This is a genomic window from Streptomyces sp. NBC_01471 (assembly GCF_041438865.1).
Taxonomy (GTDB): Bacteria; Actinomycetota; Actinomycetes; order Streptomycetales; family Streptomycetaceae; genus Streptomyces.
In genome coordinates this window covers 5,359,569-5,417,239 of sequence record NZ_CP109450.1, presented here as the reverse complement: position 1 = coordinate 5,417,239, position 57,671 = coordinate 5,359,569, and the positions used below count along the sequence as shown (strand labels likewise).

Below are 57,671 nucleotides of genomic sequence, written 5' to 3'. Positions count from 1 at the left end.
GGGGGCGGAGGCACGGCGGCGGGCACGGCCACGGGGCGGCGCTTCGGCGGCGGGCTCCTCGCTCACCGCTTCGGCGGGCGCGGCTTCCGCGGCCCTGGCGGAGCCCGCGGGTGCGGTCGCCTTACGGGTGGCGCGGCGGCGGGCGGGCGGCGGCGTCCCACCGGCGCCGGAGTCGGCCGCGCTGTCTTCCGCGGCCGGTATGGCCGGCGTCACCGGTGCGGCCGCTTCGGCGGTGCCGTTCTGCGCACCGGCCGGGGGGCCCGCGGGGCGCGACGCGGCCCTGCGCCGACGGCGCGGGGGCAGCGTGTCGCCGGGACCGGTCTCTTCGTTCGCTCCGGTGGTACCGGAATCGTTCGACTCAAGCATGCGGGCGGTTCTCCCGTCACGCTCCCGGGCGCCGCGTCTGTGTCCGGTCCGGCACGGTCCGCGTCAGATGCGCGGTTCCGCTCGTCCGGGGCGCGGGCGCCGCACGGGAGCTGATGTCTGGCTCGCCGGTTCCCTACGCGATGTACGTACGGCCTGGCGAAAGTCTTCTGGTCAGTGCGCTGCCCGACCCAGGTGGCTCCCGGATACGAGGGCTGCGCTACAACGACTGGTCCTGACGCGGCGGGACCGCCTCCGAGGCCCGGGGGCCGGGGAGGTCCGTCTCACACCGTCGCGGGTGCCCCGTCGGCGGGAAGCCGATGGGTGGCGGTTCCGGCGGCCGTGGGTGGAGCGGCCGGGGCTGCCTCGCGGTCGGGCGAGAGCGGGTCGGTCACCGTGCCGGACTCCTCGTCGAAGAGCCCCTGCGCCAGCCTGGTCACCGCTGCGGGGACCGGCGGCGCGAGGTCGGCCACAACGCGGAGACCGGACAGGACGTCGTCGGGTCGCACAGCAGGTGTCACGTGCCGAACAACCAGCCGCAGTATCGCACAGCGCTCACCTCCCGGCCTATTGACCGGCTCGGCGCCGTCGGCCGGGGTGGCTCCGGCGTCCGCGCCGGGCTCGTGACGGACGGCCTGCAGGCCGGCGACGGCACCGCGGGCGTCGAAGGTCCGTACACCGTTCTTGGTGCGGCGCTGGACCTCGACCGTCCCGGCGGCGACGAAGGCGGCCACCGCCTTCTCCGCCTCCTCGAACTCCACGCCGTCCAGGCGCAGTTCCCATACCGAGGCGGTCAGCCGGTCGGCGAGACCGGAGGTGTGCGCCTCGACCGCGTCGGTGATGTCGAGCCCGTCCGGAAGGGAATCGTCGAGCAGCTTCCGCAGCGTTTCGGGGTCACGCGCCTCGCTGAGGGCGATCTCCAGGAACTCGGCCTCGCTGCCGGTGCCGGTGGGGGCGGCATTGGCGTACGACACCTTCGGGTGCGGCGTGAAGCCCGCCGAGTACGCCATCGGCACCTCGGCTCTGCGCAGCGCCCGCTCGAAGGCGCGCTGGAAGTCACGGTGGCTGGTGAACCGGAGGCGGCCGCGCTTGGTGTAGCGCAGTCGGATGCGCTGCACTGCCGGTGCGGGCGGCGGGCCTTCGGGCTGTCGCTTGCCCAGTGGTTCTTCTCCTCGGTGCGGGGCTGGCGCGGGGGACGCGCCGCCCTACGGCGGGGTTCCCGGGGCACCGGGCCGCCGGTTCACCCCTGCTTGCGCAGGGAGATCTCGGGTTCGGGTGCCACCTCGGGGACAGTCGTTGTACTACCCAGAGTACGCGCTCGGGCCCCTATTGGTTCCCGGGCCTCCACCGGAGCCGGACCGCCGAAGAGCGCGCGCCACACCTCACGCCTGGTGTCCCGCACGGTGGCGCGTGCGGACCGCAGCGCCGCCCGCACGCCGCGCGCCGCATCGGCCACCGCCCTGCCGGCCGGTGCCAGCACGTAGTCGTGACTCCACCGCCAGGCCGCCCGCACCGGCCGGCCCACCAGGTTCCATCCGAGCCACTTCAGCCCGCGCCCGACGGCGCGCGAGATGCGTCCGGCGATCCGCCAGCAGACCCCGACCGCGCCGCCGATCTCCCGCCCGACGACGCCCAGGGCCCGGCCCACGGGCACCAGGACATAGCGCCACAGCACGACGAGCGGGAACGCGAGCGCGATCCCGAGGGGCCTGAGCAGGAAGCGGTACGTCTTCACGGCCAGCCAGCCGAGCACTGCCCCGAGGCCGCGCACGGCCCAGGCGAGCGCATGCCCGAGGGGCGTCAGCACCGCGCCGTACAGCCACACCAGCGGGATCACGAGCCCGTAGCGGACGACCGGCACCACCACGTACCGCCAGAGCGCCACCCACGGCCGGACGAACAGCGCCCGGCCCACCCAGCCGAGCAGGATCCCCGCCCAGCGGCCCAGCGCGCCCATCGGGTGCCCGAGCGGCGTCAGCACCCACCGGTGGACCCAGCGCGCGGCCGGCACCACGACCCAGCGCCACAGCCCGGCCCACGGCCAGACGAACAGCGCCATCGCCAGGGCCCGCACCACACGCCCGAGCGGCGTCAGCACATAGCGGTAGAACTGCCGCCCCACCCAGGACAGCGCGTCCCACACCATCCGCACCGGCAGGACCACGACCAGCACCACGATCCGCACCGGAACGCGGATCGCCGCGGTCAGGCAGCCTTCGGGCTCGGGCCTGCGATCCAGTTCCACTTTTCCCCCATACGACACGGCCCGGTCACACCGTGACCGGGCCGGAAGTCCGCGTACCAGAAGCTACTTGTTGACGACCGTCAGAGGCAGGAGTTTCTTGCCCGTCGGACCGATCTGGATGTCGAGGTCGAGCTGCGGGCACACCCCGCAGTCGAAGCACGGCGTCCAGCGGCAGTCCTCGACCTCGGTCTCGTCGAGCGAGTCCTGCCAGTCCTCCCAGAGCCAGTCCTTGTCGAGACCGGAGTCCAGGTGGTCCCAGGGCAGGACCTCCTCGTACGTACGCTCACGGGTCGTGTACCAGTCGACGTCCACGCCGAAGCCGGGGAGCGTCTCACCGGCGGCCTTCATCCAGCGGTCGTAACTGAAGTACTCGCGCCAGCCGTCGAACCGGCCGCCGCCCTCGTACACCGCGCGGATGACCGAGCCGACCCGGCGGTCGCCGCGCGAGAGCAGGCCCTCGACGATGCCGGGCTTGCCGTCGTGGTAGCGGAAGCCGATCGAGCGGCCGTACTTCTTGTCGCCGCGGATCTTGTCCCGCAGCTTGGTGAGCCGGGCGTCGGTGTCCTCGGCGGAGAGCTGCGGGGCCCACTGGAACGGGGTGTGCGGCTTGGGCACGAAGCCGCCGATGGAGACGGTGCAGCGGATGTCGTTCTGGCCGGAGACCCTGCGCCCCTCGGCGATGACGTTGACCGCCATGTCGCCGATCTGGAGGACGTCCTCGTCGGTCTCGGTGGGCAGGCCGCACATGAAGTACAGCTTCACCTGGCGCCAGCCGTTGCCGTACGCGGTGGAGACCGTGCGGATCAGGTCCTCCTCCGAGACCATCTTGTTGATGACCTTGCGGATGCGCTCGGACCCGCCCTCGGGGGCGAAGGTCAGGCCGGACCTGCGGCCGTTCCTGGTCAGCTCGTTGGCGAGGTCGATGTTGAAGGCGTCCACCCGGGTCGACGGCAGCGAGAGGCCGACCTTGTCCTCGGTGTACCGGTCGGCGAGGCCCTTGGCGATGTCACCGATCTCGCTGTGGTCGGCGGACGACAGCGACAGGAGGCCGACCTCTTCGAAACCGGTCGCCTTGAGGCCCTTCTCCACCATGTCGCCGATGCCGGTGATGCTTCGCTCCCGCACGGGACGCGTGATCATGCCGGCCTGGCAGAAACGGCAGCCGCGGGTGCAGCCGCGGAAGATCTCGACGGACATCCGCTCGTGGACGGTCTCGGCGAGCGGGACGAGCGGCTGCTTGGGGTAGGGCCACTCGTCGAGGTCCATGACCGTGTGCTTGGAGACCCGCCACGGCACGCCCGACCTGTTGGGGACGACACGGCCGATCCGCCCGTCGGGCAGGTACTCGACGTCGTAGAAGCGCGGCACGTAGACGCCGCCGGTCTTCGAGAGCCGGAAGAGCACCTCGTCGCGCCCGCCGGGACGGCCCTCGGCCTTCCAGGCGCGGACGATCTCGGTGATCTCCAGGACCGCCTGCTCGCCGTCGCCGATGACCGCGCAGTCGATGAATTCGGCGATCGGCTCGGGGTTGAACGCCGCGTGGCCGCCCGCGAGCACGATCGGGTCGTCGAGGGTCCGGTCCTTGGCCTCCAGCGGGATGCCCGCGAGATCCAGGGCGGTGAGCATGTTGGTGTAGCCGAGCTCGGTGGAGAAAGAGAGCCCGAAGACGTCGAAGGCCTTCACCGGGCGGTGCGCGTCGACCGTGAACTGCGGCACCTTGTGCTCGCGCATCAGCTCTTCGAGGTCCGGCCAGACGCTGTACGTGCGCTCGGCGAGCACGCCCTCGCGCTCGTTCAGCACCTCGTACAGGATCATGACGCCCTGGTTGGGCAGTCCGACCTCGTACGCGTCCGGGTACATCAGCGCCCAGCGGACGTCGCATTCATCCCACGGTTTGACGGTGGAGTTCAGCTCTCCGCCCACGTACTGGATGGGCTTCTGGACATGCGGGAGAAGCGCTTCCAGTCGCGGGAAGACCGACTCGACCGACTCGACAGGCATGGTGGTGTCTCTCATGAGCGGGCAGGGATGACCATCCAGCGTACCCCGGCGGCCGACCACCCCCGTCCGCCCGGAAATCCGGCTCTGCGCTCCCGGGGCCGGCGCGGCGGACGCGCCGGCACGGCAGAGCGCCCGTGCCCCGGGTTTCCCCCGGAACACGGGCGCTCGTCCGCTCTGCCGCCCGGTCAGGCCGACATGGGCCGCTGCACACGGATCGACTGGAGCAGGCCGATCGCGACCCACACGGCGAACATCGAGGATCCTCCGTACGAGACGAACGGCAGCGGAAGTCCCGCCACCGGCATGATGCCGAGGGTCATCCCGATGTTCTCGAACGCCTGGAAGGCGAACCAGGCGATGATCCCGGCCGCGACGATCGTGCCGTACAGCTCGGTCGTCTCCCGGGCGATCCGGCAGGCGCGCCAGAGCACGACGCCGAGCAGGACCAGGATCAGTCCGGCGCCCACGAAGCCGAGTTCCTCGCCGGCGACGGTGAAGACGAAGTCGGTCTGCTGCTCGGGGACGAACTGTCCGGTGGTCTGCGAGCCGTGGAAGAGGCCCGTTCCGTGCAGGCCGCCCGAACCGATCGCGATCCGCGCCTGGTTGGTGTTGTAGCCGACGCCCGCCGGGTCGAGCGCGGGGTTGGCGAAGGCGGCGAAGCGCGCGATCTGGTACTCGTCGAGCAGCCCGGCCTTCCAGACCCCGATGGCGCCGACCACTCCGGTGCCGATGAGTCCGACCACCCAGCGGTTGGAGGCGCCGGAGGCCAGCAGGACTCCGAGGACGATCATCGCGATCACCATGACCGAGCCGAGGTCCGGCATCAGCATGATGATGAGGATCGGGACGGCGGCCACCCCGAGCGCCTTGGCGACCGTGCGGTGGTCGGGATGGTCCTGGTCACCCGCGTCCACCCGGGAGGCGAGGATCATCGCCATCCCCAGAATGATCGTGATCTTGGTGAACTCGGACGGCTGGAGGGAGAATCCGCCGCCGATGACGATCCAGGCGTGCGCACCGTTCACGGTCTGCCCGAGCGGTGAGAGGACCGCGAGGATCATCAGCACGGAGAGGCCGAACAGGATCGGGACCGCGCCGCGCAGGGTCCGGTGGCCGAGCCAGATGGTGCCGACCATGAGGGCGACACCGATGCCGGTGTTCATGGCGTGCCGCAGCAGGAAGTAGTACGGGTCGCCATGGGTCAGGGAGTTGCGGCCGCGGGTGGCGGAGTACACCAGCAGCATGCCGATGAACGACAGCACGAGCGAGGCCATCAGCAGCGGCCAGTCCAGCCTGCGCACCAGCGAGTCGCGGGCGGTCAGCTTGGACCAGGTGGTCTGCTCGGGGGCGTACCGCGCTACGGAGAAACCGCCCATGTCCTAGTCCCTCCTGCCCGGTCCGGCCGCGATCTGCTGTCCGCCCGACGACGAGGGAGAGGGGGCCGGCGGCGACGGGTCGGGCTGGGGCGGGCTGATCTTGGGCGAGATGATCGCACCGTCCTTGTTGATCTTCGGCAGGGCCGTCTGCGGCTTCGGCAGGAGCGCCTTCTTGAGGTTCTGCTTGCCGTTCTTGTCGAGGCCGTACATCGCCTCGTAGATCTTGCGGACCGCGGGCCCCGCGGCGCCGGAGCCGGTACCACCCTGGGAGATCGTCATCACGATCGCGTAGTCCTTGGTGTACGTGGACAGCCACCCGGTGGTCTGCTTGCCGGCGACCTCCGCGGTGCCGGTCTTGGCGTGCAGGGCGATCTTGTCCTGCGGCCAGCCGCCGAACTGCCAGGCCGCCGTACCGCTGGTGACCACGCCTTCCAGCGCCTTGTTGATGTACGAGACGGTCGACTTGCTGTCGGGGAGCCGGCCGACGCGCTTCGGCTTGATCGGCTGCACCGTCTTGCCGTCGGCGCTGACGACCGCCTTGCCCACGCTCGGCTGGTACATCGTGCCGCCGTTGGCGAGGGCCGAGTAGATCATCGCCTCCTGGACCGGGGTGAGGAGCGTGTCGCCCTGGCCGATCGCGTAGTTGACGGAGTCACCGGCGCGGACCTGCTTGCCGTCGGTGCAGTTCTCGTACTCGATCTGCTCGACGTAGGTGCCGTTCTTCTTGCCCTGCTTGCACCAGAGGTCCTTGTTGGCCTCCCAGTAGGCCTTCTTCCACTCGCGGTCCGGGACCCGGCCGGCCAGCTCGTTGGGCAGGTCGATACCGGTCTTCTTGCCGAGCCCGAACTCGTGGGCGGTCTTGAAGAACCAGTCCTTCGGGTGCTTGGGGTTGTTGCCGCCGTCCTTCTTCCACTGGTCGTAGGCCACGTGGTAGAAGACCGTGTCGCAGGAGACCTCAAGGGCTTTGCCCAGGCTGATGTCGCCGTAGTTCTCGCCCTCGAAGTTCTTGAACTCGCGGTTGCCGATGGTCATCGAGGACGTGCAGGGGTAGCCGCCGTCGGGGGCGTACCCGGCGTTGATGGCGGCGCTGGTGGAGATGACCTTGAAGGTCGAGCCGGGCGCCGACTGCCCCTGGATGGCACGGTTCAGCAGGGGGTAGTTCGAGGAGGCCTTGGTGAGCTTGCCGTAGTTCTTGGCCGAGATGCCGCCGCCCCAGACATTGGGGTCGTAGGTCGGGGCACTGGCCATCGCGATGACCTGCCCGGTGTGCACGTCCATCACCACGGCCGCACCCGAGTCGGCCTTGTAGTTGCTGTGGGTCACCGAGTCATAGGTCTTGCGGAGCGCCTTCATGGTCGCGTCCAGCTCCTTCTCGGTCAGCGCCTGGACCCGGGAGTCGATGCTGGTGACCAGGGAACTGCCGGGCTGCGACGCCGTCTGGCCGGCCTTGCCGATGACCCGGCCGAGGTTGTCCACCTCGTAGCGGGTGACGCCGGACTTGCCGCGCAGCTGCTGGTCGTAGGTGGATTCCAGACCGGCCCGGCCGACCTGGTCCGAGCGGAGCAGCGGGTTGTTCGTCTTGTTCGACTTGGCGACTTCCTGGTCGGTGACCGGGCCGAGGTAACCGAGCACCTGGGCCGCGTTGAGCCCTCCGGCGCCGGGGTAGCTGCGGACGGCGGTGGGCCCGGCGGTGATGCCGGGGAAGTCCTCGGTGCGCTCGCGGATCTGGAGCGCCTGCTGGGTGGTGGCGTCCTCGGTGACGGGGATCGGCTGGTAGGGCGAGCCGTTCCAGCAGGGCTTCGGCGTCTTGGCGTCGCAGAGCCTGACCTTCGCGATGACGTCCGCCGGCTTCATCCCGAGCACCCCGGCCAGCCGGGTGAGGACGGCTTTGCCGTTGTCACTCGTCCTCATCAGGTCGGTGCGGTCGGCGGACACGACGAGCTTGGTCTCGTTGTCGGCGATCGGCACCCCGCGCGCGTCGAAGATCGAGCCGCGCACGGCGGGCTGGACGACCTGCTGGACGTGGTTGTTCTTGGCCTCCGCGCTGTACTCCTGGCCGTTGCGGATCTGGAGGTACCAGAGCCGGCCGCCGAGGGTGAGGAGGAGGGAGAAGACGAGGATCTGGATGACGACGAGCCGGATCCGGACCCGCGAGGTCCGTCCGGTCTCGGGAATATTGCTCACAGCCGTGCCCCACTGATTGTCCGGCCGGGATCCGACGGCCGTGCCCCCGCGTGTCGCAGTCTCACAGCCTCTTGACCCCCTTGATGCGTCCGGCCTTCGCCGCGCGTGACCTGGCCGCCTTCATGCGCAGACCGCCGCGCTGGCTGCCGATCTTCAGTCCGGTGCCCGTCGCCAGCCAGCCGGTGGCGACGTCACTCGTCACACCACCGCTGTCGCGGCCCTCCGCGAGCGGGTCGTTCTCGGCGCGTCTCGCCAGCGCCATGATGAACGGGACGGTGAACGGTGCGAGCAGCAGGTCGTAGATCGCGGCGCTGAACAGCAGCCCGATCAGGCCCACATGGCGGGCGGCGGTGTCACCGACGAGAGAGCCCACCCCGGCGTAGAGCAGCGTGGAGCCGATCGCGGCGGCGACCACCACGAGCATCGGTCCGGTGACGGACCTGATGCGGCCGTTGTCGGGCTTGGCGAACCCGGCCGCGTACCCGATCACGCACAGCACCAGCGCGTACCGTCCGGCGGCGTGGTCGGCGGGCGGGGCCAGGTCGGCCAGCAGACCGGCACCGAACCCGATGAAGGCGCCCCCCACATGGCCGTACACCAGGGCGAGGCCCACCACGGTGAGCAGCAGCAGGTCCGGCACGGCGCCGGGGAGTTGGAGTCGGGCGAGCACGCTCACCTGGATCACCAGGGCGACCACCACCAGCGTGGCCGAGAGCAGCATCCGGTTGAGACGCATACGGATCAGCTCCTACTGCTGGGGGGCGTTGGGGTCGGTGTTGGGATCGGTGTTGGCGCCGGGCGTGGCGGTGACCGTGACGGTGGGCGCGGGCTTCGGCTTGGCGGGCTTGGCCGGCAGGACCGTGTCGCGCGGGTTGCTGCGCGGCGGCTCGACGACGACACCGACCAGGTCGAGCTTGGTGAAGCTGACGTACGGGTGGACGTAGACCGTACGGGTGAGGTCGCCGCCGGACGGGTCGACGCGGACGACCTTGCCGACGGGTACGCCGGGTACGAAGGGCTTGTCGTTGCTGGAGCCGAAGGTGACCAGCCGGTCGCCCTTCTTGACCTCCGCCTTGCCGTTCAGGAACTGGACGGAGAGCGGGCGGTCACCGCGGCCGGTGGCGAAGCCGACCTCGTCGGTCTTCTCCATCCGGGTGCCGACGGTGAAGTCGGGGTCGTTGGCGAGCAGCACGGTCGCGGTGTTGGGGCCGACGGTGGTGACCCGGCCGACGAGTCCGTCCCCGTTGAGCACGGTCATGTCGCGCTTGATGCCGTCGTTGGTCCCGGCGTCGATGGTGATCGTCCAGGAGAACCCCTGGGCCGCTCCTATGGCGATGACCTGGGCGCCCTTGATCCCGTACTGGCCCGCGCCCGCGGTCTTGAGCATGCTGTCGAGCTGGCGGACGCGGCTGCGGTTGCGGTCGCTGCTGCCGAGCTGCTGCTTCAGTGCGGCGTTCTCACGCTCCAGCGCGCTGATGCGGCTGTGCCGGTCGCCGGAGTCCCGTACCGCACCGATGGCGTTGCCGACCGGGTTCACGGCGGACGCGACACCGTTCTCGACCGGTCCGAACACGGTGGCGGCGGCGTGCCGGGCGCCGTCCACCGGAGACGCCTCACCGCCCCGGATGTCCACCGTGATCAGCGCGAACGCGATGGCGATCAGCAGCACCAGGAGCAGCCGGCTCTCTCGTGTGTCCCTCACGTGCGGAGGCCGTGCCTTCCTCGTCGGAATTCATATGCGTTTGTGGAGTTCTGCGTGTGCGGAGGCCGACAGGAAATGCAGTCGAACTCTTTACCTTCAACGATCCGCCGTACGGGGCGGACATGCCCCGTACGGCTCAAGGACCGGGTCCGTCACCGGCGGGGCTGGGCGTCCAGTACCTGCTGGAGCGCCTCGAACTCCTCGACGCACTTGCCCGATCCGAGGGCGACGGAGTCCAGCGGGTCCTCGGCGATGTGGATGGGCATGCCGGTCTCGTGGCGCAGCCGCTCGTCCAGACCGCGGAGCAGTGCCCCACCACCGGTGAGGACGATGCCGCGGTCCATGACGTCGCCGGAGAGCTCGGGCGGGCACTTGTCGAGCGTCGTCTTGACCGCGTCGACAATGGCGTTGACCGGCTCCTCGATGGCCTTGCGGACCTCGGCGGCGGAGATCACGACGGTCTTGGGCAGCCCGGACACGAGGTCACGGCCGCGGATCTCGGTGTGCTCGTCCTTCTCCAGGTCGAACGCGGAGCCGATGGTGATCTTGATCTGCTCGGCGGTGCGCTCGCCCAGGAGGAGGGAGTACTCCTTCTTGATGTGCTGGATGATCGCGTTGTCCAGCTCGTCGCCCGCGACCCGGATCGACTGTGCCGTGACGATTCCGCCGAGCGAGATCACCGCGACCTCGGTGGTGCCGCCGCCGATGTCGACCACCATGTTGCCGGTGGCCTCGTGGACGGGCAGGCCCGAGCCGATCGCGGCCGCCATGGGCTCTTCGATGATGTGCACCTGGCGGGCGCCCGCCTGGGTGGACGCCTCGATGACGGCGCGGCGCTCGACCCCTGTGATGCCCGAGGGGACGCAGACGACGACGCGCGGCCGGGCCAGGTAGCGGCGCTTGTGGATCTTCAGGATGAAGTAGCGGAGCATCCGCTCGGTGATTTCGAAGTCGGCGATCACGCCGTCCTTCAGCGGCCGTACGGCAACGATGTTGCCCGGCGTACGGCCGATCATCTTCTTGGCCTCGGCGCCTACGGCGAGGATCCCGCCGGTGTTGGTGTTGATGGCGACGACGGAGGGTTCGTTGAGGACGATTCCTCGACCCCTGACGTACACCAGCGTGTTGGCAGTCCCGAGGTCGATAGCCATGTCACGGCCGATGAACGACATTGAGTTCCCCTTGTTCCCCATGAGGATGCGTCGGGCCTTCCCAAGTGGAGCGATTGGCTTTTTTGGTAGGCGAAGTGAGCGCTGTTGGGTGTGAAGGCTTCCATCGTAGTGCCGCCTGCACGGACACCGCGCGAGGGTCCTCCGCCATGTGGGCGGAAGTTGTGGCCGCCTCAGTCATGGTGACGTCATGTCGGTGCGATGCGTTCCCGAAATCGCCCGGCATATGCCGAAGGGCGACCGAATTAATTCGGTCGCCCGAGGCTGTGAGCGCTATTCGGCTGACATGACGTCAGGATACGCCCGGGAAAAAAATCTTCAATTCTCGCTCCGCGGACTCCTCCGAGTCCGAGGCGTGGATGAGATTCTCCCGGACGATGGTGCCGAAATCGCCACGAATGGAGCCGGGCGCTGCTGCAATCGGGTCAGTCGGACCCGCCAGGGCGCGTACGCCCTCGATGACCCGCTCGCCCTCGACGACCAGCGCGACGACCGGACCCGAGGCCATGAACTCCACCAGCGGCTCGTAGAAGGGCTTGCCCTTGTGCTCGCCGTAGTGCTGCTCCAGCGTGTCCTGGTCGAGCGTCCGCAGCTCCATCGCGGAGATGCTCCAGTTCGCCTTGCGCTCGATGCGGCCGACGACCTCGCCGACCAGGCGGCGGCGTACGGTGTCGGGCTTGAGCAGAACGAGCGTGCGCTGGCTCACTGTACGGACTCCTTCAGTACGGGCGGTACGGGATACGCGATATGGATCACAGGCCCTCAGGCTACAGGGCGTGTCGCGCGCCTATTACGCAGCGTCAGGCTCTGCGGATGCCTGTTCCGCCCAGCGGGCCTTCGCCGCGTCGATGATCCGCCCGTAATGGACCGAGGCCCACCACAGTCCCGCGAAGGCCACCCCGAGGATGAACATCACCGGTACGAAGAAACCACTGGCGATCAGCGCGATCTGGAGCGCCCAGCCGATCTGGACGGCACCCGGACGGCTCAGCATTCCGCAGAGCAGCACCGAGAGCAGCATGCCGATACCGCACACCGTCCAGACGGTGGTCTCCGACAGATCGCCCTTCATCGCGACCAGGCCGGCGAAACCGATCACGAAGAACTCGCCGATCAGGGTGGACGCGCAGAGTGTGCGCATGGGTCAGCGCCTTCCCAGGAGCAGCCGGGCCTCGCCGACCGTGATCACGGAACCGGTGACGAGGACGCCCGCCCCGGCGTATTCGTCCTCCTCCTCGGCGAGCGTGATCGCCGCCTCCAGAGCGTCGTCGAGGCGGGGCTCGACGACCACGCGTTCGTCGCCGAAGACCTCGACGGCGATCGTGGCCAGTTCGTCCGCGCTCATCGCCCGGGGCGTTGAGTTCTGGGTGACCACGACCTCCGCGAAGATCGGCTCGAACGCTTCGAGCAGCCCGCGGACGTCCTTGTCGCCGCTCGCCCCGACCACCCCGATCAGCCGCGAGAAGCTGAACGCCTCGGTGACACCCGCGGCGGCCGCCAGCGCGCCCCCCGGGTTGTGCGCCGCGTCCAGGACGACCGTCGGGGAGCTCCGTACGACTTCGAGACGGCCCGGTGAGACGACCGAGGCGAAGGCCTTGCGGACCACGTCGATGTCGAGCCGCTGGGTCTGCTCCGCGCCGACCCCGAAGAACGCCTCGACCGCGGCCAGGGCCACCGCCGCGTTGTGTGCCTGGTGGGCGCCGTACAGCGGGAGGAAGACGTCCTCGTAGTCACCACCGAGGCCGCGCAGTGTCAGCAGCTGGCCGCCGACGGCGATCTCCCTGCTGCCGACGCCGAACTCCATGCCCTCGCGGGCGACCGTGGCGTCCATCCCGACGGCCTTCTTCAGCATCACCTGGGCGGCGTCGACCGGCTGCTGCGCCAGGATGACCGTCGCGCCCTGCTTGATGATCCCGGACTTCTCGCCGGCGATCTCGGCGGGCGTGGAGCCGAGGCGGTCCGTGTGGTCCAGCGAGATCGGGGTGACGACGGCGACGGGGGCCTCGATGACGTTCGTCGCGTCCCAGCTCCCGCCCATTCCGACCTCGACGACGGCGACGTCCACCGGCGCGTCGGCGAAGGCCGCGTAGGCCATCCCGGTGAGTACCTCGAAGAACGAGAGCCGGTGCTCCTGCTGTCCGTCGACCATGCCGACGAACGGCTTGATCTCCTCGTACGTCTCGATGAACCGCTCGGCCTCGATCGGCTCACCGTTGAGGCTGATGCGCTCGGTGATCGACTGGACGTGCGGCGAGGTGTAGCGCCCGGTGCGCAGTTCCAGCGCGCCGAGCAGCGCCTCGACCATGCGCGCCGTCGATGTCTTGCCGTTGGTGCCGGTGATGTGGATCGAGGGGTACGCGCGGTGCGGGTCGCCCAGGACGTCGAGCAGCGCCTCGATCCGTACGAGGGAGGGGTCGAGCCTGGTCTCGGGCCAGCGGCCGACGAGCTCCTGCTCCACCGCGCGCAGCGCCCTGTCCACCTCCGGGTCGGCGGGCCTGGCCGGCACCGCGTCGCCCGGCGGAGGTCCGCCGTGGGTGCGCAGGGTGCGGCTGCCTGCCTCGATCACCGCCTGATCGGGGGACGACGGCGTGTCCCCCGCGGATGCCGCATCGTCGGCTGGGGGAAGGTCGGTCGCTGCGTCGACGATTTCGTCGAAAGGGTCGGACTCGCTCACGGGACCAGTCTACGGAGGTCCCGGTGCGCCCGGACCTCCCCCGTCCCGTGCGGGCCCGGACCCCCGGTTCGGAGCACTCCGGCGCGCGGAACAATCCCTTTCCGGGCCAGACTTACCAAATATGGACATAGGTATTGATCTCGGTACGGCGAACACGCTCCTCTACGTCCGCGGCAAGGGCATCGTGCTCAATGAGCCCTCCGTGGTGGCGGTGCGCGACGGAGGCCGCGGGGCCCCGGCCATCGGTGACGAGGCCCGCGAGAGCCTCGGGCGCACCCCCGACTCGGTCACCGCGGTCCGCCCGATGCGGGAGGGCGTGATCGGCGACTACGAGGCCGCCAGGGAGATGATCAGGTACTTCGTGCGCAAGGCCCTCAAAGGCAGGCGGACGCGGACCCGGATGGTGATCTGCATGCCGACCGGCGTGACCCCGGTGGAGCTGCGGGCGATCGTGCAGGCCGCGCAGGAGGCGGGCGGGCGTACCGTCCATCTGCTGGACGAGTCGATGGCGGCGGCGATGGGCGCGGGGCTGCCGGTGGACGAGCCGCGCGGTTCGATGGTCGTCGACATCGGCGGCGGTACGACCGAGGTCGCCGTGATCTCCATGGGCGGGATCGTCACCTCGCGGTCGCTGCGGCTCGCGGGCGACCGGATGAACGCGGCGATCACCGAGCACATCTGCCAGGAGCGCAGCCTGCTGATCGGGGAGCGGACCGCCGAGGAGGTCAAGCTGGAGATCGGTTCGGCGGGGCCGGTCCCGGACGACCAGGCGCTGGAGAGCCGTACCTGCACGGTGCGCGGGCGCGAGAAGATCAACGGGGTGCCGACCGCACTCATCCTCACCGCCGCCGAGGTCCGCGCCGCGATGCACGAGCCGATCGAGGCGATCGTCGCCACGGTGCAGGCGACCCTCGCGGAGAGCCCGCCGGAGCTGGCCGCCGACGTGATGAAGCACGGGATCGTTCTGACGGGTGGCGGCTCGCTGCTTCCCGGTCTGGATCTGCGGATCGCGGAGGCCACCGGTATCGGCGTGACCGTGGCCGCAACGCCGCTGGAGTGTGTGGCGCTGGGGACGGGCAAGTGCGTCGAGGAGTTCGACTCGGCGACCAGCAAGGTGCTGACACCCGCCACCTGAAGCCCGCCACCTGAAGGCCTGCATCTGGGCGTACGACGAAGACCCCCGGCGGAACCGGGGGTCTTCGTCGTACGCGTGCGGCTGGGCTACGCCTGCGGCAGCCCGTCGAGCTGGGCCTGGATCCGCTCCATGTCCGTCTCTGCCTTGGCGAGGCGCGTACGGATCTTGTCGACCACGTTGTCCGGCGCCTTGGCCAGGAACGCCTCGTTGCCGAGCTTCCCCAGCGCCTGCGCCTTCTCCTTCTCGGCCGCGCCGAGGTCCTTGGTCAGCCGCTTGCGCTCGGCCGCGACATCGATCGTCCCCGACAGGTCGAGCGCCACCTTGGCACCGGCGACCGGCAGCGAGGCGGTGGCCTGGAAGCCCTCCCCCGCGGGCTGGAGCCGCAGCACCTGGCGGATGGAAGCCTCGTGCGGCGCCAGGGCCGTGCCGTCCAGATCGAGCTGGGCCGGGACCTTCTGGCCCGGCTGGAGCCCCTGGTCCGAACGGAAGCGGCGGACCTCGGTGATGACCTGCTGGACCAGCGTGATCTCCTGCTCGGCCGCGCTGTCCCGGAAGCCCGAGTCCTTCGGCCAGTCGGCCACGACGACCGACTCCTTGCCGGTGAGCGTGGTCCACAGCGTCTCGGTGACGAACGGGACGATCGGGTGGAGCAGCCGCAGCATCACGTCGAGGACCTCACCGAGGACCCGCGCCGAGACACGCGCGGGTTCGCCGCCCGCGAAGAACGTCGTCTTCGACAGCTCGACGTACCAGTCGAAGACCTCGTCCCACGCGAAGTGGTAGAGGGCGTCGGCGAGTTTGGCGAACTGGTAGTCGTCGTAGTACGCGTCCGCCTCGGCGACGACCGCGTTCAGCCGGGACAGGATCCACCGGTCGTTGGCCGACTGCTTCTCGGCGGGCGGCAGTTCGCCCTCGACATTGGCGCCGTTCATCAGCGCGAAGCGGGTGGCGTTCCAGATCTTGTTGGCGAAGTTGCGGGACGCCTTGACCCAGTCCTCGCCGATCGGCACGTCCGCACCGGGGTTGGCCCCGTTGGCGAGGGTGAAGCGGACGGCGTCGGAGCCGTACTCGTCCATCCAGTCCAGCGGGTCGACCACGTTGCCGAATGACTTGGACATCTTCTTGCCGTTCTCGTCACGGACGAGACCGGTCAGCGAGATGGTCTTGAACGGGGCCTGGCCGTCCATCGCGTAGAGACCGAACATCATCATCCGGGCCACCCAGAAGAAGATGATGTCGTGGCCGGTGACCAGGACGTCGGTCGAGTAGAACTTCTCCAGGTCCGGAGTCCGCTGCGGCCAGCCGAGCGTGGAGAACGGCCACAGGCCGGAGGAGAACCAGGTGTCGAGGACGTCCTCGTCCTGGTGCCACCCCTCACCGCTGGGCGGCTCCTCGTCCGGTCCGACGCAGACGACCTCGCCGGCCGGGCCGTACCAGACGGGGATCCGGTGGCCCCACCACAACTGCCGCGAGATGCACCAGTCGTTGAGGTTGTCGACCCAGTCGAAGTAGCGCTTCTCCATCTCCTTCGGGTGGATCGTGACCCGGCCGTCCCGGACCGCGTCGCCCGCTTCCTTGGCGAGCGTCTCGACCTTGACCCACCACTGGAGCGAGAGCCGGGGCTCGACGGTCGTCTTGCAGCGCGAGCAGTGGCCGACGGAGTGGGTGTACGGACGCTTCTCCGCGACGACACGGCCCTGCTCCCGCATGGCCTCGACGATCGTGGAGCGCGCCTCGAACCGGTCGAGCCCGTGGAACGGGCCGGGCACGGTGATGACACCGCGCTCGTCCATGATCGTCATGGACTCCAGGCCGTGCCGCTGGCCGATGGCGAAGTCGTTCGGGTCATGGGCGGGCGTCACCTTGACGGCGCCGGTGCCGAACTCGGGGTCGACGTGCGCGTCGGCGACGACCGGGATGGTCCGGTCGGTCAGCGGCAGCTTGATCCGCTTGCCGATGAGGTGCGCGTACCGGGCGTCGTCGGGGTGGACGGCGATGGCGGTGTCACCGAGCATCGTCTCGACCCGGGTGGTCGCGACGACCAGGGTCTCGTCGCCCTCGCCGTACTTCAGCGAGACCAGCTCGCCGTCGTCGTCCTGGTAGTCGACCTCGATGTCGGAGATCGCGGTGAGACAGCGCGGACACCAGTTGATGATGCGCTCGGCGCGGTAGATCAGCTCGTCGTCGTAGAGCTTCTTGAAGATCGTCTGAACGGCCTGGGACAGTCCCTCGTCCATGGTGAACCGCTCACGGGACCAGTCGACCCCGTCCCCGAGGCGGCGCATCTGCCCGAGGATCTTGCCGCCGTACTGCTCCTTCCACTCCCAGACCCGCGCGGTGAACTCCTCGCGCCCCAGGTCCTGGCGGGACTTGCCCTCCTCGGCGAGCTGCTGCTCGACCTTGTTCTGGGTGGCGATGCCCGCGTGGTCCATACCGGGCAGCCACAGGGCCTCGTACCCCTGCATGCGCTTACGGCGGGTGAGGGCGTCCATCAGCGTGTGCTGGAAGGCGTGGCCCAGGTGCAGGGCGCCCGTGACGTTCGGCGGCGGGATGACGATGGTGAAAGGAGGCTTCTCGCTCTTGGCGTCGGCCTCGAAGTAACCGCGCTCCACCCAGCGCTCGTACAGCTTCCCCTCTACCTCGGCCGGCGCGTACTGGGTCGGCAGTTCGGTGGTGGGCGCTGGAGTCTGCGATGAGTTCTCGGTCACGGGTTCAGTTTAAGGGCGTCACGGTCCCGCACTGAAACGGGAATCTTTGGTGAGACTGTGGCCCCCGTCTCCCCGGTGTACCAGGGCGTCCGTCAGGATGTTCGCACCAGGTAGGTATCCAGTAGGGGGAACCCAGTCCATGAGCCACAACCAGCCGGGACCGTACGGACAGCAGCCGCCGCAGCCGGGACCGTACGGACAGCAGCCGCCACAGCAGCCCGGACCGTACGGACAGCCGCCGCAGCCCCAGCAGCAGCCCGGCAACCCGTACGGCCAGCCGGCCGGCCCGCCGCAGCCCGGCTACGGCTACCCGCAGCAGCCGCCGCAGGGCGTCCCGCCGCAGCCGGGGTACGGCTACCCGCAGCAGCAGCCGGGCCAGCCGAACCCGTACGGCCAGCCGCCCCAGCAGCCGCCGTACGGACAGCAGCCCGCGTACGGCCAGGTGCCGCCGCCCCCGCAGGCGCCGAAGAAGAAGACGGGTCTGATCGTCGGTGCGGTGATCGTGGCCGTCGCGGTGATCGGCGGCGGGATCTTCCTGCTGACGAAGGGCGGCGACAGCGGTTCGCTCGCCGACGACGGGCCGCACATGCTGACGACACCGGCCAAGGTGCTCGGGAACTACAAGCGCAACGGCGCGAACCGGCCGGCGCAGGACACGTCGTCCGCCGCCGCCAAGGGACTGGCCAACAGCGGCATCACCCAGGCCAAGTCGGTCGGCGCCGTCTACTCCACAGTCGACTTCAGCGACCCGGCCAACCCGCCGAACCCGCTGGCACTCGCCGGAGCACACTCCATCAGCTTCGAGGGCCTGTACGGCAAGGTGAAGGACCCGGCAGCGACCGTGGACGCGGGCTTCGCCGCCTTCAAGAAGAACAACAAGGACAGCAAGGTCACGTGGGTCGGCGATCCCCAGTCGGTCAGCCCCGACAACCTCGACGGTGCTGTGATGAAGTGCCAGCAGGGGCAGGGCCCGAACCCCGCCACCAAGAAGACGAACACCCAGTACTTCTGCATGTGGGCCGACTACAGCACGCTCGGCATCGGCGTCCCGACCCAGGGAGCGGGCGACGGTCTCAGCCTTGACGAATCGGCCAAGGCGACCGCCGGTCTGCGCAAGGCCGTCCGCGTGCCCGTCAAGTAGCGGGGAGCCCGGACAGCACAGGGGCGCCCGGTCGGTGAACCGACCGGGCGCCCCTGTGTCGTGTGGATGTGCCCCGCCCGCTACGCGGACTTCTCGTGCCGCCCGTCGTTGCCGACGATCCGCGGCTCGCGCGGCACCAGCGTCGGGTTCACGTTGTCCCGGACGACGTCCGCCGTGATGACGACCCGGGCGACGTCCTTGCGGGACGGCACCTCGTACATCACCGACTGGAGGACCTCCTCCATGATGGCGCGCAGGCCGCGCGCCCCGGTGCCGCGCAGGATCGCCTGGTCGGCGATGGCCTCCAGCGAGGGACGGTCGAAGTCCAGCTCCACACCGTCGAGTTCGAAGAGGCGCTGATACTGCTTCACCAGCGCGTTGCGCGGCTCGACCAGGATCTGCAGCAGCGCTTCGCGGTCCAGGTTGTGCACCGAGGTCAGGACGGGAAGGCGGCCGATGAACTCGGGGATCATCCCGAACTTCACCAGGTCCTCCGGCATGACCTCCTGGAACTGGTCGCTCGCCTCGATCTCCCGCTTGGAGCGGATGGTCGCGCCGAAGCCGATGCCCTTCGCTCCCGCCCGGGACTCGATGATCCGCTCCAGACCGGAGAACGCGCCGCCCACGATGAACAGCACGTTCGTGGTGTCGATCTGGATGAACTCCTGGTGCGGGTGCTTGCGCCCACCCTGCGGGGGCACCGAGGCGGTGGTGCCCTCAAGGATCTTCAGGAGGGCCTGCTGGACGCCCTCGCCGGAGACATCACGCGTGATCGACGGGTTCTCGCTCTTGCGGGCGACCTTGTCGATCTCGTCGATGTAGATGATGCCGGTCTCGGCCTTCTTGACGTCGTAGTCGGCGGCCTGGATCAGCTTGAGCAGGATGTTCTCGACGTCCTCACCGACATAGCCGGCCTCCGTCAGCGCCGTCGCGTCCGCGATGGCGAACGGGACGTTGAGCATCCGGGCCAGTGTCTGGGCGAGCAGCGTCTTGCCGGAGCCGGTGGGGCCCAGCAGCAGGATGTTGGACTTGGCGAGTTCGATTGCGTCCTCGCGGCTGGCGCCGCCGCCGTTCTCACCGGCCTGGACGCGCTTGTAGTGGTTGTAGACCGCTACCGAGAGGGCCTTCTTCGCGGGCTCCTGCCCGACGACGTACCCCTCGAGGAACTCATAGATCTCGCGCGGTTTGGGCAGTTCCTCCCACCGCACCTCGGAGGTCTCCGCGAGCTCTTCCTCAATGATCTCGTTGCAGAGATCAATGCACTCGTCGCAGATGTACACCCCGGGGCCTGCGATGAGCTTCTTCACCTGCTTCTGGCTCTTCCCGCAGAACGAGCACTTGAGCAGGTCGCCGCCATCACCGATGCGTGCCACGAGGTGCTTCCCCTTCGCCTGGGAGGCGCCACGTTCAGCGTCTCCTGGTGCCTCATATTCGACGGTACCTTGCCGGGCCCCTCGTTCGGGCCCCCCTTGGCACGGTTCACTTTGACGTGCACCGTGCCAGGGGACGGAAGGTAAATCAAACGGCCATCAGGTGGTCATCATTCCCACGGAGCCCTTGCGGGTCGAAACGATCTGGTCGACCAGCCCGTAGGCCAGCGCGTCCTCGGCCGTGAGGATCTTGTCGCGCTCGATGTCGTCGCGGATCTTCTCGACCGGCGTCGTGGAGTGCTTGGCCAGCAGGTCTTCCAACTGGGTCCGCATACGCAGGATTTCGTTGGCCGCGATCTCCAGGTCGGAGAGCTGCTCACGGCCGGTCTGCGACGACGGCTGGTGGATCAGCACACGGGCGTTCGGCAGTGCCATGCGCTTGCCGGGGGTGCCGGCCGCCAGCAGGACCGCGGCCGCGGAGGCCGCCTGGCCCATGCAGACCGTCTGGATGTCCGGCTTCACGAACTGCATCGTGTCGTAGATCGCGGTGAGCGCGGTGAACGAGCCACCGGGGCTGTTGATGTAGATGGAGATGTCCCGGTCCGGGTCCATCGACTCCAGGCAGAGCAGCTGCGCCATGACGTCGTTGGCGGAGGCGTCGTCGATCTGCACACCGAGGAAGATCACGCGCTCCTCGAAGAGCTTCGCGTACGGGTCGTACTCGCGCACGCCCTGCGAGGTGCGCTCGACGAAGCGCGGAACGATGTAGCGGTTGTCGACCTGCGGGCCGGTGTAGAGGCCGCTGGCGGAGGCGGAGTAGTCGTTCATGCTGGTGTTCACCATCCTGGTGGCGTTCAAGTGGTCGGTCGGGTTCGGAGGCAGGGATGCGGAGCGTCAGGCCCCGGTGCCGCCGCCGCCCGGAACGCCCGAGGCGGAGGAGATGATCTCGTCGATGAGGCCGTACTCCTTGGCCTCCTCCGCCGTGTACCAGCGGTCGCGGTCACCGTCGCGGATGATCGCGTCGACGGTCTGGCCGGAGTGCCGGGCGGTGATCTCCGCCATGCGCTTCTTCGTACGGAGCAGCTGCTGGGCCTGGATCTTGATGTCCGATGCGGTGCCGCCGAGACCGGCCGAGCCCTGGTGCATCAGGATGTCGGTGTTGGGGAGCGCGAAGCGCTTGCCCGCGGTGCCGCCGGTCAGCAGGAACTGGCCCATCGAGGCCGCGAGGCCCATACCGATGGTGACCACGTCGTTCGGGATGTACTGCATGGTGTCGTAGACCGCCATGCCTGCCGTCACCGAGCCGCCGGGGCTGTTGATGTAAAGGAAGATGTCCTTTTCCGGGTCGGCGGCAAGGAGGAGCAGCTGCGCGGTGATCTTGTTGGCGATCTCGTCGTCGACCTGCTGGCCGAGGAAGATGATCCGCTCACCGAGCAGTCGGTTGTAGACCTGGTCGCCGAGGCCGCCACCGATGTTGGGCTCGCCGGCGGCGTAGGGCATCAGATTCGTCACGTATCCACCTGCTCGTCTCTGACGGCTCCGGCCGTCTCAGCGTCTTCGTACAGCAGGAGTCCGGGGGTGGTTGCCTACTCCCGAGCTCTCCTCTTCATGGACCCTAACGCGCAGGTGGGACAACGCCATCCCGCTTCCCGAACTGTTCGCTGGGAGCGCAAGGTAGGCCCGGCGCGTGCGTACGACGAAGGGTCCGGACGTGCAGCACGCCCGGACCCTTCGATCGAGATCAGAACCGGCCGGGTCGGAGAACGGCCCGGTCGAGACCGGTGGAGGCTCAGGCCTCCGGCTTGGCCTCGGTCTCGTCCGCGGACGCCTCGGCGGTCTCGGCGACCGCCGTGTCCTCGGCGCCTTCGGCAGCCTCGTCCTCGTCGTCGCTCAGGTCGACGACCTCACCGTTGGTGTCCTTGACCTTGACGGCCTCGACGACGACCGCGAGGGCCTTTCCGCGGGCCACCTCGCCGACGAGCATCGGAACCTGGCCACCCTCGACGACCGCCTGGGCGAACTGGTCGGGGCTCATGCCGGAGGACTGCGCACGCCGCATGAGGTGCTCGGTGAGCTCCTCCTGGTTGACGTTCAGCTTCTCCTTGTTGACCAGCTCGTCGAGAATGAACTGGGTCTTGATGCCCTTCTCGGCCTGCTCCTTGGTCTCGGCCGTGAACTCTTCCTCGGTCTTGCCCTGGATCTCCAGGTACTTGGCGAGGTCGAGACCCATCTGGCCGAGCTGGTGGTGCTCCAGGTTGTGCTTGCGGGTGTTGATCTCGTCCTCGAGGAGCTTCTCGGGGATCGGGACCTCCGCCAGCCTCAGCAGCTCGTCGAGGACGCGCTCCTGGGCCTGGGTGGCCTGCTCGTACTGCTTGGTGCTCTCGAGGCGCTTGCGGCTGTCGGCCTTGAGCTCGTCCAGCGTGTCGAACTCGCTCGCCAGCTGGGCGAAGTCGTCGTCCAGGCCGGGAAGTTCACGAGCGGCGACCGCGGTGACCTTGACGGTGACCTCGGCGGGCTTGCCCTCGGCGGAGCCGCCCTTGAGCTCGGAGGTGAAGGTGGCCTCGCCACCGGCCTCCAGGCCGGTCACGGCCTCGTCGATGCCGTCGAGCAGCTCACCGGAGCCGATGGTGTACGAGACACCCTCGGCCACGCCGTCCTCCAGGACCTCGCCGTCGACCTTGGCCTCCAGGTCGATGGTGACGACGTCACCCTCGGCGGCGGCGCGCTCGACGGGGTTGGTGGACGCGAAGCGGCCACGCAGCTCTTCGACGGCCTTGTCGACGTCCTCGTCGCTGACGTCGACCGCGTCGACCTCGACCTCGATGCCGGAGTAGTCCGGGATCTCGATCTCGGGCCGGACGTCGACCTCGGCGGTGAAGGAGAGCAGCTCGCCGTCCTTGAGCTCCGTGATGTCGACCTCGGGCTGGCCGAGGACATTCAGCTCACCCTCGTTGACGGCCTCGGTGTAGAACTTCGGGAGGGCGTCGTTGACGGCCTCCTCCAGCACCGCACCGCGGCCGAAGCGCTGGTCGATCACGCGGTTCGGGATCTTGCCCTTACGGAAGCCCTTCACCGTGACCTGCTCGTTGATCTTCTTGTACGCCGCGTCGAGGCTGTCCTTGAGCTCCTCGAAGGGCACCTCAATGCTGAGCCGAACCCGGGTCGGGTTCAGGGTCTCCACGGCGCTCTTCACGGTTTCGGTCTCCTTGGGGGCTGACTTCAGAATCTCTGCCCGGTTGAGAGACACGCGGGCACACAGCTTGCATAGTAACGGCAAGCAGGAGGAGACCCACAATGCGATCTTGCTGCTGGTCGGGGTGGCCGGATTCGAACCGACGACCTTCCGCTCCCAAAGCGGACGCGCTACCAAGCTGCGCCACACCCCGTCGGTGCGAGACGTAGGGTACATGCCCGCCCGCCGCGCCGTGGACGCGTTTACGGGGTTCCGGGTGGCGCGGGACTGGTGTGCGCGGACCGGGTCCGACCCGCTACGATGCTTCTCGTGCCGCGGTCGCTCCGACCGGCGGTGCCTGCGGGCGTAGCTCAATGGTAGAGCCCTAGTCTTCCAAACTAGCTACGCGGGTTCGATTCCCGTCGCCCGCTCCGAACAGCGAGAAGGCCCGGCCGGTGACTCAATTCACCGGCCGGGCCTTCCGCTGTCTCCGCCGCCGTTCCCCGCGGCCCGGCACCGCTCGCCACCGCCGCTCGCCGGTGCCGACGGGGACCCCGGCCGGCACCGGCACGGCGGGCGCTAGAACTTGATCTGATTGATCGTGTCGGCTATCGAGTCGAGGAACCTGCTGATCGACGGAGCCATGCCCGTCGATGCCAGGAAGAAGCCGAAGAGTATGGCGACGATCGCCGGACCGGCCTTGATGGATCCACCGCGGATCAACACCACAAGGACGATCGCCAACAGCAGCACCACTGACAGTGAAATGGCCACAACTGATCACAACCCTTGGTCGGTCCGCCTTGCCGGCCGGGAACGATGCCGCTCCAGCACTTCTTCCGCGGGTCCATGGTGCCACCAACAGGCCTGTGGTTGTTGCCCGGTGACGAAACGGCGCCGATCGGATCGCGCCATCCCACGCTCCCCTCACGTCCGGCTCCGGCGCCCGGCGCGCGGGCTCCACCGGGGCGCGCGACGGCAATTTCCGGACTGTCTGCCCCGCCACTCCCGGAAGTAAATCCGAATCGATCGTTTCACTGTCCACACATTTCGTTCACAGGCGATTGCGATAAGAGTGAACCACCCCCGGACCGGCCCCGGAGCAGGCCGGTAAGTCGGTCGTTATGCACCATTTAAGCGGGATGAGACACCCCATATGCATACATAAGATCAGGCTAGTAAAGGTAAGCCACGGGGGTACACGTACTGCGGATATCACAGCCACCCGACAGACCACCGAGAGGGTTTTACGGATTCCCTCACGCGACGCTAGGGTTCCTCGAATGGTTCATGCTCCACACGAATATCAGCGGGCCCCACTCCCCCTGGCGCGGGAGACGGAACCCGAACCCCCCACAGGCTCACAGGCGCCACCCAGACCTGACACAGCATCCGCACCGGCGTCCGCCCCCGGCGCCAAGAAGCAGCGCAACGCGCTCTTCGACAACGCGAAGTTCCTGGCCATCGTGCTCGTGGCCATGGCACACGCGTGGGAGCCGATCATGGACGGCAGCCGCACCACACGGGCGCTGTACATGTTCGTCTACACGTTCCACATGCCTGCATTCATCATTATCTCGGGATATTTCTCCCGCAGTTTTGACATGCGTCCCGACCGGCTGCGCCGGCTGGTGACGGGTGTCGTCGTTCCTTACGTGATCTTCGAGACCACTTACTCGCTCTACGAGAAGTGGGGCAACAACGACCCCGGTCACGAGATCAGCCTGCTCGACCCGTACTTCCTGACGTGGTTCCTGATCGCCCTCTTCATCTGGCGGGTCACCACACCGATCTGGCTCAATCTGCGCTATCCGATGACCATCTCGCTCGTCATCGCGGTCCTGGCGTCGGTCACCCCGAACATCGGCGACGACCTCGATCTGCAGCGGGTGCTCCAGTTCCTGCCGTTCTTCGTGCTGGGCCTGAAGCTCAAGCCCGAGCACTTCGAGTGGGTGCAGCGCCGCGGTGCGCGGCCGGTGGCCGTCGCGATCATGCTGGTGACGCTGGTGTTCGCCTACTGGGCGGCGCCCAGGATGACGCTCAACTGGTTCTACCGGGGCACCAGCGCCCAGCAGCTCGGCGTCGACTGGTGGGAGGGCGTCGTGATGACGCTCGGCCTCACCGTCTGCGGGCTGGTGCTGACCGCCTGCTTCCTGGCCCTCGTGCCGCGCCGCAGGACCTGGTTCACCGCGCTCGGCGCCGGCACGCTCTGCGGCTATCTGCTGCACGGTCTGCTCATCAAGACCATCGAGTACGCGGGCCTGATCGACGACTACAGCTGGCTGAAGAGCCCGCTGGGCGAGGTCTTCGCGACGCTCTTCATGGCGGCGGCCGTGACGCTGTTCTGCACGCCGCCGGTGCGGCGCGTGATGCGCTTCGCGACGGAGCCCGAGATGAAGTGGGCGTTCCGGTCCGACCCGGTCGAGAAGGCACGGGAGCGGGAGCGCGAGAAGGTCCCGGCCTAGACCCGGGTCCGGGCCCCTGAGCTGAACCAGCAGTACCGCCCGCAGTCGAGCCCCGTCCGACGGAGAAACCGTCGGACGGGGCTCGACTGCGTGACGGGGTGCCGAGATGCGGCGTACGGGCGGCGGTTACAGCACCGGCCCCGCGTCACCGTCCCGGCAGATCAGCAGCAGCGCCCTGTCGTCGTTGACGTCCTTGGCCACCGCCTCGATGAGGTGCCAGGCCGCGCCCTCGAAGGTGCTGGCGACATAGCGGTCGGCCTCGCCGGTCAGCCGGTCGATCCCCTCGCTGATGTCGCGGTCGGGCGCCTCGACCAGACCGTCGGTGAAGAGCATCAGGACGTCGCCGGGGCCGAGCGACCCCTTGGCCGCGTCGAACTGGGCGCCGTCGTAGACGCCGAGGAGCGGGCCCTCGCCCGACTTCTCCTCCCAGAGGCCGCTGCCCGCGTGCAGTTGGAGCGCCGGGAGGTGGCCCGCCGAGAGGAGTTCGTAGTCTCCCGTGTCCAGGTCGAGGACCAGATGGATCGAGGTGGCGAACCCCTCGTCCCAGTCCTGGCGCAGCAGATAGCCGTTGGCGGCCGGCAGGAAGTCGTGGGGCGGGAGTGAGCCGAGCAGGCCGCCGAAGGCGCCCGAGAGCAGCAGCGCGCGGGAGCCCGCGTCCATCCCCTTGCCCGATACGTCCGTGAGGACGACCTCCAGGGTCCGGCCGCCGCCGGTGCGGGCGGCGACCACGAAGTCGCCCGAGAAGGACTGCCCGCCGGCGGGCCGCAGCGCCATCTCGCGGTGCCAGCCCTGCGGCAGCCGGGGCAGCTTGCTCTGCACGCGGATCCGTTCGCGCAGGTCGAAGAGCATGGTTCCGCCGCGCCGCCACGGCACCCCGACCCGGCTGCGGAACTGCGCGATGAGCAGACCGAAGAGCCCGCAGGCGGCGACGGTGAGGACCGTGCCGGGGGTGACCGGCGCGGCGCCGTCGGTGTACGGACCGAGCTTGACCGACTCGACGACGAGGGCGGCGGCCGCTGCGGCGTAGAGGCCCAGCAGACTCGCCGGCCGCAGCAGCAGTCCGCCGGCCACGATGGGCAGGACCAGCGTCGAGGGCGAGCACCAGACCGGGGTGAGGATGGTCGCCCAGGCCAGCGCGGGGACGGTCAGCAGGAGGGTGGCGAGGGCGAGTCCTTCGGAGCCGTCGCCGCGGAAGTAGTCGACACCGGACCGGCGCAGCACGGTTCTGGCCCGGTGCACCGACTTCCGCATCCGGGCCAGGAACGCTTCTTCTCCGACGCGACCGGCCATTGCTCGGACCTTATCCACCCGTGCGGGTCCCGCGCAGGGGGACCCTGTGACATTGAGTTCGAAATTGACTCGCCCGGTGCGGGCCGCGCTGGTAGGGATGGCTCATGGATACAGAGCTGAAGGTACTGCGCCGCGACAACATGGACACCTGGTATGCGGGGTTGATGCGGGCCTTCGGCGGAGTCGACGAGTCACCCGAGGAGCGCGAGGTCTGGGACGACCTCACCGAGTTCGAGCGTTCGATCGGCGCCTGGGACGGGGATCAGTGCGTGGGCACCGCGGGGGCGTTCAGCTTCCGGCTCTCGGTGCCGGGTGGCGCGTACGTACCGGCGGCGGGCGTGACCATGGTCAGTGTCGCGGCCACGCACCGGCGGCGCGGGATCCTGACGTCCATGATGCGGCGGCAGTTGGACGACGTGCGGGCGCTCGGTGAGCCGCTGGCCGTACTGACCGCCTCGGAACCGGCGATCTACGGGCGGTTCGGGTACGGCATCGCCTCCCGGCAGTTGTCGGCCGAGATCGACACCTCGCGGGTGACGCTCGCGGTTCCGCCGGGGACCGACGCCGTACGGCTGCGGTACGCGCCGGTCCAGGAGGTGGCCGCGCAGTGCGAGGAGTTGTACGTGCGCTCCGTCGGTTCGCGCCCCGGGATGCCCCTGCGGACGCCGGGCTGGGAGCGGGTGCCGCTGGTCGACCCGCCGTCCGAGCGGGAGGGCGCGTCGCCGCTGCAGTGCGTGGTCGCCGAGCGGGGAGGCGAGATGGTGGGGTACGCCCGGTTCCGCACGAAGCCCGAGTCGGACGCGGCGGGCCCCAGGGGCTCCGTCCAGCTGCGGCAGATCGACGCGGTGGACCCGGCGGCGGGTGCGGCTCTGTGGCGTTTCCTGTTCGGCATCGACCTGACGTCGACGCTGCACGTCCGCAACCGGCCCATGGACGACCCCTGGCAGTATCTCGTGTCGGACATCCGCCGGTGCCGGATCCAGGTCCGTGATGTGCTTCATCTGCGGCTGGTCGATGTGGGGGCCGCGCTCGGAGCCCGCGCCTACCGGGCGCCGGTGGATGTGGTGTTCGGCGTCGAGGACGCCTTCTGCCCCTGGAACAGCGGGAATTGGCGGCTGACCGGGGACACCGGTGGCGCGTCCTGCGTACGGACCGACGACGCGGCCGATCTCGAACTGTCCGTACGCGAGCTGGGCGCCGCCTATCTGGGCGGTACGCCGCTCGCCGCACTGGCCGACGCCGGTCTGGTGCGGGAGTTGCGGCCGGGGGCACTGGCCGAGGCGTCGCTCGCCTTCGGTTCGCAGAAGGCGCCCTGGCTGCCGCACGGGTTCTGAGCGGGTGAGTGGATCGGGCCGGGCTCGCGGGGTCCGGCCCGGCCCGGACAGAACACCTAGCGCTGCTGGCAGTCCGGGCACCAGAAGAGGTTGCGGGCCGCCAGTGGTGCGGTGCGGATCTCGGCGCCGCAGAGGTGGCAGGGCATCGCGGCCCGGCGGTAGACGTACACCTCGCCGCCGTGGTCGTCGACCCGCGGCGCCCGGCCGGTCGCCTCCGGCATGTGCTCGGGGCGGACGGTGTCGATGCGGTTGTTCCGTACGCCCTCGCGCATCAGGGCCACGAGGTCGGCCCAGATCGCGTCCCACTCGGCGCGGGTCAGGTCCTTGCCCGCGCGGTACGGGTCGATGCCGTGCCGGAAGAGCACCTCGGCGCGGTAGACGTTGCCGACGCCCGCGATCACCTTCTGGTCCATGAGCAGGGCGGCCACCGTCGTACGGGAGCGGGAGATCCGGGACCAGGCGCGGTCCGGGGAGTCGCCGGGCCTGAGCGGGTCGGGACCGAGCCGGTCGTGTATCGCCTGCTTCTCACCGTCGGTGATCAGCGCGCAGGTGGTCGGGCCCCGCAGGTCGGCGTACGCCTCGTCGTTGACCAGGCGCAGCCGGACCGTGTCGGTCGGCGGCGCGGCGGGCGCGGTGCCGAAGCCGAGCTTCCCGAACAGCCCGAGGTGGATGTGGACCCAGCCGCCCGCGCCGAAGCCCAGGAAGAGATGCTTTCCGTGCGCCTCGGCGGTCTCCAGGGTGTGGCGGTCGATGAGGGCCGCGCTGCCGGAGAACTTGCCCTGCGGGCTGGAGGCACGCACAGGCCGGCCGCCGAACCTCTCGAAGTGGTCGGCGGCCAGTCGGTGGATCGTGTGACCCTCGGGCACGGGGCGGTTAGTCCTTCTGCGGGTGGTGGGCGGGGACCGGGGGCAGGTCGCCGGTCGCCTCGTACGCGGTGAGCATGTCGATCCGGCGCTGGTGGCGCTCCTCGCCGGAGTACGGGGTGTTGAGGAAGATCTCCACGAACTTCACCGCCTCCTCCTGCGTGTGCATCCGGCCGCCGACCGAGATGACGTTGGCGTCGTTGTGCTCCCGGCCGAGCGCCGCGGTCTGCTCGCTCCAGGCGAGCACCGCCCGTACGCCCTTGACCTTGTTGGCCGCGATCTGCTCGCCGTTGCCGGAGCCGCCGATGACGACGCCCAGGCTGTCGGGGTCCGCGGCCGTCTTCACGGCGGCCCGGAGGCAGAACGGCGGGTAGTCGTCCACGGCGTCGTAGATGTGGGGACCGCAGTCCACGGGCTCGTGGCCGTGGGCGGTGAGCCACTCGACGAGGTGGTTCTTGAGTTCATAACCGGCATGATCGGAACCGAGGTACACGCGCATGCTTCGAGTGTGGCACGCCGGGTAGGTGGGACGCCTGGTCGGGGCACGTATTGCGTGACCCGTTCGCGACAATTAAGGACAGAGAGCATGAGTGCTGCACCTCCTTCGCGGGTCGCTGACAGGTCGCCCGGCGGGGATTCGCCTGATGGACTTCAGGCCGGTCTGAGGAACCGCCATCTCTCGATGATCGCCATCGGTGGTGTGATCGGCGCGGGGCTGTTCGTGGGCTCCGGAGCCGGGATCAACGCCGCGGGCCCCGGCATTCTGCTCTCCTACGCGCTGACCGGACTGCTCGTCGTCCTGGTGATGCGGATGCTGGGCGAGATGGCCGCGGCGGATCCGGTCTCCGGTTCCTTCTCCACCTATGCCGACCGGGCGCTCGGCCGGTGGGCCGGGTTCACCATCGGCTGGCTCTACTGGTTCTTCTGGGCCGTGGTCCTCGCCGTGGAGGCGACCGCGGCCGCGTCGATCCTCACCGGGTGGGTGCCCGCGATACCGCAGTGGGCCTGGGCGCTCCTGGTGATGCTGGTGCTGACCGGCACCAACCTGATCTCGGTCGGCTCGTTCGGTGAATTCGAATTCTGGTTCGCCGGGATCAAGGTCGTCTCGATCATTGCCTTCATCGTGATCGGGCTGCTCGCCGTCTTCGGCCTGCCGCCGGGCGACGACCCGGCCGGGATGAGCAATCTGACCGGACACGGCGGGTTCCTGCCGAACGGGCCCGGCGCGATCCTCTCCGGGATGCTGCTGGTCGTCTTCTCCTTCATGGGCTCGGAGATCGTGACGCTGGCCGCCGCCGAGTCGCCCAACCCGGTGCAGGCCGTCCGCAAGGCGGTCAACAGCGTGATCTGGCGGATCGCGCTCTTCTACATCGGCTCGATCTTCGTCATCGTCACGCTGCTGCCGTGGGACTCCAAGGCGGTCACGGCCAGTCCGTACGTGGCCGTGCTCGACTCGCTGGACATCCCCGGCGCCGGCACGATCATGGACGTCGTGGTGCTGACCGCGGTGCTCTCCTGTCTCAACTCCGGTCTGTACACGGCTTCCAGGATGGCCTTCTCGCTCGGTCAGCGCGGTGACGCCCCGAAGGCGTTCGCCACGGTCAACCGGGGTGGCGTGCCCGCCGTCGCGATCTGGGCGTCCGTCGCGTTCGGTTTCGTCGCGGTCTTCTTCAACTACATCGCGCAGGACACCGTCTTCCAGTTCCTGCTGAACTCGTCGGGCGCGGTGGCGCTCTTCGTGTGGCTGGTCATCTGCTTCTCGCAGCTGCGGATGCGCCGCAGGATCGAGCGGGAGAACCCGGAGCTGCTGACCGTACGGATGTGGCTGTACCCGTATCTGACCTGGGCGACGATCGGCCTGATCCTCTTCGTGGTCGGCTACATGCTGTACGACACGGAGGGCCGCAAGCAGATGCTGCTCTCGGTGCTGGCGGCCGCGGTGGTGCTGGTGGTCGCGGTGGTGCGGGACCGGCGGCGGAAGGCCGTCGCGCCGGTGGGGCCGGCCGGGTCCACCGGCTGATCCGCACTCCGCTGAACTCGTGCATGCGGGAGGGGCCGCACCCGGCGATCCGGGTGCGGCCCCTCCCGCATGTGTGTCCGTCGGTCGCGCGGGTCAGCCGCGGCGGCCCGCCAGCTTCCAGGCGCTCGGCAGCGCGCCCATCGCGAGGGCGGCCTTCAGCGCGTCGCCGATGAGGAACGGGACAAGACCGGCGGCGATGGCCGCCGAGGCCGAGAGGCCGGTGGCCAGTGCCAGGTACGGGACGCCGACCGCGTAGATGATCGCCGAGCCGAGCACCATGGTGCCCGCGGTGCGCAGCACGGACCGGTCGCCGCCGCGCCGGGCCAGCGCGCCGACCACGGCCGATGCGAGCAGCATGCCCAGGACATAGCCGAACGTGGCGCCGCCGGGGCCCGAGGTGCCGTTCGCGAACCACGGCATACCCACCATGCCCACCAGCGCGTACACCGCGAGGGAGAGGAAGCCGCGGCGCGCTCCGAGCGAGGCGCCCACGAGGAGCGCGGCGAAGGTCTGTCCGGTGACCGGGACCGGGGAGCCGGGGATCGGCACGGCGATCTGCGCCGCTACGCCGGTGATCGCGGCGCCGCCGAGCACGAGCGCGATGTCGCGGACACGGGTGGCCGGCAGCAGGTCGGCGAGAACCGCTCCGGGGCGGGTGGTGGCGGCAGCAGTACTCATCGGGTCTCCGCGGGTGAGGGCAGGTGGGAACAGGCTGACGTTAGCGCGGCGACGCGGGCCGGAACACCAGCAGCGGCCCACAAAGCGTGGGTTGGGGCTTTGGTTGGTTTCATACAAAGCGCGTGGTTCAACCGCCTTCGTGCGTGATGCTCGTCACTGGAGGTCCTGGCAGCTGCATCTCCGTTGCGGAACGGACGGCCACTTGGAGACACTGTGGGATCTCACCAAAACGTCCAGCAAAAACATCCAGCCACAACCGTCCGGCCCCATCATCCCGAGCATCGTGAGCGTTGACATGTCCGAACCACTTCCGGCGGAGCCTCTCTCCGCCGGGCTGAAGCAGCGCCATCTGACCATGCTCGGCCTGGGCGGGGTGATCGGCGCCGGGCTCTTCGTGGGTTCGGGCGCGGGCATCGCGGCCGCGGGCCCCGGCATCGTCGTCTCCTATCTGATCGCGGGCACGCTCGCGATGCTGGTGATGCGGATGCTCGGCGAGATGTCGTCGGCACTGCCCGCGTCCGGTTCGTTCTCGGTGTACGCGGAGCGGGCACTGGGACGCTGGGCGGGATTCACGGCGGGGTGGCTGTACTGGTTCCTGCTGGTGGTCGTCCTCGCGGTGGAGGCGACGGCCGCGGCCCAGATCGCCAACGGCTGGGTGCCCGGCGTCCCGCAGTGGGCCTGGGTACTGGTCTTCATGGTGGTCTTCACCGTCACCAACCTCGCGGCCGTACGGAACTTCGGCGAGTTCGAGTTCTGGTTCGCGGCGCTGAAGGTCGGCGCCATCGTCCTCTTCCTGGTGCTCGGGCTGCTGGCGGTCTTCGGTGTGCTCCCGGACACCGACCCCGTCGGGCTGACCAACCTCACCGGGCAGGGCGGCTTCCTGCCGCACGGCTGGCACGGCGTCTTCTCCGGGGTACTCGCGGTCGTCTTCGCCTTCGGCGGTCTGGAGGTCGTGACGATCGCCGCGGCCGAGACCAAGGATCCGGTGCACGCGGTCGGCCGGGCGGTGCGCAGCGCGGTGTTCCGGATCCTCTTCTTCTTCGTGGGGTCGATGCTGGTCATCGTGACAGTGCTGCCCTGGAGCGCCCAGAAGGCGGGGCTGTCCCCGTATGTGACGGTGCTCGACTCGATCGGCGTGCCGTCCGCGGGCACCATCATGAACATCGTCGTCTTCGTGGCGATGCTCTCCGCGCTGAACGCCAATCTGTACGGCTCGTCGCGGATGATCTTCTCGCTGGCCGAGCGCGGCGAGGCGCCGCGCGGGCTGCTCAAGGTCACCCGCAGTGTGCCGCGCCGGGCGGTCCTCGCCTCGGTCGCCTTCGGGTTCATATCGGTCCTGCTGAATCTGGAATGGCCGGACTCGGTCTTCCTCTACATGCTCAACGCGGTGGGCGCGGTCCTGCTGTTCGTGTGGGCGCTGATCACCGCCTCCCAGCTGAGGCTGCGCCGCAGGATCGAGCGGGACACCCCGGAGCTGCTCCAGCTGAGGATGTGGGGCTTCCCGTGGCTGAGCTGGGCCACGCTGATCGGTCTGGCCGCCGTTTTCATCCTGATGCTGACCGATGCCACGGCCCGCCCGCAGCTGCTGTGGTCGCTGGGCGCGACGGCCGTGGTGCTGGTGGTCGCGGGCGTACGGGAGTTGAGCGCGCGACGCGGTTAGTTCCTGCGGGATCCAGAGGTGACGGAAGGGCGGGCGCCCGCAGAGGGCGCCCGCCCTTCCGGCTGTGTGCGCCCGGCGTCCCGGCCTCCGCGGGACGTAAGGGCAGGGCCTCCCGCGCTCAGGACGCACCTGCTGCTAGCCTGCATTTGCACATTGGTTGCAATAAGCAGTCGGAGGGCTCGGACGACATGGCGACTTACACACTTCCTGAACTTCCGTACGACTACGCGGCGCTGGAACCGGTGATCAATCCCCAGATCATCGAGCTGCACCACGACAAGCACCATGCGGCGTATGTGAAGGGCGCGAACGACACGCTGGAGCAGCTGGCGGAGGCGCGCGACAAGGACCAGTGGGGCGCGGTGAACGGGCTGGAGAAGAACCTCGCGTTCCATCTCTCCGGCCACATCCTGCACAGCATCTACTGGCACAACATGACCGGTGACGGCGGCGGCGAGCCCCTCGACAAGGACGGCGTCGGCGACCTCGCCGGCGCGATCGCCGAGTCGTTCGGCTCCTTCGCCAAGTTCAAGGCCCAGCTGACCAAGGCCGCCGCGACCACCCAGGGTTCCGGCTGGGGTGTCCTCGCGTACGAGCCGGTCAGCGGACGGCTCATCGTCGAGCAGATCTACGACCACCAGGGCAACGTCGGCCAGGGTTCGGTGCCGGTGCTGGTCTTCGACGCCTGGGAGCACGCCTTCTATCTCCAGTACAAGAACCAGAAGGTGGACTTCATCGAGGCGATGTGGAAGGTCGTCAACTGGCAGGACGTGGCGAAGCGTTACGCCGCGGCCAAGGAGCGCGCCGACGTGCTGCTGCTCGCGCCGTGACGGCGCGGAGCGCAACCGCCTGACGGCGGCACCCGTGACGTCCTGCTCGTGATCGTCTTCTCAACCTTCACCTGCAGGCGGAAAAAAGCAGCCGGCCACCGCGAGGACATGACTCGCGGAGGCCGGCTGTCGTCGTCGGCCGGGGTTCAGTCGAAGATCGGCCCCTGCGTACGGGTCCGCTTGATCTCGTAGAAGCCGGGGACCGAGGCGACCATCAGCGTGCCGTCCCAGAGCTTCGCCGCCTCGTCGCCCTTGGGTGCCGGGGTGACCACCGGGCCGAAGAAGGCGACCTGCTCGCCGTCGGCGCCGGTGACCGCGATGACCGGGGTGCCGACCTCCTGGCCGACCCTGTCGATGCCGTCCCGGTGGGAGGCGCGCAGCTCCGCCTCGTAGTCGAACGGGCTCTGGTCGGCGTAGTCGAGCAGCTCGGCGGGCAGGCCCACCTCGTCCAGCGCGGCCGCGATGGCCTCACGGGTCGGGCCCTGGCCCTCGTTGTGGAAACGGGTGCCGAGCGCGGTGTACAGCTTGCCGACGATCTCGTCGCCGTGCTTCTGCTGGGCGGCGACGACGACCCGCACCGGTGCCCAGGCCTTGACGGCGAGCATCTCGCGGTATTCCTCGGGCAGCTCGTCGACACGGTCCTCGTTCAGGACGGCGAGGCTCATCACGTGCCAGCGGACCTCGACCTCCCGGACCTTCTCGACCTCCAGCATCCAGCGGGACGTCATCCACGCCCAGGGGCAAAGCGGGTCGAACCAGAAGTCGACGGGGGTCTTCTCGGGCATGTCTCTCCTCGGGAGGCGCACTTCTCAACTGCGGCAACTCTTCTGGTGCAACGCCCGGGGGCGGGCCCGCCATTCCCGGATACCGCCCCCGAGCAGCGCGTGGGAGGATTCGGACAACGGATCGTATACACGAAGGAGTGCCCGTGCCCGGTGAGAATCTGTCCCGCGACGAAGCCCGGAGGCGGGCCGAGCTCCTCTCCGTCGACGGGTACGCGGTCGCCCTCGATCTGCGCTCGGCGCTCGGTGACGTCCCGGACGGCGAGCCGCGCACGTTCCGCTCGGTGACGACGGTGCGGTTCCGTTCGGCCGAGACGGGCGTCTCCACCTTCGCCGATCTGATCGCTCCGTCGGTGACGTCGGTGAAGCTGAACGGGCGCGAGCTGGACCCGGCCGTCGTCTTCGACGGGTCCCGGATCGCGCTCGACGGGCTCGCCGCCGAGAACGTCCTGGTCGTGGACGCGCAGTGCGCGTACAGCAGGACCGGCGAGGGCATGCACCGCTTCGTCGACCCGGAGGACGGCGAGGTCTACCTGTACACGCAGTACGAGCCCGCCGACTCGCGCCGGGTCTTCACGAACTTCGAACAGCCCGACCTGAAGGCGCCGTACGAGTTCGAGGTGACGGCGCCCGACGGCTGGACGGTGTGGAGCAACGGCGTCGGCGAGCACACCGACGGGGTGTGGAGCTTCGCGGAGACCAAGCCGATCTCCACGTACATCACCGCGGTCGTCGCCGGCCCGTACCACCACGTGACCGATGTCTACCGCCGGACCCTGGACGACGGGGCCGAGCTGGAGATCCCGCTCGGCGCTCTCTGCCGCAAGGGTCTTGCCCGGCACTTCGACGCCGATGACATCTTCCTGGTCACCAAGCAGGGGCTGGACTTCTTCCACGACCACTTCGACTTCCCGTACCCCTTCGGCAAGTACGACCAGGCCTTCGTGCCCGAGTACAACCTCGGCGCGATGGAGAACCCCGGTCTGGTGACGTTCCGCGAGGAGTACATCTACCGGGGCAAGGTGACGCGCGCGGCATACGAGCGCCGGGCCAACGTCATCCTGCACGAGATGGCCCACATGTGGTTCGGCGATCTCGTCACCATGGTCTGGTGGGACGACCTGTGGCTGAAGGAGTCCTTCGCGGACTTCATGGGCACCTTCTCGATGGTCAACGCCACCCGCTTCACCGACGGCTGGATCACCTTCGCCAACAACCGCAAGGCCTGGGCGTACCGCGCCGACCAGCTGCCGTCCACCCACCCGGTCACGGCCGACATCCGTGACCTGGAGGACGCCAAGCTGAACTTCGACGGGATCACCTACGCCAAGGGCGCCTCGGTGCTCAAGCAGCTGGTCGCCTACGTCGGTCAGGAGGCCTTCCTGGAGGGCGCCCGCCGCTACTTCAAGCGGAACGCGTACGGGAACACCCGGCTCGGCGATCTGCTGTCCGTGCTGGAGGAGACCAGTGGCCGGGACATGGTGTCCTGGTCGCGCTCCTGGCTCCAGACGGCCGGGGTCAACTCGCTGACGCCCGCCGTCGTCCACGACGCGGAGGGCCGTGTCACGGAGCTGGCCGTGATGCAGGACGCGGCCGACTCGCACCCCGAGCTGCGCCCGCACCGGGTGGCCGTCGGGCTGTACCGGGTCGAGGACGGGGCGCTGGTGCGGTACGCGCGCGCCGAGGCGGACGTGTCGGGGCCGCGTACGGTCGTGGCCGAACTGGCCGGTGCCGAACGGCCCGACCTGGTGCTGGTCAACGACGACGACCTCACGTACTGCAAGATCCGCTTCGACGAGGGTTCGCTGGACACGCTCCGCGAGCACCTCGGGGACATCACCGATCCGCTCGCACGGGCGCTCTGCTGGTCGGCACTGTGGAACCTGACCCGGGACGCGCTGATGCCGGCCCGGGACTTCATCGCGCTGGTCCTGCGGTTCGCGGGCCGCGAGTCGGACATCGGCGTGCTCCAGATGCTGCACGCCTGGACGCTGAGCGCGCTGCTGCACTACGCGGCGCCCGAGTGGCGCGAGGAGGGCGGGCGGCTGCTCGCCGAGGGTGCGCTGCGCGAGCTGCGGCTGGCCGAGCCCGGCAGCGAGGCCCAGCTGACCTGGGCGCGGTTCTTCGCGTCCACCGCGACGACGGACACCGATTTCCAGCTGATCCAGGGACTGCTCGACGGCTCGGCGAAGGTCGACGGGCTCGATGTGGACCAGGAGCTTCGCTGGGAGCTGCTGGCCCCGCTGGCCTCGCACGGCATCGCCGACGAGCAGGGCATCGCGGCGGAGCTGGCCCGCGACGACACGGCGTCCGGCAAGCGGCACGAGGTGCGCGCGCTGGCCTCGCGCCCCTCGGCCGAGGTCAAGGCGGAGGCCTGGGCGGCGCTCGTGGAGTCCGACACGCTCTCCAACGCGCTGGTGGAGGCGGTGATCGGCGGGTTCGGACAGGCGTCGCAGCGCGAGCTGACCGCCCCGTACGCACCGAAGTACTTCGAGGTCATCGAGCGCATCTGGTCCGAGCGTTCGATCCAGATCGGGATCCTCGTCGTGAAGGGCCTCTTCCCCGGACTGCAGGACAACCGGTCGACGCTCACGGCGACGGACGCCTGGCTGGACGGGCACCGGGACGCGCCGCCCGCACTGCGCCGGCTCGTCCTGGAGGCGCGGGACGACCTGGCGCGTGCGCTGCGCGGCCAGGAATGCGATGCCGGGGCGGGATCCGCAGCGGGGCGAGCCGTCTGAGAACCGGCCTCGCGGTCTGACAAGCAGCCTGCTGCTCCCTCAGCGGGCCGCCGCCCTGGGCCATCCGGGCGACGGCCCGCTCGGCCAACGAACGCGCTTACTTTAGGACGGTGTTGTCCGGTTTTGCCGACAGTTGTGTAACAGGGGTTAGCGGGCGGCGGGAGCGTGGGCATCTCCGGTGCATGAACCGCGATACCTCCCTCTGCGGGGAGACCTCGTCCCCGCTCTCCCCCCGTTCCCTCTGTCACTCCGCCGGTGTCCACGGCCGGGTGCTCTCGGCGCCGCAGCTGCGCGAGCAGGGGGTGACGGCGGCCCGTGCGACCGCCCAGTGCCGGCCCGGAGGCCCCTGGCAGCAGCTGCTGCCAGGGGTCTTCGTACTGCACGCGGCCCCGCCGACCAGCGAGGAACGGCTGCACGCCGCACTGCTGTACGCCGGGCGCCCACCGGCGGACAGGTCCGGGAAGGTGCCGTCCCAGCCGCGCCAGGGCATGGTGCAGGACAGTGCGCCGAACCGCTACGGCAACACGATGGTCACCGGTCTCGCGGCACTCTCGCTGCACCGCTTCTCGGCCGCTCCCCCGCTGATCTCCGTCGACCGGATCGACGTGCTGGTACCGCGCACCCGCCGCCTCCGCTCCACGGGCTGCGCCCGGATCGTCCGCGCGCACACCCTGCCGGGGGCCCAGCTGATCGCCGGGGTGCCGGTGGCGCCGGTGGAGCGGGCCCTGGCCGACGCGGTCGCGGAGCTCGCGGACCCGGACGCGGTGCGCCGCCTCCTCACCGAGGCCGTGCGCGGTGGACACTGCGAACCGGCCTCCCTGGTCAGGGAACTGACCCTCGCCCGGCTGCTCTCGCGCGAGCAGGTTTCGGACGCGGTGGACTCGCTGCTCGCTGAGGGGCGTTCGCTCGCCGAGGACCGGCTGTACGGCCTGGTGCGCGACCACGGGCTGCCCGTCCCGCTGTGGAACGTGGAACTGCGGCTTCCCGGCGGCCCCTCACTGGGCGGTGTGGACGTCTACTGGCCCGACGAGGCGGTGGCGGTGGAGCTCGACACCCGGGCGGCGCCCCGCGGGCGTTCCGGTCAGGGGGCCGGGTGTGCGGCCGGTGGTGCGGCCGGCCCGGCGGAGGACGTGCTCGATTCGCCGTACGCCCGCAAGCGCGACCATCTGGAGCGGCTCGGCATCACGGTCGTCCATCTGACGCCGGCCAAGCTCCGCGACGCACCGGCGCAGCAGGCGACGGTGGTACGCACCGCCCTGATGGCCGCCGAGGACCGCGCGCCCGCTGCCCGTGTGGTGATCCTGCCCCGCTGACCCGGGGGCCCGGCTGCCGGGCGTGGCTGTCGGGCGGGCGTCGATCAGCGCTTCTTGAGGACGAGTTCGGTGTTCCGGTCGCCCGCCGTACCCGAGAGGTCCGTACGGGCGCCGGGGGCGTTGAAGGACAGCTCCCGGTAGAGCGCGGCCAGGCCGGTCTGGGAGAGGTCGGTGAAGTCCGTTCGGTACGGGGCCGCCGACTCGACCAGGGTGGTGAAGAGCGAGAGCGTGCCGTCCTTGTTGTCGACCAGCTCGAAGACCCGGGCGAGCTGCGGGAAGTCGATGTGCGACGCGGTGGTGACCTCCCAGAAGGAGCCGTGCGGCTGGATCTTGTTGCGGTGGCTGTGGCCGTTGATCCAGGCGACCGCGTTGCGGTGCTTCCCCAGCAGCGCGACGATCTCGGCGCCGGAGTGGTTCCGCTCACCGGGGCGGGCCGGGTCGGGGTGGGTGTTGGTGATGGTCCAGCTGTTGTGGTGGCTGAAGACCAGGACGTGTTCGCCCGCATGGGCCTTGAGCGTCCGCTCCAGCCAGTTCAGCTGCGCGGTGCCGACCGTGCCCGTGAAGTGGCCGCCCCGGCCGGTGGTGTCGAGGCTGATCCCGAGGACGCCGGGGGCGACCCGGAAGCTGTAGTAGAGCGTGTCGCTGTCGAGGTTGGACCGGGTGTAGCCGTGCCCCACCGGACCGGCGCCCGCGTGCGCGGGGTCGAGGTGGGCGGTGAGGTACTCACGCGGGGTGAAGGGAGCGCGGGCCGGGTCCGGGGTGATGTGGCGCAGGTCCTTGGCGTGCCTGCGGACCAGGGCGGCGAAGTGGCTGCCGTCGAAGTCCCCGTTCTTCTGGTCCGTGGCCAGCTGGGCCCGCGCCTCGGCGGCCGGGATCTCGTACAGCTTCCGCCCGCCGGCCGCGAAGTCGGCCAGGAAGTGGCCGCGGGCCGCCATGGATCCGCCGGTGAGCGAGTCGTGGTTGCCGACGGTCGAGTACCAGGGCAGGCGCAGCCCCGGGCTGTTCACCGAGCGCACGGCCGCCGCGAGGAAGCCCTCGATGCGCGGGAAGCCGCGCTGCTTGTCCGTGTCGCGCAGGGTCGAGTCCGGGTGCCAGAAGTGCGTGATGCCGGAGTCCTGGACCCCCTCGTAGCGGTGCGGGTCACCGGTGTTGGGGGTGATGCGTCCGCCGCTCATCACCGTGAGGAACCAGCCGAGTTCGGCGTGGGAGTTGTTGTCGGTGTTGTCCCCGGTGGTCATCACGAAGGAGAGCGGCGCTCCGGTGGCGGGGCCCGCGCGCAGGGCGTTGACCCGCTCCACCAGCGAGACCGCGCCGGGCACCGTGAGCGCTTCCTGCGGGCGCCAGGACGCGGTGTCGGCGGGGCGCAGGAATTCGCCGCGCACCGGGTGCTGGACGTCGGTGAGGTGCAGGTCGGTGAGCTGGACGAAGGCGGCGAGCGTGCTGCGCCGGGCGGCGCGGCCCGCGCCCGGGGTGGCGAGCCGGTCCCGTACGACCCGGTCCCAGCCGGGCCCGTCGCCCAGCCGCCGGTAGCCGCTGCCCGGGTGGCCGGTGCGGGGGGCCGCCGAGGCGAGCAGGGTGGTACCGGCCGGTGACGGCCCGGGGGGTGCGGTGGGCGCGGAGCGGAGTGCGGCGGGCACGGCGGCCCCGGGCGTGGCGGGAGCGGGGGCGGCGGAGGCGCCGCCGCCGGTGCCGATGGCCGTGCCGACGCCGGCCGCGACGGCTGCGGCCCCGGCGGCGGCGAGAAAAGCACGGCGGTCGAGTGCGCGGGCGGCGGAACGCATACGTGACATGGCTCGGTCTCCCCGATTGCGGACGCGTCTGCATGGGTGGCGGGGCTGGTTCTCCCCGCTCCTCTGGATGGTTGGCAGCGGGCATGACCTGTGCGTGAACGAGGCCGCAACAGGCAACACCGATCACCGCACAGGGATCACCCGCGGGCGCCGCCGTCGCCGGGAAGTGGGCGCGTCCGGGCAGTACGGAGTTGATCGGTTTCGGCCCGCTATGGCCGTGGTGGCGTATGGCGGAAGGCCGCCAAGGAGTGGCCCTCCGACAAGCAACTCTCCCCAAGAGAGGGTCATTTAGGTAAAGATCCGGTCATCAAGCTCCGGATTCCGGATCTTTTCTTCCACATACAGGGATGCAGATGAGCCTCGAATTCCCCAGCTCCATAACCCGGGCGAGACGCGCGGCCCGGTTCGCGGCCGCCGCGGGCGTGGTGCTCGCCCTCGCCGCGACCGGTGCCGCCCCCGCGGTCGCCGCCGCAGGTCAGGACAGGCCCGCGCCCCCCGGCGTGAAGGCCGCGAAGCCTGCCGGGTCCGCTTCGGACAAGCTCGGCGCGTCCGACGCGCAGCTGCTCGGCCGGGCCGAACAGAACGGCACGAAGTCCGTGACCGTCATGGTGGCGACCGCGCCGGGCGCGACCGCCCAGGTGCGCGAGCAGTTCGGCGCCGTTCCCGGTGCGGTCGTCGGCAGGACCGACGACAAGCTGGGGTACGTACGGGCCACCCTGCCGACGCCCAGGGCGGGTTCGGCCATCAAGGCGGCCGGGAAGCTCTCCTCCGTCCGCGGCATCGACCTCAAGCAGGAGATCGCGCTGGACGATCCGACCCCGGCCGGTGACACCGCGAAGGGTGCCAGGTCCGCGGCGTCGGCCGGACCGTACTCCGCTCCGGGCCGCAGGACCCCGGCCAGGAACCCGTACAACCCGTCCTTCGAGACGGGCGCCGTGGACTTCGTGCAGCAGCACCCGAAGTCCGACGGCCGGGGCGTGACCATCGGCATCCTCGACTCCGGTGTCGACCTGGGTCACCCGGCGCTGCGGAGGACCAGCACCGGCGAGCGGAAGATCGTCGACTGGGTGACCGCGACGGACCCGGTCTCCGACGGCGACGGCACCTGGCTGCGGATGGACAGTGCCGTGACGGGCCCGGCCTTCAGCGCGGCGGGCCGCAGCTGGAAGGCCCCGGCCGGTTCGTACCGCTTCCAGACCTTCGCCGAGAAGGCCACGACCGGCGGCGACGAGGCGGGCGACCTCAACCGGGACGGCGACACCACCGACGTGTGGGGTGTGCTGTACGACCCGGCCGCCGGGACCGTGCGGGTGGACCTGAACGGCAACGGGGACTTCACCGACGACGTCGCGATGAAGCCGTACAAGGACAGGTTCCAGATCGGCTACTTCGGCAAGGACGACCCGGCGACCGATGTCGTCGAGCGGGTCCCCTTCGTGGTCGAGAGCCGCAAGAACGTCGTCCGCGACGCGGCGGGCGACACGTCCGACTACGTCAACATCGGTGTCATCGAGGGCGAGCACGCCACCCACGTCGCGGGTATCACCGCGGCGAACGGCCTGTTCGGCGGCGCGATGAACGGCGCGGCGCCCGGCGCGAAGATCGTGTCCTCGCGCGCCTGCACCTGGAGCGGCAGCTGCACCAACGTCGCCCTCACCGAGGGCATGATGGACCTGGTCGTCAACCGCGGCGTGGACATCGTGAACATGTCCATCGGCGGACTGCCCCCGCTCAACGACGGGAGCAGCGCGCGGGACCTGCTCTACAAGCGCCTCATCGACACCTACGGCGTCCAGCTCGTCATCTCGGCGGGCAACGAGGGCCCCGGTGCCAACACCATCGGCGACCCCGGCCTCGCCGACCACGTGATCTCCGTCGGCGCGACCATCTCCAAGGAGACCTGGGCCGCCGACTACGGGTCCGGCGTGACGAAGAAGAACGACATGATGCCGTTCTCCTCGCGCGGCCCGCGTGAGGACGGCGGCTTCACCCCGACACTCTCCGCGCCCGGGGCCGCCGTCAACTCCACCCAGACCTGGCTGCCCGGCGCTCCGGTGAAGGAGGCGGGGTACCCGCTGCCCGCCGGATACTCGATGCTCCAGGGCACCTCGATGGCCGCCCCGCAGGCCGCCGGCGCGAGCGCGCTGCTCCTCTCGGCCGCGAAGCAGCAGCACATCGAGCTGCCCCCGGCCGATCTGCGGACCGCGCTCACCAGCACCGCCACCCACATCAAGGGCGTCCCCGCGCACGCCGAGGGTGCGGGCCTGATCAACATCGTCGGTGCCTGGAAGACGATCAGGAAGGGCGCCGACTCCCGGCAGGGCGCCGCGCACGAGTACACGGTCAGGGCGCCGGTCGACACCGCGATCGACGACGCCCTCGGTACACCCGGTCACGGCACCGGCATCTACGACCGCGAGGGCGGTCTGAAGGCCGGGCAGCAGAAGGCGTACAAGGTCACCGTCGTGCGGACCACCGGACCCGACCGGGCCGTCGCGCACCGGCTGTCCTTCCGGAACAACGACGGCACCTTCTCGCTCGCCGGCCCGGCCCGGGTGTCCCTGCCGCTGGGCAGGGCCGTGACGCTGACCGTCCGGGCGAAGCCCGCCACGGCCGGGGCGCACAGCGCCATCCTCCAGCTCGACGACCCGAGAACGGTGGGCACGGACCAGCAGATCATGGCCACCGTGGTCGTCTCGAAGCCGCTCGCCAAGCCCTCGTACACCGCCAAGCACTCCGGCTCGGTGCAGCGCAACGGCACCACGTCGTACTTCCTGACGGTGCCGGAGGGCGCCAAGGCCCTTGAGGTCGGAATGAGCGCGCTGCGGTCCGGCAGCCAGACCCGGTTCATCTCGATCCACCCGTACGGGGTGCCGGTGGACGACACGTCGACGCCCAGCTGCTACCCGAACTACGACAACCCGGCCAACACCTGCCGTCCGGATCTTCGGTCCTACGCGGACCCGGCGCCGGGCGTCTGGGAGATCGAGGTCGAGGCCCGCCGTACATCGCCCTACCTCGACAACCCGTACAAGCTGGATGTGGCGCTGCTCGGCGCGGCCTTCGACCCGGCGGTCCAGTCCCTCCCCGAGGCGAAGGCCGGCACCCCGGCACCGGTCGGGTGGACGGTCCGCAACGGCTTCGCGGCCATCGACGGCACACTGAAGGGCGGCCCGCTCGGCTCGTCCGACGACGCCACCCCGACGATCAAGGAGGGGGAGAGCAGGACCACCACGATCACGGTCCCCCAGGGCGTCGACCGGTTCGACGTGTCCATCGGCGGGACCTCGGACACCGGTGCCGACCTGGATCTCTACGTGTACCGGGACGGCGCCGAGGTCGGCTCGTCAGCGGCTGGCGGCTCCGACGAGTCGGTCGCGCTGCTGAAGCCGGCCGCCGGTACGTACACCGTCGAGGTGGACGCCTACGCGGTCCCGGCCGGATCGACGGAGTACGGCTACCGCGACGTGTACTTCGCGCCGTCGCTCGGCTCGGTCGAGGTCGACGCGTCCAAGCCGGTGAAGCTCGCCACCGGGGCTTCGGCGAAGGCCACCGCCCGGATCGTCGCGGCGGGACCGGCGCCCGCCGGGCGCGAGCTCTTCGGCCAGGTGCAGCTGCTGGACGCCCGTGGCACGGTCGCGGGGACCGGCAGCGTCCGGATCGCGAAGGTCACACCGTAACTGTGGGAAACGCCGCAACCGTGCGAAATAAAGTGTGAGCGGCAGGGCCGTGGGGCAGGCGCCAGGACCGGTGCCCGCCCCACGGTCCGTTCCCGGAGCAGTCCGTTCGGCGGAGCAGTCCGTTCGGCGGAGCTGTCCGTTCCGCAGAGCTGTCCGTTCCCCGGACAATGGATTGGACAGGGCGCCGCCGGTCGTACGCATGATGGTGCGGTCGGCCGTGGCCACCATGGCCAGCAATGACGCGCAACAGGTGCGCAGTGAGTACGGAGGAGTCACCGTGAGGGTCGGAATCGTCGGAGCCACCGGTCAGGTCGGCACAGTCATGCGCAAGATCCTCGCAGAGCGGGAATTCCCGGTCGACGAGCTGCGGCTGTTCGCCTCCATCCGCTCCGCGGGCACCACCCTCGCCTGGCAGAGCAAGGGCATCACCGTCGAGGACGCGGCCACGGCCGACTACTCCGGTCTGGACATCGTGCTCTTCTCGGCCGGCGGCGCCACCTCCAAGGCGCTCGCGGAGAAGGTCGCGGCCCAGGGGCCCGTCGTGATCGACAACTCCTCCGCCTGGCGCCGCGACCCCGAGGTCCCGCTGGTGGTCTCCGAGGTCAACCCGCACGCCATCGCCGACCGCCCCAAGGGCATCATCGCCAACCCGAACTGCACGACGATGGCCGCGATGCCGGTGCTGCGCCCGCTGCACGACGAGGCCGGTCTGGAAGCACTGATCGTCGCCACCTACCAGGCGGTGTCCGGCTCGGGCGTCGCCGGTGTCGCCGAGCTGCACGGCCAGGCGGCCAAGGTCGTCACCGACGCGGACCGGCTGACCCACGACGGCAGCGCGCTGGAGTTCCCCGAGCCCGCCGTCTACAAGCGTCCGATCGCCTTCAACGTGCTGCCGCTGGCCGGTTCGATCGTCGACGACGGCTCCTTCGAGACGGACGAGGAGCAGAAGCTCCGCAACGAGTCCCGCAAGATCCTGGAGATCCCGGAGCTGAAGGTCTCCGGCACCTGTGTCCGGGTCCCGGTCTTCTCCGGCCACTCGCTCCAGATCAACGCCCGCTTCGCCCGCCCCCTCACCGTGGAGCGCGCCTACGAGCTGCTGAAGGCGGCCCCGGGCGTGGAGCTCTCCGAGATCCCGACCCCGCTCCAGGCCGCCGGTACGGACCCGTCCTACGTGGGCCGCATCCGCGACGACGAGACCGTGGAGAACGGCCTGGCCCTCTTCGTCTCGAACGACAACCTCCGCAAGGGCGCAGCGCTGAACGCCGTCCAGATCGCGGAGCTGGTGGCGGCGGAGCTCAGCGCCTGAGTCCACCGCCCCGTCCAGGAGCGCACAGTCCCACAGGGAGCGCACAGTCCCGCAGCACGGTCCGCCGGCGCCGCGGGGCTGTGCGCTCCGCCGTATCCCGCCCGGTCCGGCCCTCTCGCATGCCGCGGGGCGTGGAAGGATGAGCGGAAACGTCACATACCGAGGAGATGACCCGGGTGCCCGGCACAAATCTGACCCGCGAAGAGGCACGTCAGCGTGCGAGCCTGCTCACCGTCGACTCGTACGGGATCGACCTCGACCTCAGCGGCGCGCAGCAGGGAGGCACCTACCGGTCCGTGACCACGGTCCGCTTCCAGAGCGCGGAGGCCGGGGCCGAGACCTTCATCGACCTCATCGCGCCGACGGTGCGCGAGGCCGTCCTGAACGGCACGTCCCTGGATGTCGACGCCGTCTTCAAGGACTCGCGCATCGCGCTCTCCGGGCTGCTCGCCGGGGAGAACGAGCTGCGGGTCGTCGCGGACTGCGCGTACACCAACACCGGTGAGGGCCTGCACCGCTTCGTCGACCCGGTCGACGACCAGGCCTACCTGTACACCCAGTTCGAGGTCGCCGACGCACGGCGGGTCTTCCCCAACTTCGAGCAGCCGGACCTGAAAGCCACCTTCCAGTTCACCGTGAAGGCCCCCGAGGGCTGGACCGTGATCTCCAACTCGCCGACGCCCGAACCCCGCGACCACATCTGGGAGTTCGAGGCGACGCCGCGCATCTCGACGTACATCACGGCGCTCATCGTCGGCCCGTACCACTCGGTGCACAGCAGCTACGAGAAGGACGGCGTGTCCGTCCCGCTCGGGATCTACTGCCGCCCCTCGCTGGCCGAGTTCCTCGACTCGGACGCGATCTTCGACGTCACCCGGCAGGGCTTCGACTGGTTCCAGGAGAAGTTCGACTACGCCTACCCGTTCGCCAAGTACGACCAGCTCTTCGTGCCGGAGTTCAACGCGGGCGCCATGGAGAACGCGGGCGCGGTGACCATCCGCGACCAGTACGTCTTCCGCTCCAAGGTCACCGACGCCGCGTACGAGACGCGCGCCGAGACGATCCTGCACGAGCTGGCGCACATGTGGTTCGGCGACCTGGTCACGATGGAGTGGTGGAACGACCTCTGGCTGAACGAGTCGTTCGCCACGTACACCTCCATCGCGTGTCAGGCGTACGCGGACGGGTCCCAGTGGCCCCAGTCGTGGACGACGTTCGCCAACTCCATGAAGACCTGGGCCTACCGCCAGGACCAGCTGCCGTCGACGCACCCGATCATGGCCGACATCACCGACCTGGACGACGTGCTGGTCAACTTCGACGGCATCACGTACGCCAAGGGCGCCTCGGTCCTCAAGCAGCTCGTCGCCTATGTCGGCATGGACGAGTTCTTCCAGGGCGTGCAGGCGTACTTCAAGCAGCACGCCTTCGGCAACACCCGCCTCTCGGACCTGCTCGGCGCGCTGGAGAAGACCTCGGGGCGCGATCTGAAGGCCTGGTCGACGGCGTGGCTGGAGACCGCGGGGATCAACATCCTGCGCCCGGAGATCGAGGTGGACGGCGCCGGCCACATCACCTCCTTCGCCGTACGGCAGGAGGCGCCCGAGCTGCCCGCGGGCGCCAAGGGAGAGCCGACGCTGCGCCCGCACCGCATCGCGATCGGCTGCTACGACCTGGACGAGGACGGCAAGCTCGTCCGTACGGACCGGATCGAGCTGGACGTCGAGGGCGAGCGCACCGAGGTGCCGTTCCCGCAGGACACCCCGCGCCCCGCGGTGATCCTGCTCAACGACGACGACCTGTCGTACGCGAAGGTGCGCCTCGACGAGGACTCGCTGCGCGTCGTCACCGAGCACCTGGGCGACTTCGCCGAGTCGCTGCCGCGTGCGCTGTCCTGGGCCTCCGCCTGGGACATGACCCGCGACGGCGAGCTGGCCACCCGCGACTATCTGGCGCTCGTCCTCTCCGGGATCTCCAAGGAGACGGACATCGGCGTCGTCCAGTCGCTGCACCGCCAGGTGAAGCTGGCACTCGACCTGTACGCGGACCCGGCCTGGCGCGAGGCGGGGCTGACCCAGTGGACGGACGCGACGCTCGCCCATCTGCGGGCCTCCGACGCGGGCAGCGACCACCAGCTGGCGTGGGCCCGCGCCTTCGCCGCGACCGCCCGCACGCCGCTCCAGCTGGATCTGCTGAACGGGATGCTGGAGGGCGAGGAGACGGTCGAGGGGCTCGCCGTCGACACCGAGCTGCGCTGGGCGTTCGTGCACCGGCTGGCCGTGGTCGGCCGGTTCGACGAGGAGGAGATCGCGGCCGAGCTGCTGCGCGACCGGACGTCCGCGGGTGAGCGGCACGCGGCGAGCGCCCGCGCCGCGCGTCCGACGGAGGCCGCGAAGGCGGAGGCCTGGGCGTCGGTCGTGGAGTCCGACCAGCTCCCCAACGCCGTCCAGGAAGCGGTCATCGGCGGCTTCGTCCAGACCGACCAGCGCGAGGTCCTCGCTCCGTACACGGAGAAGTACTTCGCCGCGGTCAAGGACGTCTGGGAGTCCCGCAGTCACGAGATGGCCCAGCAGGTCGCGATCGGCCTCTACCCGGCGCTCCAGGTGTCGCAGGAGACGCTGGACGCGACGGACGCCTGGCTGGAGTCCGCCGGGCCGAACGCCGCACTGCGACGGCTGGTGTCCGAGTCGCGCGCGGGCGTGGAGCGGGCGCTGCGGGCCCAGGCCGCGGACGCGGCTGCGGCGCGCGCCTGAACATGGATGCGGGGCGGGGCGCGGTTCCAGGACCGCGCCCCGCCCCTTCCTCTGTGCGGGTTTCCCCCCGGCCTCCGTACAGAGGTGTCAGTGGGGCCGGAGGGGTCAGGACCCGTTGTACCGGCGGCGCAGCTCGGCCCTTCCCGCCTCGGTGAACGTGCCGTGCAGGCGCATCCGCGCCACACCGCCGTCGGGGAAGGTGTCCAGGCGGACGTGGGTGACGACGGCCTCGGCAGCGAGCTTGAAACGGTGCAGGGTGTCGGGCTGGAGCTTGGTGCGCGGGATGATCTCGAACCACTCGCCCGTCTCGCCGTCACGGCCGCTCAGCGCGATCCAGCCGGCGGAGTTGCCCTTGAGGTAGGCCGTGTCGATCTCCACGGCGCGTACGGACCCCTGCGCGGCCAGCCGGAACCGCACCCAGTCGTTGGTGTCGCGGACGCGGCGGCGGCGGTTCTCCCAGCCGTCGTCCATCTTGCGGGAGGTGCCGGGCAGGATGATCTGGGTCGGCGAGGAGTAGAAGCGGTCCGACGCGTCCTCGTACGCGGCGCCGTTGAGCACCGAGACCAGGTCGACCGTGGAGAGCAGGTCGAGCCACTCGGGGTCGGGCACGACCTCGCCGTGCACGCGGAGGCGGGCGACACCGCCGTCGGGGTGCTGGCAGAGCCGGACGTGGGTGTAGACGCGCTCGCCGGTGATCTCGAAGGCGTTGGCCGCGTGGCCGAGCACGGGGGACCGCGGGATGATCTCCTCCCACTTCACGTCGTCGGCGAGCAGCTCCTCGGGGCTCGGGGAACCCTCCACCGAGGCGCCCTGGACCGATATCTGCTGCGGGTAGTTGCCGCGGAAGTGGGCGGTGTCCACGATGATCCCGCGGATGACGCCGGGGGCGCCGAGCCGGATGAGCGCCCAGTCGTGGTCGTCCGGGGTCGGGAAGGGCGTCTCGGCGGACGCGCCGCGCCGGCGGCGGGTCTCCCAGCCATCCATGATCTTGCCCTTGTGACCGAAGTGCTCGGGGTCGAAGACGGCGCGCTCGCGGACGAGCAGGTTCTCGCGCTCGGCGAAGAACTCGTCGTTGGCGGCGACGACACCCGCACCGAGGCGGCGGTCAGCCAGGTCGACCAGCTCGGTGAAGGCGTGGTCCCCGCTGCGGTAGTCGGCGTACGGGTCGCCGCCGCCGTACGGAGCCGCGTCGTTGGCGTGGGGGTCCTGGGAGCTCGCTGCATCGGTGGAAGTCATGCTCCGACTCTCACCCAGAACCACCGATCACGTCCATCGAAAGTTTCCACAGAATCCATTCAGTGAATCTGAACGATGCTACGGGTGGCCGCCCTGCCCGCGTGCGACCTCGCGGAGCGCGTCCAGCACCCGGCCGACCGCGGTACCGCCTTCGGCCCCGCGCCGCACCGCGGCGATCACGTGGCGCAGCGGCTGGTCGGCGCTGAGCACCCGGGTCACCACCCCCGTACGGCGCTCGCCGCCCACCGCCATCCTGGGCACCAGCGCGACCCCCATCTCGGCCTCCACCATGGCCAGGATCGCCGTCCAGCCGGCCGCGCTGTGCGCCTGCTCGGGGACGAATCCGGCGGCCTCGCAGGCCGCTGTGGTGATCTCCGACCAGGGGCCGCTGCCGCCGAAGATCCATGCCTCGCCGGAGAGGTCGGCGAGCCGCAGCCCCTCGGCGGAGGCCAGCGGGTGCCCGGCGGGCAGCGCCACGTCGAGCGGGTCGGCCAGCAGCGGTACGCGGGTGAAGCGCGGGTCGCGGGCGGTCGGGGCGTGGGCGGCGAGGGAGATCGCCAGATCGACGTCGCCGCCCGCGAGCAGCTCGTACGCCTCGGCCGCCTCCGCCTCACGGATGCGGACCTCGACGGCGGGGTGGCTCAGGCGCAGCGCGGCCACGGCGGGGACCACCAGCGCGGGGACGGCGGTGGAGAAGGCTCCCACCCGGACCTCGCCCGCCTCCCCCTGGAGATAGCCGGCCAGTTCGGCGTCCGCGCGCTCCAGCTGGGCGAAGACCGCCTCGGCGTGCCGGAGCACCAGATGGGCCGCGTCGGTGAGCCTGACCCGTCGGCCGTGGGCCACGAGCAGCGGTACACCGAGTTGCTTCGACAGGTTCGAGAGCTGCTGGGAGACGGCCGACGGGGTCATCCGGAGCACCTCGGCGGTGGCCGTGACGGTGCCCCGCTCGCTCAGGGTACGGAGGATCTGAAGCTTCCGGATGTCCCACTCGGTCATGTCCGCAACCTATCCCCCGCCGGTCTCACGCCGGTTCTCACGCCGGTCGCGAAGGATCCGGCGCGAAGGATCGCGAAGGATGCAGCACGGAAGATCCGGAGCGGGAATCCGGCGCGGAAATCCGGCGCGGAAATCCGGCGCGGAAATCCGGCGCGGAACGCAGAGGTGCCGCGGGGCCGGTCGGGCGGCTCCGCGGCACATCGGGTGAAGAGGGCGGGTGTCAGGCCTTCTTGCGGGACTTGTCGAGGACCATCACCAGTCCGGCAATGATCCCGAACAGCACGAGAGGTGTGATCACAAAGAGGCCGATCGTGTCGAAGACACTCAGGCCCGGACCGGGGTCGTCGCCGTCGTCGCGTGTCAGCGCGAGCGCGGGGGACGACATGAGCAGCATCATCAGCGTCGTACCGGCTGCTACGGCTCCGGCGCGCAGGGCGTTCTTCTTGTCCACGGACCAAACGTAGCGAACGGCTATGCGGTCTGCGCGCCCGGGGGTGCCGTACGCGGCCGGAACTCAGCCATCAGGCGGTGCAGACGGGGCGAGGCGGCCACTTCCTCCAGGGTCATGGGCCTGCCCTGCGGGTCGGCGACCGGCAGCCGCCAGTTGGGATACTGGTCCCAGGTGCCGGGGAGATTCTGCGGCCTGCGGTCCCCGACCGCGTCCGGCAGCCAGATGCCGGTCATCCGGGCCGGGGTGCGCAGCAGGAAGCGGTGGACCGCGCGGACCTCCCCCTCCTCGTCGCCCGAGCCCTCGGGCAGCAGCCCGAGCCGGGCGAGGAAGCCCAGCCACTCGGCGAGTTCGGCCTTGTCCTCGGCCTGTTCCTGGCTCAGCGGGCGGGTCAGGAGGCCCAGGCGATGGCGGAGTTCGACATGTTCACCGGTCAGCCGGGCGGCGGTGGAGGGCAGATCGTGGGTGGTGGCGGTGGCCACGCACTCCTCACGCCACGTGTCCGGCGACAGCGGCCGGCCCGTACCGCTCCAGTCGCGCTCGAACCAGAGCACCGAAGTGCCCAGCACACCGCGGCGCGACAGGGATTCGCGGACGCCGGGCTCGACCGTGCCGAGGTCCTCGCCGATGACGGCCGCACCCGCGCGGTGGGCCTCCAGCGCGAGAACGGCCAGCATCGCATCGGCGTCATAACGGACATATGTTCCGGTGGTGGGATCGCCGCCCCCCGGTACCCACCAGAGCCGGAAGAGTCCCATCACATGGTCGATCCGGATCGCGCCCGCGTTCCGCAGGATGCCCCTCAGCAGGCCGCGGTAGGGCGCGTAGCCGGAAGCGGCGAGCGCGTCGGGGCGCCAGGGGGGCAGACCCCAGTCCTGGCCGCGGGCGTTGAAGGCGTCCGGCGGGGCGCCGACGGACATCCCCCCGGCGAAGATGGACTGCTGGGCCCAGGCGTCGGCGCCGTCCGGGTGCACCCCGACGGCCAGGTCGTGGACCAGGCCGGTCTCCATGCCCGCCTCGCGGGCGGCGCGCTGGGCGTCGGCGAGCTGGGCGTCGGTCAGCCAGGCGAGCCACATGTGGAAGTCGACGCGGTGCTGGAGCGCCGCGCGGGCGCGGGCCGTGCCGTGCGAGCGGGGGTCGCGGAGCGGGGCGGGCCAGGTGTGCCAGTCGGGCCCGTGTTCCTCGGCGAGCGCACACCAGGTGGCGTGGTCCTCCAGCGGGCGTCCCTGGGTGGCGAGGAAGTCGGCGTAAGCGGCGCGTCTGCCGGGGCCGAGCGGGACCTCGTAGACCAGCTCCAGGGCCTCCTTCTTGAGCGCCCACACGGCGTCGCGGTCGATCAGGGCGCCCCCGTCGAGCACCGCCTCGCGCAGTACGGCGGCGCGGCGGAGATGGCCGCGGTCCCCGATGTACGCGTATTCGGGGACCGCCTCGACCCGCAGGTGGACGGGGTCCGGGAAGCGCCGCGACGAAGGGCGGTAGGGCGACGGGTCGGTGGGCGACCCGGGCGCTGCCGCATGCAGCGGATTGACCTGGACGAATCCGGCGCCGTGCACCCGCCCCGACCAGGCGGCGAGATCGGCCAGGTCGCCGAGGTCGCCCATGCCCCAGGAGCGCGCGGACAGCAGGGAGTAGAGCTGCACCAGGAAGCCGTGACTGTGGCCGGGCGGCTGCGGCACCCGTTCGGGCGCGACCACGAGAGTGGCCCGTACGGTGCGCCCGTCGGCCGCCTCGGCGTGCAACCGGTGCACGCCGAGCGGCAGTTCCTGCCACTTGTCGAGGGTGCCGCCCTGCTCGGTCTCGATCCGCAGCTGGGTGCCCGGCGGGAGGTCGCGCACGGCCGGGGGGCGCTCACCGGGCCTGGCCACCACGGTCGGCGGCAGCAGCCGGTCCGCGAGGGCCGCCTCGTGGCGGGCGAGCGCCGTGGCGACCGCCTCCGGTGTCGACGCGTCGATGTCGAGCGCGGCGAGCACGGCGATGACGGTGGCGTCGGAGACCGGGACGGTGACGTCCTCGGACGGTGCGTAGCTGGTGGCGACTCCATGCAGCGCGGCGAGCCTGGCAAGGCTCATGCGGACTCCCCGTTCAGGCTGCGGTCAGATCCCGGCAGCCGTTCCGTATGCGGTGGGCTCACTGGTCAACGGGGTGAAGTCGGCGAGCGGCGGCTCGCTGGTGAGGGGTGCGACGTCGGAGAGCGGCGGCTCACTCGTCAGCGGCAGCTCCATGGAGCTGGTGCTCGCGTCGGGGTCGGGCATCAGGTCCGGCACGAGCTCCGGAACGGTCTCCGGGACGGGTTTGGACAGGGCCGAGAGCAGAAGCTGCGCTGAAGCGGCCACGAGAATCTCCGTAAGGTCGGTGACGAGGTTGGATTCAAGCCCTACCCAGCGGGCGCGGCCCCATCCGTATTCGTCTCACCAACGTGCGCCGGGTCACATTCAGTTCCCCGCAGAGGAATTGTCCACACCACCACCGGATCGGGCAATTCCGGCACACCGGCCACCCAGTCCCGGCATTCACGCGGACACCCCTGCTCCGATCGGTGCGGGGGGGGTGGGCCGGACGGACGAAGCGACGAGCAGATCAACCGGCGAACCGATGAACCGGCAACCCGATGGACCGGAAAAGCGATAGGCCGGAAAAGCGATGAACCGGAGATCCGGTGAACCGATGACCCGTGCAACGGCGATAGAGAGAGCGTGAGACTGTTCCGCTCCCCGGGGGGAGCCCACGACGACGCCGGGGACGCGGCGCTGCTGCGGGCCGTGGCCAAGGGCGACCCGGCCGCGCTGGCCGCGCTCTACGACCGGCACGCGGGCTGGCTGCACGCGCGGCTCACCCGGCGGTGCGCCGACCCCGACGTCGTACGGGAAGTGCTGCAGGACACCTTCGTCACCGTCTGGCGGTCCGCGGGCTCACACCGTGGGGACGAGGCCGGCGGCTGGCTGTGGGTGATCGCGGGCCGCCGGCTGGTCGACGCACAGCGGGCGCTGACCCGTGCGGCCCGCGCGGAAAGCGCGGCACACGAGGCGGCCCCGGTGGCGGCGTCGGCCGAGGACCGGGTCCTGGCCGGGCTCGAATACGGGGACGTCGGCACCGCGCTCGACCGGATCTCGCCGGAGCTGCGCGACGTGCTGCGCGCCACGGTCGTCGACGGGCTGACGACCCGCGAGACCGCGCAGCTCCTCGGGATCCCGGAGGGGACGGTCAAGACGCGAGCGGTACGGGCCCGCCGCGAGCTGCGCGCCGCGCTGGCCGGCCTGGCACCCGGAGCAGGCCCCGTGGGAGGGACGGTATGAGCAGCCAGGACACCGCGCCGCACACCTGGCACGTCGGCGGGCCCCTCGCGGCCCGTTACGCGTCCGGGGAGGCCGCCGAGAAGGACGCGTGGTCGCTGGAGAAGCACGTCGAGGCGTGCGGGCCCTGTGCGGCCCGGGTGTCGGCCGCCGTGCGGGCGTCGGCCGCCGGCCCCGCGCTGGCCGGGGTCCGGGCCGCCGTGCTCGGGCAGGCTCGCACGTCCCGGGCCGCCGGGGGCGGCCCGGGACCGTCCGGGGCGCGCGGCACGGTTCACGGCCGGGCCGCGTCCTGCGTGCGGCGCGGGCCCCCCGGGCAGCGGGGCCCGCGCTGCCCGGCCCCTGGGCGGTGGCGGTGGTGCTGGTCGTGTTGGGGGCCGCCGGACTGGCCCACGGAGCCGGGCTCGCCGGAGCCCGCGCCGTCCTGCTGGCCCTGGCGCCGGTGGTGCCGGTCGCCGGTGTCGCCGTGTCGCACGGGCGGCACGCCGACCCGATGCACGAGATCGTCGCCTCGACCCCGTCGGGCGGGCTGCGGCTGCTCCTGATCCGGACCGCCACCGTGCTGGTGACAGGTGTTCCGCTGCTCACCGGCGCCGAGGCACTGCTGCCGGCCGACGACGGCGTTCCGGGAGCGGCCACCTGGCTGCTGCCCGGACTCGCGCTGACCCTGGGCTCGCTGGCGCTCGGCTCGTACGTGGGCTGCCGGGCCGCCGCCGCCGCGCTGGGCACCGGCTGGGCCTGCGCGGTGCTGCTGCCGGCGGCCGCTGCGGGGCCGTCCGGCGGACCGTTCCTGTTCGACGCGGTCTCCGGACAGCTCTCGTCCATCGTCTCGGGCGCTTCCGCCCAGAGCGGCTGGGCCGTCGCGGCTTCACTCTGCGCGGGGCTGCTGGCCCTGCGCCGTCACTCGTTCGACCGGATGGAGAAGGCATGAGTGTCACCAGCGCGACAGCCCCGCACGGCGGGGCGGGGGGACGCCGGGGCGGCGGAGCGGCCATCCGGCTCTCCGGCCTCACGGTCAGGCACCGCAGGACCACCGCTCTGGACTCCGTCGACCTCGACTTCGCCCCCGGCGTACACGGTCTGCTCGGCCCGAACGGCGCGGGCAAGACATCGCTGATCCGGGTACTCGCCACAGTCGCGGCCCCGGCGTCCGGCCGGGTCGAGATGATGGGCGAGGACATCGGCGAGCACCGGGGGCGGACAGCGGTGCGGCGCGGACTCGGCTATCTGCCGCAGGAGTTCGGCTACTACCCGGGCTTCACGGTGCGCGAGTTCGTGGCCTATGTGGCGTGGCTGAAGGAGATGCCCCGGGCCGGGACGGCGGAGGCCGTCGAGCGCGCCGTGGACCGGGTCGGGCTGGGCGACCGCATCGACGCGAAGATCAAGACGCTCTCGGGCGGGATGGTGCGGCGCGTCGGGATAGCCCAGGCCGTCGTGAACGACCCGGACGTCCTGCTCCTGGACGAGCCGACCGCCGGTCTCGATCCGGAGCAGCGCGTCGAATTCAGATCGCTGCTCCGTGAGTTGGGTGAGGGCTCCACGGTCATCGTCTCCACCCATCTGGTGGAGGACGTCGCCGTCGCCTGCACGGATGTGACGCTCATCGAGGCGGGCAGGATCGCCTACCGCGGTACGCCGGCCTCGCTGGCCGCCCTCGGCGAGAGCGCCGCGGGCCGCGACCGCGAGGGCAACGCCATCGAGCGCGGCTACACCACCGCCCTGCGCGAGCACCGCGCGGGCGCGCCGCTCACGGCCCGGTCCGCCGGGTGAGCGCGACCGTCCGTACGCCGTCGCCCGCAAGCACAGCGGCAGCTCCGCGGCCCGCTCCCCGCCCCTGGGCCGCTGAACTGCGCGGCGGGCTCACCCCATGGGCGGCGGTCGCCGTCTTCCTCACCCTGCTGGTGCCGCTGGTCAGCAAAGCCGCCTACTGGCAGGGCAGCTGGACGCAGACCGAGTACGAACTGCACACCGTCGCCACACTGCTCGGCGGCCCGATGGCAGCCGCCATCGGCTGCCGGCAGGGCGGCAGGGAGCACAGACGCGGTACGGCCGAGCTGCGCGCGTCGGCATCCCGTGGCCCGCTCGCCCAGTTCCTGACGGCGTCGCTGCCGGTGGCGGCCGGCCCGGCCGCGGGCTATCTGGCCGCCTCCGCCATCGCGCTGCCGGCCAGTTGGCCGTACACATCGGCGGGCAGCCCGCAGCTCTCCGTACATCTGGCGGACGCGCTGTACCTGGTGGCGATGGCGGTGGTGGGCCACGCCGCCGGGCGGGCGGTGCGCTGGCGGCTGGCCCCACCGCTGCTCGCCGTCTGCGCGTACGCCGCCCTCGGTGTCCCCTCCTACCAGGAGGGGGCGGTGCGCTTTCTGGACCCGGCGCTCCAGTACGGCACCGGTGAAGAGCTGCCCGTGTGGTGGCAGCCGTACGCGATGACCCTCTGGATCTGCGGGCTCGCCGCGGCCGTGGTGCTGCTGTGCGCGGCCCGCCGCCGGGCCCGCCCGCTGGCCCTGCTGCCGCTGGCCGCCGCGTGCGCCGTCGCCGTGCTCATCGTGCAGTCGGGCTCATCGATGTGGCGCGAGGATCCGGCCGCCCGCCGGGAGACCTGCGCGGGAACAGCGCTCCGGATCTGCGTCGCCGCCGTACACGGTGACCTGTTGCCGCAGGTGACCGCGGCTCTCAGCGGGATCGCCGGACGTCTCGCGGGGGTGGAGAACGCCCCGGACCGGCTCGACGACATCGCCGGTCCGGCCCGGCCGGACAGCAGAACCCTGCCGGAGTTCTTCCTCGGCCAGAGCGTCGTACGGGGCCGGCTCGCCGACCCGCAGCAGTTCGCCTGGGAGGTCGGGGTGACACTGGCGTACGGATCCTGCGGAATCGGCGACGGCGACGACCGTTTCCTCCGCACCAGCGGCGCCGTACAGGACTGGCTGATCTCCAGCGGCCTCAGCGAGCGGCGCCGGGC

Annotated in this window: 45 protein-coding genes and 2 tRNA genes (2 of these 47 cut by a window edge); 17 read left to right on the top strand and 30 right to left on the bottom strand. The window is 70.3% G+C overall.

The genetic code is table 11. From position 1 onward, the window contains the following. The 12 genes from OG285_RS24245 to OG285_RS24190 form a co-directional block, all read right to left on the bottom strand. A protein-coding gene (locus OG285_RS24245; protein WP_371792186.1) for an Rne/Rng family ribonuclease crosses the window boundary here: on the bottom strand, nucleotides 1-366 show its 5' end (the start). The gene continues 3,789 nt to the left of window position 1, outside the view; only the first 366 of its 4,155 coding nucleotides appear in the window; its start codon is at nucleotides 364-366; its stop codon lies off the left edge, out of view. 281 nt (nucleotides 367-647) lie between these two features. After that, nucleotides 648-1,481: a TIGR03936 family radical SAM-associated protein gene (locus OG285_RS24240; protein WP_371792185.1), complete on the bottom strand. Its 834-nt coding sequence runs from the start codon at nucleotides 1,479-1,481 to the stop codon at nucleotides 648-650. Nucleotides 1,482-1,603: 122 nt separating this feature from the next. Next, nucleotides 1,604-2,608, bottom strand: coding sequence for a hypothetical protein (locus OG285_RS24235; RefSeq protein WP_371792184.1), 1,005 nt, complete (start codon nucleotides 2,606-2,608; stop codon nucleotides 1,604-1,606). Between the two features lie 63 nt (nucleotides 2,609-2,671). Then, complete coding sequence (locus OG285_RS24230; RefSeq protein ID WP_371793601.1) at nucleotides 2,672-4,609, bottom strand: TIGR03960 family B12-binding radical SAM protein; 1,938 nt, start codon at nucleotides 4,607-4,609, stop codon at nucleotides 2,672-2,674. Nucleotides 4,610-4,794: 185 nt separating this feature from the next. Further along, nucleotides 4,795-5,985, bottom strand: coding sequence for a rod shape-determining protein RodA (gene rodA / locus OG285_RS24225; protein ID WP_356825802.1), 1,191 nt, complete (start codon nucleotides 5,983-5,985; stop codon nucleotides 4,795-4,797). Between the two features lie 3 nt (nucleotides 5,986-5,988). Continuing rightward, entirely contained in the window at nucleotides 5,989-8,169 is a 2,181-nt protein-coding gene (gene mrdA, locus OG285_RS24220; protein WP_371792183.1) for a penicillin-binding protein 2, read from the bottom strand. 61 nt (nucleotides 8,170-8,230) lie between these two features. Then, nucleotides 8,231-8,905 (bottom strand): rod shape-determining protein MreD, encoded by a 675-nt coding sequence (gene mreD, locus OG285_RS24215; protein ID WP_371792182.1) that lies wholly within the window; start codon nucleotides 8,903-8,905, stop codon nucleotides 8,231-8,233. A gap of 12 nt (nucleotides 8,906-8,917) precedes the next feature. Next, nucleotides 8,918-9,871, bottom strand: coding sequence for a rod shape-determining protein MreC (mreC, locus tag OG285_RS24210; protein ID WP_371792181.1), 954 nt, complete (start codon nucleotides 9,869-9,871; stop codon nucleotides 8,918-8,920). Between the two features lie 152 nt (nucleotides 9,872-10,023). Then, nucleotides 10,024-11,043 (bottom strand): rod shape-determining protein, encoded by a 1,020-nt coding sequence (locus OG285_RS24205; protein ID WP_164261203.1) that lies wholly within the window; start codon nucleotides 11,041-11,043, stop codon nucleotides 10,024-10,026. Nucleotides 11,044-11,332: 289 nt separating this feature from the next. Further along, entirely contained in the window at nucleotides 11,333-11,746 is a 414-nt protein-coding gene (gene ndk, locus OG285_RS24200; protein WP_356825810.1) for a nucleoside-diphosphate kinase, read from the bottom strand. Between the two features lie 84 nt (nucleotides 11,747-11,830). After that, nucleotides 11,831-12,181 carry a DUF4233 domain-containing protein gene (locus OG285_RS24195; RefSeq protein ID WP_356825812.1) on the bottom strand — a complete coding sequence of 117 codons (351 nt, stop codon included), beginning with the start codon at nucleotides 12,179-12,181 and terminating at the stop codon, nucleotides 11,831-11,833. Nucleotides 12,182-12,184: 3 nt separating this feature from the next. After that, nucleotides 12,185-13,687, bottom strand: coding sequence for a folylpolyglutamate synthase/dihydrofolate synthase family protein (locus OG285_RS24190; RefSeq protein ID WP_371793600.1), 1,503 nt, complete (start codon nucleotides 13,685-13,687; stop codon nucleotides 12,185-12,187). Between the two features lie 148 nt (nucleotides 13,688-13,835). Here OG285_RS24190 and OG285_RS24185 point away from each other — a divergent pair, with 148 nt between their 5' ends. Then, on the top strand, nucleotides 13,836-14,849 hold the full coding sequence (locus OG285_RS24185; RefSeq protein WP_356825816.1) for a rod shape-determining protein: 1,014 nt from the start codon (nucleotides 13,836-13,838) through the stop codon (nucleotides 14,847-14,849). An 86-nt stretch (nucleotides 14,850-14,935) separates the two neighbouring features. Here OG285_RS24185 and OG285_RS24180 read toward each other — a convergent pair whose 3' ends face one another. Further along, nucleotides 14,936-17,557 carry a valine--tRNA ligase gene (locus tag OG285_RS24180; RefSeq protein WP_356825818.1) on the bottom strand — a complete coding sequence of 874 codons (2,622 nt, stop codon included), beginning with the start codon at nucleotides 17,555-17,557 and terminating at the stop codon, nucleotides 14,936-14,938. A gap of 139 nt (nucleotides 17,558-17,696) precedes the next feature. Between OG285_RS24180 and OG285_RS24175 the strand changes: the two genes are divergently transcribed. Beyond that, complete coding sequence (locus tag OG285_RS24175) at nucleotides 17,697-18,698, top strand: hypothetical protein (RefSeq protein WP_371792180.1); 1,002 nt, start codon at nucleotides 17,697-17,699, stop codon at nucleotides 18,696-18,698. An 80-nt stretch (nucleotides 18,699-18,778) separates the two neighbouring features. Here OG285_RS24175 and clpX read toward each other — a convergent pair whose 3' ends face one another. From clpX to OG285_RS24150, 5 genes are all read right to left on the bottom strand, one after another. Further along, entirely contained in the window at nucleotides 18,779-20,071 is a 1,293-nt protein-coding gene (clpX, locus tag OG285_RS24170) for an ATP-dependent Clp protease ATP-binding subunit ClpX (RefSeq protein WP_356825822.1), read from the bottom strand. Between the two features lie 156 nt (nucleotides 20,072-20,227). Beyond that, nucleotides 20,228-20,911: an ATP-dependent Clp protease proteolytic subunit gene (locus OG285_RS24165; protein ID WP_164261167.1), complete on the bottom strand. Its 684-nt coding sequence runs from the start codon at nucleotides 20,909-20,911 to the stop codon at nucleotides 20,228-20,230. A 51-nt stretch (nucleotides 20,912-20,962) separates the two neighbouring features. After that, nucleotides 20,963-21,580, bottom strand: coding sequence for an ATP-dependent Clp protease proteolytic subunit (locus OG285_RS24160; RefSeq protein WP_356825824.1), 618 nt, complete (start codon nucleotides 21,578-21,580; stop codon nucleotides 20,963-20,965). Between the two features lie 277 nt (nucleotides 21,581-21,857). Then, nucleotides 21,858-23,261 carry a trigger factor gene (tig, locus tag OG285_RS24155; protein ID WP_371792179.1) on the bottom strand — a complete coding sequence of 468 codons (1,404 nt, stop codon included), beginning with the start codon at nucleotides 23,259-23,261 and terminating at the stop codon, nucleotides 21,858-21,860. A gap of 116 nt (nucleotides 23,262-23,377) precedes the next feature. After that, nucleotides 23,378-23,454, bottom strand: a tRNA-Pro gene (locus OG285_RS24150). Nucleotides 23,455-23,600: 146 nt separating this feature from the next. Between OG285_RS24150 and OG285_RS24145 the strand changes: the two genes are divergently transcribed. Continuing rightward, nucleotides 23,601-23,671, top strand: a tRNA-Gly gene (locus OG285_RS24145). A 148-nt stretch (nucleotides 23,672-23,819) separates the two neighbouring features. On the opposite strand, the gene OG285_RS24140 is transcribed toward OG285_RS24145, so the two are convergent. After that, nucleotides 23,820-24,014, bottom strand: a complete 195-nt coding sequence (locus tag OG285_RS24140; RefSeq protein ID WP_356825828.1) for a hypothetical protein — start codon at nucleotides 24,012-24,014, stop codon at nucleotides 23,820-23,822. A gap of 509 nt (nucleotides 24,015-24,523) precedes the next feature. Between OG285_RS24140 and OG285_RS24135 the strand changes: the two genes are divergently transcribed. Continuing rightward, entirely contained in the window at nucleotides 24,524-25,705 is a 1,182-nt protein-coding gene (locus tag OG285_RS24135; RefSeq protein ID WP_356825830.1) for an acyltransferase family protein, read from the top strand. 126 nt (nucleotides 25,706-25,831) lie between these two features. Here the strand turns inward: OG285_RS24135 and OG285_RS24130 are convergent, their stop codons facing one another. Then, complete coding sequence (locus tag OG285_RS24130; protein ID WP_356825832.1) at nucleotides 25,832-26,995, bottom strand: PP2C family protein-serine/threonine phosphatase; 1,164 nt, start codon at nucleotides 26,993-26,995, stop codon at nucleotides 25,832-25,834. Nucleotides 26,996-27,099: 104 nt separating this feature from the next. On the opposite strand from OG285_RS24130, the gene OG285_RS24125 reads away from it, so the two are divergent. Continuing rightward, on the top strand, nucleotides 27,100-28,329 hold the full coding sequence (locus OG285_RS24125; protein ID WP_371792178.1) for a GNAT family N-acetyltransferase: 1,230 nt from the start codon (nucleotides 27,100-27,102) through the stop codon (nucleotides 28,327-28,329). Nucleotides 28,330-28,385: 56 nt separating this feature from the next. Here the strand turns inward: OG285_RS24125 and OG285_RS24120 are convergent, their stop codons facing one another. Together OG285_RS24120 and OG285_RS24115 are read right to left on the bottom strand one after the other, a co-directional pair. Further along, nucleotides 28,386-29,195, bottom strand: a complete 810-nt coding sequence (locus OG285_RS24120) for a DNA-formamidopyrimidine glycosylase family protein (RefSeq protein ID WP_356825836.1) — start codon at nucleotides 29,193-29,195, stop codon at nucleotides 28,386-28,388. Between the two features lie 7 nt (nucleotides 29,196-29,202). Next, nucleotides 29,203-29,691 carry a ribose-5-phosphate isomerase gene (locus OG285_RS24115; RefSeq protein ID WP_328326558.1) on the bottom strand — a complete coding sequence of 163 codons (489 nt, stop codon included), beginning with the start codon at nucleotides 29,689-29,691 and terminating at the stop codon, nucleotides 29,203-29,205. A gap of 87 nt (nucleotides 29,692-29,778) precedes the next feature. On the opposite strand from OG285_RS24115, the gene OG285_RS24110 reads away from it, so the two are divergent. Then, entirely contained in the window at nucleotides 29,779-31,212 is a 1,434-nt protein-coding gene (locus tag OG285_RS24110) for an amino acid permease (RefSeq protein ID WP_356825838.1), read from the top strand. Between the two features lie 93 nt (nucleotides 31,213-31,305). On the opposite strand, the gene OG285_RS24105 is transcribed toward OG285_RS24110, so the two are convergent. Next, nucleotides 31,306-31,890 (bottom strand): biotin transporter BioY, encoded by a 585-nt coding sequence (locus OG285_RS24105; protein WP_371792177.1) that lies wholly within the window; start codon nucleotides 31,888-31,890, stop codon nucleotides 31,306-31,308. 295 nt (nucleotides 31,891-32,185) lie between these two features. Between OG285_RS24105 and OG285_RS24100 the strand changes: the two genes are divergently transcribed. Both OG285_RS24100 and OG285_RS24095 read left to right on the top strand, forming a co-directional pair. Beyond that, nucleotides 32,186-33,550, top strand: coding sequence for an amino acid permease (locus OG285_RS24100; protein ID WP_356825842.1), 1,365 nt, complete (start codon nucleotides 32,186-32,188; stop codon nucleotides 33,548-33,550). Nucleotides 33,551-33,738: 188 nt separating this feature from the next. Then, nucleotides 33,739-34,380 (top strand): superoxide dismutase, encoded by a 642-nt coding sequence (locus tag OG285_RS24095; RefSeq protein WP_356825844.1) that lies wholly within the window; start codon nucleotides 33,739-33,741, stop codon nucleotides 34,378-34,380. Between the two features lie 146 nt (nucleotides 34,381-34,526). Here OG285_RS24095 and OG285_RS24090 read toward each other — a convergent pair whose 3' ends face one another. Continuing rightward, nucleotides 34,527-35,165 carry a DsbA family protein gene (locus OG285_RS24090; protein ID WP_356825846.1) on the bottom strand — a complete coding sequence of 213 codons (639 nt, stop codon included), beginning with the start codon at nucleotides 35,163-35,165 and terminating at the stop codon, nucleotides 34,527-34,529. 143 nt (nucleotides 35,166-35,308) lie between these two features. On the opposite strand from OG285_RS24090, the gene pepN (OG285_RS24085) reads away from it, so the two are divergent. Together pepN (OG285_RS24085) and OG285_RS24080 are read left to right on the top strand one after the other, a co-directional pair. Beyond that, nucleotides 35,309-37,903, top strand: a complete 2,595-nt coding sequence (pepN, locus tag OG285_RS24085; RefSeq protein WP_371792176.1) for an aminopeptidase N — start codon at nucleotides 35,309-35,311, stop codon at nucleotides 37,901-37,903. 182 nt (nucleotides 37,904-38,085) lie between these two features. After that, complete coding sequence (locus OG285_RS24080; RefSeq protein ID WP_371792175.1) at nucleotides 38,086-39,216, top strand: hypothetical protein; 1,131 nt, start codon at nucleotides 38,086-38,088, stop codon at nucleotides 39,214-39,216. A gap of 44 nt (nucleotides 39,217-39,260) precedes the next feature. Here the strand turns inward: OG285_RS24080 and OG285_RS24075 are convergent, their stop codons facing one another. Beyond that, nucleotides 39,261-41,006 carry a TIGR03767 family metallophosphoesterase gene (locus OG285_RS24075; protein ID WP_371792174.1) on the bottom strand — a complete coding sequence of 582 codons (1,746 nt, stop codon included), beginning with the start codon at nucleotides 41,004-41,006 and terminating at the stop codon, nucleotides 39,261-39,263. 347 nt (nucleotides 41,007-41,353) lie between these two features. Here OG285_RS24075 and OG285_RS24070 point away from each other — a divergent pair, with 347 nt between their 5' ends. The 3 genes from OG285_RS24070 (at nucleotide 41,354) to pepN (OG285_RS24060) (ending at nucleotide 48,745) form a co-directional block, all read left to right on the top strand. Continuing rightward, nucleotides 41,354-44,686, top strand: a complete 3,333-nt coding sequence (locus OG285_RS24070) for a S8 family serine peptidase (RefSeq protein ID WP_371792173.1) — start codon at nucleotides 41,354-41,356, stop codon at nucleotides 44,684-44,686. A 277-nt stretch (nucleotides 44,687-44,963) separates the two neighbouring features. Next, nucleotides 44,964-45,992, top strand: coding sequence for an aspartate-semialdehyde dehydrogenase (locus OG285_RS24065; protein WP_356826007.1), 1,029 nt, complete (start codon nucleotides 44,964-44,966; stop codon nucleotides 45,990-45,992). Between the two features lie 176 nt (nucleotides 45,993-46,168). Continuing rightward, entirely contained in the window at nucleotides 46,169-48,745 is a 2,577-nt protein-coding gene (gene pepN / locus OG285_RS24060; protein ID WP_371792172.1) for an aminopeptidase N, read from the top strand. Between the two features lie 105 nt (nucleotides 48,746-48,850). Here pepN (OG285_RS24060) and alc read toward each other — a convergent pair whose 3' ends face one another. The 5 genes from alc to OG285_RS24035 form a co-directional block, all read right to left on the bottom strand. Then, the gene (alc, locus tag OG285_RS24055; protein WP_356825858.1) at nucleotides 48,851-49,981 is read right to left on the bottom strand and encodes an allantoicase; all 1,131 of its coding nucleotides are present in this window, start codon (nucleotides 49,979-49,981) and stop codon (nucleotides 48,851-48,853) included. Between the two features lie 78 nt (nucleotides 49,982-50,059). Next, complete coding sequence (locus OG285_RS24050) at nucleotides 50,060-50,977, bottom strand: LysR family transcriptional regulator (RefSeq protein ID WP_371792171.1); 918 nt, start codon at nucleotides 50,975-50,977, stop codon at nucleotides 50,060-50,062. Nucleotides 50,978-51,197: 220 nt separating this feature from the next. Continuing rightward, nucleotides 51,198-51,428 (bottom strand): hypothetical protein, encoded by a 231-nt coding sequence (locus tag OG285_RS24045; protein ID WP_266856982.1) that lies wholly within the window; start codon nucleotides 51,426-51,428, stop codon nucleotides 51,198-51,200. A 20-nt stretch (nucleotides 51,429-51,448) separates the two neighbouring features. Then, nucleotides 51,449-53,494 carry a 4-alpha-glucanotransferase gene (malQ, locus tag OG285_RS24040; protein ID WP_371792170.1) on the bottom strand — a complete coding sequence of 682 codons (2,046 nt, stop codon included), beginning with the start codon at nucleotides 53,492-53,494 and terminating at the stop codon, nucleotides 51,449-51,451. A gap of 24 nt (nucleotides 53,495-53,518) precedes the next feature. Next, nucleotides 53,519-53,758: a hypothetical protein gene (locus OG285_RS24035; RefSeq protein WP_164265240.1), complete on the bottom strand. Its 240-nt coding sequence runs from the start codon at nucleotides 53,756-53,758 to the stop codon at nucleotides 53,519-53,521. A gap of 360 nt (nucleotides 53,759-54,118) precedes the next feature. Between OG285_RS24035 and OG285_RS24030 the strand changes: the two genes are divergently transcribed. From OG285_RS24030 to OG285_RS24015, 4 genes are all read left to right on the top strand, one after another. Beyond that, nucleotides 54,119-54,718: an RNA polymerase sigma factor gene (locus OG285_RS24030; RefSeq protein WP_371792169.1), complete on the top strand. Its 600-nt coding sequence runs from the start codon at nucleotides 54,119-54,121 to the stop codon at nucleotides 54,716-54,718. A gap of 352 nt (nucleotides 54,719-55,070) precedes the next feature. Beyond that, complete coding sequence (locus OG285_RS24025; protein ID WP_371792168.1) at nucleotides 55,071-55,643, top strand: hypothetical protein; 573 nt, start codon at nucleotides 55,071-55,073, stop codon at nucleotides 55,641-55,643. Continuing rightward, the gene (locus OG285_RS24020; RefSeq protein ID WP_371792167.1) at nucleotides 55,640-56,482 is read left to right on the top strand and encodes an ABC transporter ATP-binding protein; all 843 of its coding nucleotides are present in this window, start codon (nucleotides 55,640-55,642) and stop codon (nucleotides 56,480-56,482) included. The genes OG285_RS24025 and OG285_RS24020 overlap by 4 nt, the downstream gene beginning before the upstream one ends. Further along, a protein-coding gene (locus OG285_RS24015; protein WP_371792166.1) for a hypothetical protein crosses the window boundary here: on the top strand, nucleotides 56,479-57,671 show its 5' portion. It continues 181 nt past the right edge of the window; only the first 1,193 of its 1,374 coding nucleotides appear in the window; it begins with the start codon at nucleotides 56,479-56,481; its stop codon lies beyond the right edge, outside the window. Before OG285_RS24020 ends, OG285_RS24015 begins: the two co-directional genes overlap by 4 nt.

What these genes read in the sequence shown, in the direction of transcription:
- OG285_RS24110 (WP_356825838.1), top strand. Translation starts at nt 29,779, where the DNA reads ATGAGTGCTGCACCTCCTTCGCGGGTCGCTGACAGGTCGCCCGGCGGG.
- OG285_RS24185 (WP_356825816.1), top strand. Translation starts at nt 13,836, where the DNA reads ATGGACATAGGTATTGATCTCGGTACGGCGAACACGCTCCTCTACGTC.
- OG285_RS24195 (WP_356825812.1), bottom strand. Translation starts at nt 12,181, where the DNA reads ATGCGCACACTCTGCGCGTCCACCCTGATCGGCGAGTTCTTCGTGATC.
- OG285_RS24130 (WP_356825832.1), bottom strand. Translation starts at nt 26,995, where the DNA reads ATGGCCGGTCGCGTCGGAGAAGAAGCGTTCCTGGCCCGGATGCGGAAG.
- malQ (WP_371792170.1), bottom strand. Translation starts at nt 53,494, where the DNA reads ATGAGCCTTGCCAGGCTCGCCGCGCTGCATGGAGTCGCCACCAGCTAC.
- OG285_RS24165 (WP_164261167.1), bottom strand. Translation starts at nt 20,911, where the DNA reads ATGGTGAACACCAGCATGAACGACTACTCCGCCTCCGCCAGCGGCCTC.
- rodA (WP_356825802.1), bottom strand. Translation starts at nt 5,985, where the DNA reads ATGGGCGGTTTCTCCGTAGCGCGGTACGCCCCCGAGCAGACCACCTGG.
- OG285_RS24080 (WP_371792175.1), top strand. Translation starts at nt 38,086, where the DNA reads ATGAACCGCGATACCTCCCTCTGCGGGGAGACCTCGTCCCCGCTCTCC.
- OG285_RS24230 (WP_371793601.1), bottom strand. Translation starts at nt 4,609, where the DNA reads ATGCCTGTCGAGTCGGTCGAGTCGGTCTTCCCGCGACTGGAAGCGCTT.
- OG285_RS24100 (WP_356825842.1), top strand. Translation starts at nt 32,186, where the DNA reads ATGTCCGAACCACTTCCGGCGGAGCCTCTCTCCGCCGGGCTGAAGCAG.
- OG285_RS24095 (WP_356825844.1), top strand. Translation starts at nt 33,739, where the DNA reads ATGGCGACTTACACACTTCCTGAACTTCCGTACGACTACGCGGCGCTG.
- OG285_RS24075 (WP_371792174.1), bottom strand. Translation starts at nt 41,006, where the DNA reads ATGTCACGTATGCGTTCCGCCGCCCGCGCACTCGACCGCCGTGCTTTT.
- OG285_RS24175 (WP_371792180.1), top strand. Translation starts at nt 17,697, where the DNA reads ATGAGCCACAACCAGCCGGGACCGTACGGACAGCAGCCGCCGCAGCCG.
- OG285_RS24135 (WP_356825830.1), top strand. Translation starts at nt 24,524, where the DNA reads ATGGTTCATGCTCCACACGAATATCAGCGGGCCCCACTCCCCCTGGCG.
- OG285_RS24125 (WP_371792178.1), top strand. Translation starts at nt 27,100, where the DNA reads ATGGATACAGAGCTGAAGGTACTGCGCCGCGACAACATGGACACCTGG.
- OG285_RS24090 (WP_356825846.1), bottom strand. Translation starts at nt 35,165, where the DNA reads ATGCCCGAGAAGACCCCCGTCGACTTCTGGTTCGACCCGCTTTGCCCC.
- OG285_RS24020 (WP_371792167.1), top strand. Translation starts at nt 55,640, where the DNA reads ATGAGTGTCACCAGCGCGACAGCCCCGCACGGCGGGGCGGGGGGACGC.
- OG285_RS24205 (WP_164261203.1), bottom strand. Translation starts at nt 11,043, where the DNA reads ATGTCGTTCATCGGCCGTGACATGGCTATCGACCTCGGGACTGCCAAC.
- OG285_RS24105 (WP_371792177.1), bottom strand. Translation starts at nt 31,890, where the DNA reads ATGAGTACTGCTGCCGCCACCACCCGCCCCGGAGCGGTTCTCGCCGAC.
- alc (WP_356825858.1), bottom strand. Translation starts at nt 49,981, where the DNA reads ATGACTTCCACCGATGCAGCGAGCTCCCAGGACCCCCACGCCAACGAC.
- OG285_RS24070 (WP_371792173.1), top strand. Translation starts at nt 41,354, where the DNA reads ATGCAGATGAGCCTCGAATTCCCCAGCTCCATAACCCGGGCGAGACGC.
- OG285_RS24115 (WP_328326558.1), bottom strand. Translation starts at nt 29,691, where the DNA reads ATGCGCGTGTACCTCGGTTCCGATCATGCCGGTTATGAACTCAAGAAC.
- OG285_RS24050 (WP_371792171.1), bottom strand. Translation starts at nt 50,977, where the DNA reads ATGACCGAGTGGGACATCCGGAAGCTTCAGATCCTCCGTACCCTGAGC.
- mreD (WP_371792182.1), bottom strand. Translation starts at nt 8,905, where the DNA reads ATGCGTCTCAACCGGATGCTGCTCTCGGCCACGCTGGTGGTGGTCGCC.